Source organism: Microbacterium sp. Marseille-Q6648, assembly GCF_943181415.1.
In the GTDB taxonomy this organism is placed as follows: Bacteria; Actinomycetota; Actinomycetes; order Actinomycetales; family Microbacteriaceae; genus Microbacterium.
In genome coordinates, this window is record NZ_CALPBZ010000002.1 from 343,711 (window position 1) to 401,381 (window position 57,671).

Sequence of the window (57,671 nt, forward strand, 5' to 3'; positions counted from 1 at the left end):
CGATACGTCAAGAGCGACGTCATCGGGAAAGCGATCTCCCGGAAGACGCGGCGGACGACCGTTACCGAAGCGTGACGAAACGATTCAACTGCACGGTTGACCCCCACCCCGGGCCGGACGTACCGTACGAGGGCTGAATGGTTTCAACCATTTCGCCATCAGGTCCCCGCGAAGATGCGGATTCCCCGCTCTGCGGCTTTACAAGGAGGTAAAGGATGAGATTCATGCATTCGCGGCGCTCACACGTCGTCGCTGTCGCGGGCGTCGCGCTGATCGCGCTCCCGCTCGCCGCGTGCTCCGGTGGCGGCGGCGAGAGCGGAAACGGTTCCGGCGATGAGGCGGTCGAGCTGTCGTTCCTCATCGACAACGGCGAACAGACCGTCGCGATGATCGAGGCCCTGACCGAGGCGTACACCGCCGAGAACCCGAACGTCACCTTCGACATCGAGCAGCGCCCGGGCGGCGGCGAGGGCGACAACATCGTGAAGACCCGTCTGGCCACGGGCGAGATGAACGACCTCTTCCTCTACAACTCCGGCTCGCTGTTCCAGGCCCTGGCGCCCGACCAGAACCTCACCCCGCTCGACGACCAGGAGTGGGTCGGTCGCCTCAACGACGCCTTCCGCACGGTCGTCTCCACCGACAACGGCGTGTACGGATCCCCCATCGGCACCTCGATGGCCGGCGCGGTCCTCTACAACATCCCGCTCTACGAGGAGCTCGGTCTCGAGGTGCCCGAGTCATGGGACGACTTCATCTCCAACAGCGAGGCCATCGCCGAGGCCGGCGACGTCGCCCCGATCGCACAGACGTACGGTGACACCTGGACGAGTCAGCTGTTCGTGCTGGGTGACTTCGGCAACGTCTACGCGCAGGACCCGGAGTGGGCGGAGAAGTACACGGCGAACGAGGCCAAGTACGTCGATCAGCCCGCCCTGCAGGGCTTCGTCAACCAGCAGGAGGCGTTCGAGGCCGACCTGTTCAACGAGGACTACGCCTCGGCACTGTACGACGACGGCGTCCGCATGGTCGCCACCGGCGAGGCCGCCCACTACCCGATGCTGACCTTCGCCGTGGGCGTGCTGCAGAACTCCTACCCCGACAACCTCGACGACGTGGGCGTGTTCCCGCTGCCCGCGCAGGACGCCGCGGACACGACACTGACGATCTGGATGCCGGCGGGGCTGTACATCCCGACCACCACCGAAGGCGCGGCACTCGAAGCGGCGAAGGACTTCCTCGCCTTCACCGTGACGCCGGAAGGCTGCGACATCCAGGTCGAAGCCGGCGGCGCCAACGGTCCGCACGTCATCGACGAATGCGCACTGCCCGACGAGGTGCCCCAGCTGGTGAAGGACATGCAGCCGTACTTCGACGAGAACCGCACCGCGCCCGCGCTGGAGTTCCTGTCGCCCATCAAGGGACCGGCACTCGAGCAGATCACGGTCGAGGTGGGGTCGGGCATCCGCTCCGCCGAGGACGGCGCCGCCCTCTACGACGAGGACGTCACCAAGCAGGCGCAGCAGTTGGGCATCGAGGGCTGGTGACCGGCCCCCGCTCCCGCTGAAGACACCGAACACCCTGGAGTGGTGACGGGTGGGTCCGCGGGCCCACCCGTCACCACGGCGGCACCCGATCAACGGAGATGCGATGACCGCGACAGCAACGACCGCGCCCCCCGGCGCACCCCCGTCCCGCCCCGACCGGCCCTCGAGACGCCGTCGGCAGAAGAGCTCGTACCCGCTCTGGTTCTACATCCCGGCAGCGGTCATCTTCACCGTGCTGTTCCTGGTGCCGACGATCTCGTCGTTCTACTTCAGCCTCACCCGATGGTCGATCTTCAACGTCCAGTTCATCGGCTTCGACAACTACATCCAGTTCTTCCGCGAGCCGGCGCTCGTGCAGGGGTTCATCAACACGTTCATCTTCGGATTCCTCACGTCGGCGCTGAAGGTGGTCCTCGGCCTCCTGCTCGGAGTGCTGCTGACCTCGACCATCATCGGACGCGGGTATCTGCGCTCCGTGGTCTTCTTCCCGGTGCTGGTCTCGGTCATCGGCGTCGGGTTCACCTTCAAAGTGCTGATGGACCCCTTCGACGGCGCCATCAACGAAGCGCTCGCGTGGTTCGGCATCGACGGGCCCGGCTGGCTGACCGATCCCTCGTGGGCGCTCTTCTCGGTGGCGCTCGTCGACGTGTGGCGGGGCGTGGGGCTGGCCACCCTCATCTACATCGCCGGCATCGTCGGGATCCCTGCGGAGTACTACGAAGCTGCGCGCGTGGACGGCGCGAACGCCTGGTACAGCTTCCGGCACATCACGCTCCCGCTGTCCTGGCCGGCGACGAGCACGGTGATCCTGCTCTCGCTGATCGGCGGGCTGCGCTCGTTCGACCTGATCTGGGCGATGACGCGCGGGGGCCCCGGGTTCACCAGCGACGTGATCGCATCCGTGATCTACAAGCAGTACCAGGCCGGCTTCTACGGGCTGTCGACGGCGGGGAACGTCATCCTCTTCCTCGTCGTCACCGCCATCGTCGTCCCCCTGGCGATGTGGCTGCGCAAGCGAGAGGTCGAACAGTGAGCGAGACGCGCACCATCACCACGGCCCGCTCCCGCGGCGAGCGGCCGGTCAAGATCCCCAAGCGACGTCCGCTCACCCTGCGCGGTGCGCTGTGGCGGTACGGCACGGGGTCGCTCGCCATCCTGGCGTCGATCGTCGTGTTCATCCTCCCGTTCCTCTTCATCCTCTTCACCGCATCGAAGACGCGGCAGGAGGCGTCCCTGTTCGAGTTCGCGCCGCCGAGCGAGTGGCAGGTGGTCGAGAACTTCATCGCCGTGCTCGAAACGCGCGACTTCATGGTCGTGCGGGCGTTCGGCAACTCGATCGTGCTGACCATCGCCAGCGTGACCATCCTCGTGATCCTCGGCGCCATGGTGGGGTACGTCGTGCAGCGCCGGAAGTCGCGCTGGAACGCCGTCGTCATGCTCTTCGTCCTGGCCGGGCTGATCATCCCCCCGGCTGTCGTGCCCACCGTGTGGGTCATGCAGACGCTCGAGATCTACGGCACCCTGGTCGGGCTCATCCTGATCGAGATCGCCTTCGGCCTGTCGTTCACCGTCCTGCTCATCCGTGCATTCGTGGCATCCATCCCGCGGGAGCTCGACGAGGCGGCGATCATCGACGGCGCCGGACCCCTCCGGCTGTTCTTCACGGTCGTCTTCCCGCTGCTGCGCGGAGTGATCGTCACCGTGGTGGTCGTTCAGTCCGTCGCGGTGTTCAACACCTTCGTCAACGCGCTGTACTTCCTTCCGGGCGAGCCGACCGTCCAGCTGACGCTGTACAACTTCCAGTCCCAATCGGGCAACCAGTGGAACCTGCTGTTCATGAACATCCTGATCATCACGGTTCCGCCGCTGCTGCTGTACGTCTTCTTCAACCGCCAGATCGTCGCCGGCATGACCAGCGGGGCGGTGAAAGGCTGATGGCGCCCCCGGTCAGCGGAACTCGGCGGGGACGGTCCCCTGCAGCCACGCCAGCTCGTTGTCGCGGATGAACACCGACAGGGTGTCCTCGGCCCTCAGCCGGTCGCCGAGCCAGGCCTCGAGGACGTTCAGCAGCGCATCTCCCGATGCGCGATCCGCGCGCGCCACCACGCGATCCCACGCCGGCACGAAACCGGTCGGGGTGGGAACCGAGCGCACGAGCGTGGAGACGTACTTGGGCCCGGGCATCAGGGTGCGCGCTTCGGCGAGGGCCGTGCGCGCGGCGGCCAGGGCGAGGTGGATGCCGGCATGAGCGGCCAGGAACGGGTCGCCGCGCTCGTCCGCCTGACGAAGGAAGTACCCGCCGTACAGTCGCACCTGCGCGAGATGGGAGCGGACGCGCTCCCCCCAGACGGCCTCGTCGACCCTCGGGACGGCGGCGACGAGGTCCTGGATCGACGCGTCCCGCGACCATACGGTGCGCGCTCCGTCGAAGGACGCGCGTGTCGGGTCATCGCCGACTGCGGCGGCTCGTCGCAGGTAGGCCGGGCTCGCGAGCTTGATGTCGATGTACGAGCCGGGGTAGTCCGCGTCGTGACGCTCGGTCCACGCGTAGCCGCGCTCCGCGGTCGCCCGCGCGAACCCCTCGTCGGTGACGACGAGATAGACGTCCACGTCCGAGTCCGCGCGCTCGGTCCCCCGGGCCACGGAGCCGACGACGACGACGGCGAGCACCTCGGGGTCCGCTCTGATCTGGTCGAGATAGGCGTCGAGCGCTCGCTCGTGCTGTTCCATGGCCGCTCCCTCGCGAGTCAGGGTGTCGAGCGAAACCTACCGGCCCGTTCGCCGCCCGCTCGGCACTTGCGGCATCCCGGCGTTTCCTTTATCGTTGAAACGATTCACGCCCCGGCATCATCAGAACCACCCAAGGAGCACCTCGATGACGAGCCCGTCCGCGACGACGCGGGTCTGTTTCCAGCTGCAGGTCGCGCCCGACCTGCTCGAGGAGTACATCGCCCGCCACACCCCGGTGTGGCCCGAGATGCTCGCAGAGATCGCCGCCTCCGGCAGGCGCAACTACTCGCTGTTCCTCGCCGAGGGCGGCCGCCTCATCGGGTACTACGAGACGGACGACGACGCGGCCGCGCAGGCGTACCTGGCGGCATCCCCCGTCGCGGCGAGGTGGGAGGCCGAGATGGCCCGCTTCTTCGTCGGCCTCGACGGTCGCCCCGACCAGGCGGCGACGTCGCTCACCGAGGTGTTCCACCTCGACGACCAGCTTCAGGCCGCGCGTGCGGCCGCCCCCTCCCCCTCCATCCCCAACGAAAGCACGGCATCATGACGACGCTTCCCGCCGAGACCCTCCAGGCGCTCGAAGGCCAGGGCATCGAACTGCCCTCGTGGGCCTTCGGCAACTCGGGCACCCGCTTCCGCGTGTTCGGCACCCCCGGCACGCCCCGCGACCCGTTCGAGAAGATCGCGGACGCCGCGCAGGTCAACCAGTACACGGCACTGGCTCCCAGCGTCGCCCTGCACATCCCGTGGGACAAGGTCGCGGACTACAACGCCCTGCGCGCACACGCCGAGGACCTGGGGGTCGCACTCGGCACGGTGAACTCCAACACCTTCCAGGACGAGGACTACAAGTTCGGCGCGCTCACGCACCACGACGACCGGATCCGCTCCAAGGCGATCGACCACCACTTCGAGTGCATCGACATCATGCATGCGACGGGGTCGCGCGACCTGAAGATCTGGCTCGCCGAGGGCTCGAACTACCCGGGGCAGAACGACATGCGCGCCCGCCAGGACCGCCTGCAGGACTCGCTCCAGCAGATCTACGCGCGGCTCGGCGACGACCAGCGCCTGGTGCTGGAGTACAAGTTCTTCGAGCCGTCGTTCTACCACACCGACGTTCCCGACTGGGGGACCAGCTACGCCCAGGTCGCCGCGCTGGGCGACAAGGCGATGGTGTGCCTCGACACCGGTCACCACGCACCGGGCACGAACATCGAGTTCATCGTCATGCAGCTGCTGCGCCTCGGCAAGCTCGGCTCGTTCGACTTCAACTCGCGCTTCTACGCCGATGACGACCTGATCGTGGGGGCGGCCGATCCGTTCCAGCTGTTCCGCATCCTGTTCGAGGTCGTCCGCGGCGGAGGCCTCAACAACCCCGACGTGGCGTTCATGCTCGACCAGTGCCACAACATCGAGGACAAGATCCCGGGCCAGATCCGCTCGGTGCTCAACGTCCAGGAGATGACAGCCCGCGCGCTGCTGGTCGACCGCGCCGCACTCGATGCCGCGCAGGCGTCGAACGACGTGCTCGCGGCGAACGCCGTCTTCATGGACGCGTTCTACACCGACGTGCGTCCGGCCCTCGCCGAGTGGCGCGAGTCGCGGGGCCTCCCCGCCGACCCGATGGCCGCGTACGCCGCATCGGGCTACCAGCAGAAGATCGCCGCCGACCGCGTGGGCGGCACGCAGGCCGGCTGGGGAGCCTGACCCACCAGACCCGCCGGGAGTGGGGGAAGCCGATCCCCCCACTCCCGGCGTCCCACCCTCCACACCCCTGAGCCGAGGATCCAGCATGAGCGACCCCTATACCGCTGCCGACGGGCTCGTGCGCGTCTACCCCGCGCGTGAGCCGCGCCGCACCGGACTGGTGTGGGCGCACGGCGGCGGTTTCGCCTTCGGCGACCTCGACATGCCCGAGAGCGACTGGGTCGCCCGCGAGCTCGCGACCCGCGGCACGACCGTCATCTCGGTCGACTACCGACTCGCGCCCGTGCCGGCGGGGTGGGGCCCGATCCCGACCGCGGCCCCCCGCGACGGCGAGTGCTACCCCGCGGCATCCGACGACATGCTCACGGCGTGGCGGTGGGCGGTCGACAACGCCGCCCGGCTGCGCGTCGACGTCGAACGCCTCGCGATCGGCGGCACGAGCGCCGGCGGCAACCTCGCAGCCGGCGCCACCGTCCGTCTGCTCGAACGCGTCGGCGACGTCCTGCCCGCCCTCGTCGTGCTGGCCTACCCCACCCTCCTCGCGGTGCAGCCCGCGCCCGGTCCCGAGCTGCGCGCCGCACTCGACGCCCAGCCGGCAGCCGACCGGTTCGGTCCCGCGGCCGTGCTCGGGATGTATGAGAACTACCTCGGCGGGCCCGTCGACGACGCCCCGCTCGGCGCCGTGCCGGGATCGGCCACACCCGCCGATCTCGCCGGCTTCCCGCCCACGCTGATCGTCAACGGCGACGTGGACGAACTCCGCGTGTCGGGCGAGCACTTCGGCGCGACGCTGGCGACCGCCGGCCGCGACGTCGAGGTGGCCACCGAGCCCGGCACCGAACACGGTCACCTGAACCGGCCGCACGAGCCTGCGGCATCCCTCACGATCGAGCGCATCGCGACCCGCCTCGCCGCCCTCGCCGCCCGAGTTCCCGTCTAGAACCGACTGTCACGAAGGACACCTCATGACGAACCCCGCCGTCACCGACCTCATCGAGCGCTCGAATCGCCTGGGCGCCGACCCGAAGAACACCAACTACGCCGGCGGCAACACGTCGGCCAAGGGCACCGAGACCGATCCGGTCACCGGACAGCCCGTGGAACTGCTGTGGGTGAAGGGCTCGGGGGGCGACCTGGGCACGCTCAAGCCCGAGGGTCTGGCCGTGCTGCGTCTGGACCGGATGCGCGCGCTCGTCGACGTCTATCCGGGCCTGGACCGCGAGGACGAGATGGTGGCCGCGTTCGACTACTGCCTGCACGGCAAGGGCGGGGCGGCCCCGTCGATCGACACCGCGATGCACGGTCTGGTGGATGCCGCGCACGTGGACCACCTGCATCCCGACGCGGGCATCGCGATCGCCACCGCCGCCGACGGGGAGCAGCTCACCCGCACCATCTTCGGCGACAAGGTCGTGTGGGTGCCGTGGCGCCGCCCCGGCTTCCAGCTCGGGCTGGACATCGCCGAGATCAAGAAGCAGAACCCGCAGGCGATCGGCTGCATCCTCGGCGGTCACGGCATCACCGCGTGGGGCGACACCTCGGAGGAGTCCGAGCGCAACTCGCTGTGGATCATCGAGACCGCTGAGACCTACATCGCCGGCAACGGCAAGGCCGACCCGTTCGGTCCCGTGCGCACCGGCTTCGAGGCGCTGCCGGCCGAGGAGCGCCGCGCGAAGGCCGCGGCGCTGGCCGCCACCATCCGCGGCATCGCCTCGACCGACAAGCCGATGGTCGGCCACTTCACCGACGCGGACGTTGTCCTGGACTTCCTCGCGGCCGAGAAGGCGCCCGCCCTGGCCGCGCTCGGCACCAGCTGCCCCGACCACTTCCTGCGCACCAAGGTCAAGCCGATGCTGCTCGACCTGCCCGCCGACGCCCCCGTCGACGAGGCGCTGGCTCGCCTGCACGAGCTGCACGAGGCCTACCGGGCCGACTACCAGGCGTACTACGACGCCCACGCCGAGGCCGACTCGCCGGCGATCCGCGGCGCGGACCCCCTCATCGTGCTCGTGCCGGGCGTCGGGATGTTCTCGTTCGGCGCCAACAAGCAGACCGCGCGCGTCGCGGGCGAGTTCTACATCAACGCCATCAACGTCATGCGCGGCGCCGAGGCGCTCTCGACCTACGCCCCCATCTCGGACGCCGAGAAGTTCCGCATCGAATACTGGGCCCTCGAAGAGGCCAAGCTCCAGCGGATGCCGAAGCCGAAGACCCACCAGGGTCGCATCGCGTTCGTGACGGGCGCGGCATCCGGCATCGGCAAAGCCATCGCCACGCGTCTGGCCGCCGAAGGCGCGTGCGTCGTGATCGCCGACCTCGACCTCGAGAAGGCGCAGGCCGCCGCAGCCGAGCTCGGCGGCACCGACGTGGCGATCGGGGTCGCGGCCAACGTCGCCGACGCCGACGCCATCCAGGCCGCGCTCGACGCCACGGTCCTCGCCTTCGGCGGCGTCGACCTCGTCGTCAACAACGCCGGCCTGTCGCTGTCGAAGCCGCTGCTCGAGACCACCGAGAAGGACTGGGATCTGCAGCACGACGTCATGGCCAAGGGCTCGTTCCTCGTCTCGAAGGCGGCCGCGAAGATCCTCATCGACCAGGAGCTCGGCGGCGACATCATCTACATCTCGTCGAAGAACTCCGTCTTCGCCGGCCCGAACAACATCGCGTACTCGGCCACCAAGGCCGACCAGGCCCACCAGGTGCGACTGCTCGCGGTCGAACTCGGCGAGCACGGCGTCCGCGTCAACGGCATCAACCCCGACGGCGTCGTGCGGGGATCGGGCATCTTCGCGGCGGGCTGGGGAGCGAACCGCGCCGCGACCTACGGCGTGAAGGAAGAGGACCTCGGCCAGTACTACGCCAACCGCACTATCCTCAAGCGCGAGGTCGTGCCCGAGAACGTGGCCGACGCCGTGTTCGTGCTCACCGGTCCCGAGCTCACCCGCACCACCGGCCTGCACATCCCCGTCGACTCCGGGGTCGCCGCGGCGTTCCTGCGATGACGACGAACGCGGGCGGAGCGGTCGCCACGGGCGGAGCGGTCGCCACGGGCGGAGCGGTCGCCACGGGCGGAGCGGTCGCCGCGATCGACCTGGGCGCCACCAGCGGCCGGGTAATGATCGGGCGGGTGGATCCACGCGGCACACTCCAGCTCGAGCAGGTCGCGAGGTTCCCGAACGGTCCGGTGCGCCTGGCATCGGGCCTGCACTGGGATCTCACCGGCCTCTACGCCCACGCCCTCCGCGGACTCGCCGAGGCCGTCCGGGTCGAGCCCGGCATCGCGTCGATCGGGATCGACTCGTGGGCGGTCGACTACGCCCTCTTCCGCGGCGATCGGATGCTGGGCGAGCCGTTCCACTACCGGGACGAGCGGAACGAGTCCGCCGTCGAGCGCGTGCACGCGAAGCATCCGTTCGTCGAGCTGTACAGGCGGAACGGTCTGCAGTTCCTGCCGTTCAACACCGTGTACCAGCTCGAGGCGGAGAAGAGCGGCGGAATCCTGGGGCTGGCCGACCGAGCGCTGCTCGTGCCGGACGCGCTCGCCTTCCTCCTCACCGGCGCACGCGTCGCGGAGCGCACGAACGCCTCGACGACGGGCCTGGTCCGCGTCGCAGACGGCACGTGGGACACCGAGCTGATGGACGCGCTCGGGTTCGACCGTTCGCTCTTCCCCGATCTCGTCGAGCCGGGCGCCCGCATCGGCGGCATCCGGGCCTCGGTCCAGTCCGAGATCGGCGCCGCACGGCCGATCGACGTCGTCGCCGTGGGGTCGCACGACACGGCGTCGGCGGTCGTGGCCGTGCCGATGACCGACCCGGACACCTCGGCGTACATCTCGTGCGGCACGTGGGGACTGGTCGGGCTCGAGCTGCGCGGGCCCGTCACCACGGACGCCGCCCGCGCGGCGAACTTCACCAACGAGGGCGGCGTCGACGGGCGTGTGCGCTTCCTCCACAACGTCATGGGACTGTGGCTGCTGAGCGAATCCGTGCGCCAGTGGGAGCGAGAGACCGGTCAGTCCCTCGACCTGCCCACGCTGCTCGCCGACGCCACCGAGGTCCCCGCCGACTCGGTCGCGGTGTTCGACGCGAACGACCCGCGCTTCCTCGCCCCCGGCGACCTGCCCGCCCGCATCGCCGCGTGGTACCGCGAGCACGACCTGCCCGTCCCGCCCAACCGGGCCGCCTTCACCCGCGCGATCGTCGAGAGTCTCGCCGAGGCGTTCGCCGGCGCCGTGCGGACGGCGGCGACGCTGGCGGGCCGCACGCTCCAGACGATCCACGTCGTCGGCGGCGGTTCGCTCAACCAGCTGCTGTGCCAGCGCACGGCCGACCGTGCCGGGATGCCCGTGTTGGCAGGACCTGTCGAGGCGACCGCGCTGGGCAATGTGCTCGTCCAGGCACGGGCGCAGGGGTGGTTCGCCGGCGATCCGTCACTCGAGGCGATGCGAGACTTGGTGGCCCGCACGCACGCGCCCCGCCGCTACGAGCCGCGCACCTGACGGAACGCCGCGTCGCGGCATCCGTTCTACCCGCTTCACCGGCCCGGACCGACAGGAGTCCCATGTCCACCGCCTTCGCCGCCGCCTACGACTGGGCGCGCTGCGCCGTGGCCGACGAGCGGCTGCCCACCGCCGTGCTGGGCGTCGCGACCGCCGACGGCACCGTCGCACTCGACGCGTTCGGGTCGACCGGAGACCGCGCAGCGCGCGTCGACGACCACTACCGGCTGTTCTCGATCACCAAGCCGCTCATCGGGCTCGGCGCCGCGCGCGCCATCGAACAGGGCCTGCTGACGCCCGAGACGCCGCTGTCGTGGGCGCTGCCGGACTTCGGCGCGGGACGCGACGACATCGTGCGTCTGCGGCACCTGGCCAGCCACACCGCGGGCATCGCCGAGCCCGCCCTCGACACCGCTCTCGGCCTGCGCCCGGCCCTGCTGTCGGGCGGCCGGGACTTCGCCGCCGGCGCCGCCTCTCGCTATTCGTCGGTGGCGTTCGAAGGGATCGCCGCGATGACCGCCCACGCCACCGCCCGCACGTGGGAGGACGACCTCGCCGGATGGGCGAGTGAGATCGGCGCCGACGGCTTCACCCTCGACGAGGCCAGCGACCCACACGAGGTCCCGGATGCCGCAGCCGCCGGCCTCGACATGTCGCGGTTCACCGCGCTGCGTCACCCGGGTGCGGGTGTCATCGGCCGCGCGGCCGATCTGCTGGCCCTGGGCTCGGCGCTGCTGCGCACCGCGACCCGCGGCGAGCGCACCGTCGTGGCGGCCCGGACGCTGGCGATGATGCTCCGGCCGCTCACGGGCGACATCCCGCGCCTCGAGCCGTACCCGCCCGAGCGCGGGCAGGACTGGGGCTTCACGTGGAATCTGCGCACGCGCGCGCCGGGACTCATCGACCGGGACTGCTTCGGACACGGCGGCTGGTCGGGCACGGAGTTCTGGGTGCACCCGTCCGCCGGCGTGGCGTGGGTGCTCCTGACAAACCGGGCCCAGCGCCCGGGGGTCGACGCCGATCAGCTCGACAACGCGATCATCGCCGCGCTCTGAGCGCAAGACCCTGTCGGCACCGGCATCCCCCGCCTAGCGTGGGGCGCATGAACGAACATCACACCGAAGACCAGCCGCAGGGCGACCAGCCGCACGCGGAGCAGCCGCACGCGGAGCAGCCGCACGCGGAGCAACCGCAGGCGGAGCAGCCGCAGGGCGACGACGCCCCCACCGGCGGCGACCAGAGCACCGAGGACCGGCTCGACGCCGACAACGCCGTCGAGGAGGACACCCTCAAGGCCCTCGACCCCGACGCCGCGCCGGCCTGACCCGCCGTCCGGCCCGCCGGACTCACGCTTCGCGGGTGATCGTGACCTTCACGTGGAGGTGACTCTTGTGCGGGCCGGCGTACACGCCGCGCAGCGGCGGCACGTCGTTGTAGTCGCGTCCACGCCCGACCAGCACGTGCCGGTCGCCGATCTCGAGGTTGTTGGTGGGGTCGAAGCCCTGCCACTCCCCCGCGAACCACTCGACCCACGCGTGCGACTCGCCGATCACGGGCTCGCCGACCTCGGCGTCCTCCCTGGGGTGCAGGTATCCCGAGACGTAGCGCGCCGGAATCCCCACCTCGCGCAGCGCACCGAGGGTGATGTGCGCGATGTCCTGGCACACGCCCTTGCGCTCGTCCCACGCCTCGGCCGCGGTGGAGTGCACCCCGGTGATCCCGTGCATGTACTCCACGGCGTCGCCGACGGCCTCGGCGATCGCGTGCGCTGCACGCCCCGGATGCCGATGCTCGGCCGCGATGCGACGTGCGAGATCGGCGACCTCGGGGTGCGGGCGGGTGCGGGCGGTCTGGGTGAGCTGCTCGACGATGTCGATCGCGAGGATCGCGTCGCGCTCGAGGTCGGCCCACGAGTACTCGACGTGCTCGATCGGACGCGGACGCACCTCGACGAGCGACCGCGCCGTGATCATGAGCGACGCGTGGCCCGACAGCACATCGAACGCCGCGACCCGCGTGCCGAAGTAGTCGACGTACTGGTTCACCGACGTCGACGGTTCGATGTCGAGTGAGGAGTTGAGCACGAACTGGTTCTCGGTCGACCCGGGAAGCATCCGCGCCTCGTTGTAGGACGCGGTCACGTCGCCCTGGTAGGAGAAGCCCGTCTGATGTTCGATCCTGAGCCGTTTCACGTGTCGTTCCTCCGGTCGCGGAGGCACAGCCCCGGTCGGTGAACCTGGCGGAGCATCATGAGATCTCCCCGATCCAGCTGGGCTCGGCCTGCGTGGGGAAGAACCGCCCGCGAATGGCTTCGGATGCTTCACGCGTCACCTTCTGGACGCGGTACATGTGCTCGGGCAGCTCGTCGAGGATCTCGCTCAGCGAGCGGTACTCCAGATCGTTGCGGATCTGCCCGAGCGCCCGCAGCACCGTGTTCGAATGGCCGACGCGGTCCGCGCGCGGATCGATCGCGCTCATGCAGCCCTCCGCGCTCTGGATCGAGTAGATGATCGACCGCGGGAACAGGCGGTCCAGCAGCAGGAACTCCGCCGCGTTGCGGGCACTCGGGATGCCGCGATAGGTGCGCAGGTACGCCTCGTACGCGCCGCACGAACGGAGGATGGTGGTCCACGACGGGCCGGATGCCTGGGTCAGCGACCTCGTCGCCAGCATCCGGGCTGTCATGTCGGTGCGTTCGATGGAGCGTCCGAGGGTGAAGAACTGCCACGCCTCGTCGCGACTGGTCGACGAGTCCACGACGCCGACCGACAGCGCGGTGCGCTCGCGCACCCATTGGAAGAACGTGTGCACCTTGTCGATCTGCAGCCGGCGGGGCATGCGGGCATTGGTGGTGTTGAGGGTCTCCCACAGCTCGGTCGAGACGATCTCGCGCGCCCGCCGGGCGTTCTCGCGGGCGGCGCTGAGGGAGTACCCGATGCTCGAAGGATTGCCGCGGTCGACGGCGAGCTGCTGCAGCACGTCTTCGCGGCCGACGGTGTCGATGTCATCGGACGGGAACGACCCCATCACCGTGAGGAGGGACCGGCACGCGATGTCCTCGTCGATCCACGGATCTTCGAGCAGGAGCTGCAGGTGGACGTCGAGGATGCGGGCGGTGCCGTCGGCCCGCTCGAGGTAGCGCCCGATCCAGAACAGGCTCTCGGCGATGCGGCTCAGCATGGGGAGTCTCCGTCCGTTCGCGGCGTTTCGTCTCGCTCGTTCCTCGCTCGCTCAACGACCGGGGCCTCGGTCGTTGAGCGAGCGAAGCGAGACGAAACGTCGTCGGACGAGGCCTGCTGCTGCTGCTCCTGCTGTTCGCGGGTGGAGCGCGGCTTGTCCTGCGGCGAGTGCGTGGGCTGCGACTGCTCGTCGTAGATGATCGGGATCGCCGACGTGACCGCGGCCTGGTCCGCCACGAGTGCCCCCATGCCGCCGCCCTGGCCGTACTCGACCTGGCCGGGCGCCGACCCGCCGACGATCCACGTGTCCTTCGACCCCCCGCCCTGGCTGGAGTTCACCACGAGCTGGCCTTCCGGCAGCGCCACGCGCGTCAGCCCGCCCGGCAGCACCCACACGTCGTCGCCGTCGTTGACGGCGAAGGGCCGCAGGTCGGCGTGGCGCGGACGCATGCCGTCCTCGACGAGCGTGGGGATGGTCGACAGCATCACCACGGGCTGGGCGATCCAGCCCCGCGGGTCGGCGAGCAGGCGCTTGCGCAGCTTCTCGAGCTCGGCGGGAGAAGCATCCGGACCGACGACGAGTCCCTTGCCGCCCGAGCCGTCGACGGGCTTGACCACGAGCTCGTCGAGGCGGTCGAGCACCTCTTCGAGGGCGTTCGGATCCTCCAGACGCCACGTGTCGACGTTCTTGAGGATGGGCTCCTCCGCCAGGTAGTACCGGATGAGGTCCGGCACGTAGGTGTAGACGAGCTTGTCGTCCGCGACGCCGTTGCCGACGGCGTTGGCGATCGTGACGTTGCCCAGCCGCGCGGCGAGCATGAGGCCGGGGGCGCCGAGCATCGAGTCCGCCCGGAACTGCAGCGGGTCGAGGAAGTCGTCGTCGACGCGACGGTAGATCACGTCCACGCGCTTGGGCCCGCGGGTGGTGCGCATGAACACCTTGCCGCCGATGCACAGCAGGTCGCGTCCCTCGACGAGCTCGACGCCCATCAGGCGCGCGAGCAGCGTGTGCTCGTAGTACGCGGAGTTGTAGACGCCCGGCGTGAGGACGACGACGTTGGGATCCTCGACCCCGGGAGGAGCGGATGCGCGCAGCGCGCCGAGCAGCTTGTTGGGGTAGTCGCCGACGGGACGCACGCGCATCGAGACGAACAGCTCGGGAAGGGTCTGCGCCATCACGCGGCGGTTCGAGATGACGTACGAGACGCCGCTCGGGACGCGGACGTTGTCTTCGAGCACGCGCATCTCGCCGTGCTCGTCGCGGATGAGGTCGATGCCCGAGACGTGGATGCGCACGCCGTTGGCGGAGTGAATGCCTGCCGCCTGCCGGTAGAAGTACTGGGACGAGGCGATCAGTCGCGCCGGCAGCACGCCGTCGCGCACGCAGTGCTGGTGACCGTAGGCGTCGTCGAGGAAGGCCTCCAGCGCCTTGACCCGCTGCTTCACACCGGCCTCGACGCGCGACCACTCGTCGTAGGTGATCACCCGCGGCACGGCGTCGAGCGGGAACGGGCGCTCCTCGCCGGCGAAGTCGAAGGTCACCCCTTGCGCCAGATACGAGCTCGCGAGCGAGTCCGTCCGCCCGCGCAGCTCCTCCTGGGTCATCTGCGCGAGAGCCTGGTACAGCTCGCGATACGCCTGCCGGGACTGTGCGGGAGCCCCCGGATGATCGGGACTGCCGAACATCTCGTCGAACGCCGGCACACCCGACGGCGTCTTGCGCGGCGCCAGCGTGGAGCCGTATCCGTCGAACAGGTCACCCATGGCACACGAGCCTAGTCCCGGCCTTGTTGCGGCAGTGTTTCGCTTGACGCCGCCCACGGCTCCCCGGCAGGATGCCGCACCCGCCGTTGCCGGATCGTCATCGTTCGACCGCCCTCCACTCCGCCGACGGTCGTAGGCTCGCCTCGTGGCGAACGAGCACGCGCCCTCGCGCGACCGATTCCCCGCCCCGGCCACGTGGCTCGCGGGCGTCTCGGCCGCGGTCCTGGGCGCCGGCCTCGGAGAGCTGACCGCGGCATCGGTCGCACCGACCTCGAGCCCGTTCGCGGCCATCGGCGGCGCCCTCATCGACGCTGCCCCGTCGTGGGCGAAGGACCTCGCGATCGCCCTGTTCGGCACCGCCGACAAGATCGCGCTGCTCGTCGGCATCGCCGCGGTGATGCTCGTGGTGGCCGCCGTCGCAGGCTGGCTCGAGGTGCGCCGCCCGCCGTGGGGCACGGCGATCGTCGCCGCCTTCGGGATGGTCGGCGCGGTCGTCGCCGTGCTCCGCCCGGGCGCGGAGGGACTGGCGTGGCTGCCCTCCGTCGTCGCGGGCGTCGTCGGCGCGGCGACGCTGTGGCTGCTCGCGCGGCGTCTCCGCGGCCTCGGGCTGCGCCGCCCCGCGCCCGCACGTGAGCGAACTGCAGGGATCCGGGCCGCCGTCGCTGTGGGGACAGAGGGTTGGTCGCCGGATCCGCGGACTCCCGTCACGTCCCCCGCCCGCGCCGAGCAGCGCGGACTCGATCGCCGTGGCTTCTTCCTGTGGTCGGGTGCCGCGCTGACCGCCGGCGTCCTCGTGGCGATCGCCTCGACGGCCCGCCGCGCCGGCTCGGCCGCGGTCGAAGCGGTCCGCGGTGCCCTGCGCCTGCCGAGCCCCACCACCCCGGCGCCGCCGATCCCCGCCGGCGCCGACCTCGGCATCCCGGATCTGGCGCCGGTGATCACCCCGAACGGCTCGTTCTACCGCATCGACACGGCGCTCGTCGTGCCCGAGATCGATCCGGCCGACTGGTCGCTGCGCATCCACGGCATGGTCGAGCAGGAGGTCACGATCACGTGGGACGAGCTGCTCGGCCTGCCTCTCGCCGAGAGCGACACCACCCTCGCGTGCGTGTCGAACACCGTGGGCGGCCTGCTGATCGGGAACGCGCGGTGGCTCGGCTACCCGATCCGCGAACTGCTCGCCCGCGCACGCCCCACCGAGGATGCGGATATGGTGCTCTCGCGCTCCATCGACGGCTTCACGGCATCCACCCCGCTGGAGGTGCTCACCGACGACCGGCCGGCGATCCTCGCGGTGGGGATGAACGGCGAGCCGCTGCCGCTGGAGCACGGCTTCCCCGTGCGGATGGTCGTGCCGGGGCTCTACGGCTACGTGTCGGCGACGAAGTGGGTGGTCGAGCTCGAGGTCACGCGCTTCGACCGCGCGAAGGCGTACTGGTCGACGCGCGGGTGGTCCGAGCGCGGGCCGATCAAGCTGCAGTCGCGCATCGACGTGCCGCGGCGCGGGCGACGACTGCCGCCCGGCGAGACGGTCATCGCGGGCGTGGCGTGGCAGCAGCACGTCGGCATCGACGGCGTCGAGGTGCAGATCGACGACGGTCCGTGGCAGCCGGCGACGCTGGCGACCGCCATCTCGGAAGACACCTGGGTGCAGTGGAGCCTGCCGTGGACGGCCGAGAGCGGCGCGCACGAGATCCGCTGCCGGGCGATCAGCGCGACCGGCGAGGTGCAGACGCCCGACCCCGCGCCGCCCGCACCGAACGGCGCGCAGGGCCTGCACCGCATCCGGGTCGACGTCGACTGACCCCCGCCGGTGGGCGCATCCGAGCGTCCGCCGCGGGTCTCCCGGCCGCGAGGACCACAACTCCTGCACCCCGCGCGCCGGAATCGGCGGCGCCCGCGTGTTTCCGCGGCGAGAGTCCGCCGGCACCGCGCCCGGTGCCGGAGTTATGATCCGCAGGCACCGCCCACAGGTGCCCGAACCCCGGAATCAGCCCGCGAGGACGACCTTCAGCTGCTCGATCGCCCAGTCCAGCTCGGTCGCGCGGATGACGAGCGGCGGCGCCATGCGGATCGTCTGGCCGTGCGTGTCCTTGACCAGCACACCCCGGGCGAGCAGCCGCTCCGCGACCTCGCGCCCCGTGCCGACGGCGGGGTCGATGTCGATCCCGGCCCAGAGCCCCGCGACCCGCACGCCGGTGACGCCGTGCCCGACCAGCTCGGCCAGCCGCGCCTCGAGGTGCTCGCCCAGGGCGGCGGCGCGCGCCTGGATCTCTCCGGTCGCCAGCAGCTCCACGACCTTCAGCCCGACGGCCGCCGCCAGCGGGTTGCCGCCGAAGGTCGAGCCGTGCTCGCCGGGACGGATCACGCCGAGCACGTCGCGATCGGCCACGACGGCCGACAGGGGCAGGATGCCGCCGCCCAGCGCCTTCCCGAGCAGATAGACGTCGGGAACGACCCCTTCGCGGTCGCACGCGAACGTCGTGCCGACCCGGCCGAGTCCGGACTGGATCTCGTCGGCGATCATCAGCACGTTGTGCGCGGTGCAGATCTCGCGCACGGCCGCGAGGTAGCCCTCGGGCGGGACGACCACGCCGGCCTCGCCCTGCACGGGCTCGATGAGCACGGCGGCGGTGTTCTCGTCGATCGCGGCCTCGACGGCGGCGGCGTCTCCGAACGGGACCGAGACGAACCCCGGCGCGAACGGGCCGAAGTCGCTGCGGGCCGAGGGGTCGTCGCTGAAGCCGACGATGGTGGTGGTGCGGCCGTGGAAGTTGCCGTTGGCCACGACGACGGTCGCGGCATCGGGTGCGATGCCCTTCACCCGGTAGCCCCACGCGCGCGCGACCTTGATGCCGGTCTCGACCGCCTCGGCGCCGGTGTTCATCGGCAGCACGAGCTCCTTGCCGCACAGGTCGGCCAGCGCCGTGGCGAAGGCCCCGAGCCGGTCGTTGTGGAACGCGCGGCTGGTGAGGGTGAGGCGCCCGAGCTGTTCCTGCGCCGCGGCGACGAGGGCCGGATGCCGGTGCCCGAAGTTCACGGACGAGTACGCCGCCAGCAGATCGAGGTACCGCTTGCCCTCGACGTCGGTGACCCACGCGCCCTCGCCCTGCGCGAGCACGACGGGCAGGGGACGGTAGTTCTGGGCGACGTGGGTCTCTTCGGCGCTGATGATGCGCATCGTGCCGGTGTCGAGCGTCGGGGAGTGCGAGGGGGTCATCGGGCGCGGCTCCTTCAGCGGCGCAGCTCCAGGGTGCAGCACTTGATGCCGCCGCCGCCCAGGAGGAGTTCGGACAGGTCGATGAGGATCGGGTTGTACCCGCGCTCGCGCAGCTGCGCCTCGAAGCCGGTGGCGCGGGGCGAGATGACGACGTTCAGTCCGTCGCTGGCGGAGTTCAGGCCGAACACGGCGCCGTCGGCGTCCGAGACGCGGATCGCGTCGGGGTAGCGCTCGGCGAGGATCGCCTGGCTGCGCTCGTCGAACGCGTGCTCGAGGTAGGCGATGTTGGCCCGCTCTGCCCCGCCCGGACCCTCGACGGGGTCGAGCACCGACAGCGCGGTGTCGAGGTGGTAGAAGCGCGGGTCGATGAGGTTCAGCGACACGACCTCCTTGCCGAAGACGGCGCCGAGCTCGCGGTGGCTGTCGCCGGTGGAGCGGAAGCCGGTGCCGGCGAGGATCGTGTCGCCGACGAGCAGGAAGTCGCCCTCGCCCTCGTTGACCTCGGCCGGGTCGGCGACGTCGAATCCGGCGTCGCGGAACCAGTTCATGAACGCGGGCCCCTCGGGTGCGCGCTCGGCGAAGCGGAACTTCGCGCCGTACGCGACACCGTCGATCACGAAACCGCCGTTGGCGGTGTAGACCATGTCGGGGAGTCCGGCGATCGGGTCGATCAGGTGCACGTCGTGGCCCAGGGCGACGTAGGTGTCGTACAGCGTCTGCCACTGGGCGACGGCCTTGGCGGTGTCGGTCGGGTTGGCCGGCTCCATCCACGGGTTGATGGTGTAGCTGACCGTGAAGTGGTCGGGGCGGCACATCAGGTACGACCGGTGTTGCTGGATGCGGCCCGCGGCCGCGGCCTCCAGCTGGTGCTCACCGGTGATGTGGACATCCGCCGTGGTGTTCTGCGTGGACACTGTGCTCCTTCACGAAGGGTGGCGGACGCTGTCCTCGAGGCCCGCCGGCCCTCCTGCACGTGACGGTGCCGTCACGGCGTGGAAGGAACGACTCGGGCACGCCGGCATCCATTCTCGCATGCCGGATCGGGCGGGCCGCCGGGCGCGCCTTCAGTCGCGGGTGACGACGACCTTGCCGACGGTGCGCCCGGCGTCCACCGCGGCGAGCGCCTCGCCCGCGCGCGTCAGCGGGAAGGTGGCGGCGATCACGGGCGTGAGCCGTCCGGCGGCGGCCAGGTCGAGCAGCCCCGCGGTGACGTCGGCCTTCGTGGATGCCGTGACGGGGCGGAACCGGCGACCGCCGCGCCGGGCGAACATCGACCGGAGGATCCGCGGGATGGGCCCGAGCACGCGCCCGCCCTCCCCTCCCACGAGTCCGACGGCGCCGCCGGCGCGCAGTCGCTCGCGCAGCACGGCAAGAGGCGTTTCGCCGGCGATGTCGACGACGGCGTCGAAGTGGTCGCCGGGCAGGTCGGCGACCGCGACCGCGCGGTAGTCGAACGTGCGCGCCGCGCCGAGGCCGCGGAGCACCTCTTCGGCGCGGGCGCCGCACGTGGCCCACACCTCGGCCCCCCGATCGGCGGCCAGCTGCACGGTGAGCGTGCCCACGCCGCCGCCGGCTCCGACCACGAGCACGCGCGAGCCCGCCGCGACCTCGCACGCGTCGAGCACCGTGACCGCGGTGTTGCCCGCCACCGGCAGCGCGGCCGCGGTGACCGGGTCGACCGCGTCGGGGAGGAGCGAAAGACGGGATGCCGGAACGGCCACGTACTCGGCGAGGGTGTCGCGCCATCCCGCGACGACCCGCTGGCCGGGTGCGAAACCGTCGACTCCGTCCCCCCGCGCCACGATCGTGCCCACCAGGTCGATCCCGCGCCCCCGCACGCGCGGCCGGCGGAGCCCGAAGAACAGGCGCACGAGCCGGGGGTCGCCTCGCATGATGTGGACGTCGCCGGAGTTGATCGAGGCGGCGGTGAATCGCACGAGCACCTCGTCGCGGCCCGGCGTCGGCACGGGCACGGTCTCGGCCGCCATGACGTCGGGGGCCCCGTAGCGGGACTGGCGCCAGGGGATCATCGTCGCGGGCAGTGCCGCCTCGGCGGCGGAGGCGGGCGACGGAATGTCGTTCGCGTTCATGAGTGGTCCTTCGGGTACTGGAAGAGGTCGTCGATCGGGCGATCGAAGACGCGGGAGATCTGGAAGGCCAGCTCGAGCGACGGAGAGTACCGCCCCTGTTCGATGGCGATGAGGGTCTGGCGCGTGACGCCCACGCGCCCGGCGAGTTCGGCCTGCGTGAGCCCGGCGTCCTCGCGCACCACGCGGATGCTGTTGGTGACCCTGGTGGGCTTGACCATCACGCGAGTCCTCGTCGGTAGGCGATCACACTGGCGACGCCGCCGACGATCGCCGAGACGGCGAAGCCGTAGAACATGGTGTGGGCGATCCAGAACCAGTGGGCCTGCAGCGCGCACAGCACGATGACTCCGAGGCCGGCCAGCACCAGGAAGGCCTGCCCGACGCGGTTCGACATCCGTGCGATGTCACGGTCGCGCTGATCGCTCGCATTCGTCCCGTCCGGATCGCGCATGCCCGCCACGATGCCCCACACGGTGCTGACGACGATCGACGCCACGATGCTCAGGCCGATGGTCCACAGCATCGGCGCCACCCAGTTCACCTGCGTCGGATCGCCGCCGATGGCCCGGGGCAGGATGAGCACGGTGTAGATCGCCACGCCGACCACCGAGACGATCAGGCCCGCCCAGACGTTGCGCTCTTCGTAGACCATGACAGCTCCGATGTCTAGAATGTTTGACATTCGGAGAGTACGCCGGTCGCGGCATCCGTGTCAATAATTCTTTACACCCGGATGCCGCTCCCGGCCCGGCCGCCGTCGTCCGGGCCTCGTCAGATGACCTCGGCGCTCCAGGGATCGGGGTTGCCGAAGCGGTGGGCGGTGATCGTGACGGACTGCTCGCGCAGGAACGGAAGCAGCTCCAGGCGCCCGGCGGTCGTGACCTCGTTGTCGTACACGGCGAAGTCGGGATCACCCTCGAGCGCGGCCGACACCGCGAGGCTCAGCGTCGCGACCGCCGCGGCGGAGCCGACCAGCCGGGCACGCGGCGGGCGCGGGTCGGCGACCTGCATCCGCTCGATCCACTGCTCGTCCGACTCGACGTGCACGGTGATCTCGCTCTCGCCGAGCGCCCGTCGCACGGCCGCGGGAAGCCCCACCGGAGCGCTCACGGTGATCGCCGTACCGGCGCGGACGCCGGCGACCACCACGCGCAGCAGCGCCTGCCACGTCGCGTCGCCCGTGGCCCTCACGGCGACCTGGGGCACGGGCCGGTAGCGGAAGAGGTTGCGCTCCACCCCCAGCCGCGAGACGTCTTTGACCTGTCCGAACTCACGGTTCCACGCCAGCGCGTCAGACAAGGCGCCGCGTCGCAGCCACTCGAAGGACTCGTAGTCCAGCGACGGCTGAGCCGCTTCGATGACGTTCGTGATGCGCGAGTCGAGCCCCCGCAGGTGCAGCGTCGACGACGTGGCTCCGCCCGCACTGGCGCGCCACGACCCGAGGCCGACGAGGTAGTTCGGACCGCCGGCCTTGGCCCCCGGACCCACCGACGAGCGCTTCCATCCTCCGAACGGCTGCCGCTGCACGATGGCGCCGGTGATGCCGCGATTGACATAGAGATTGCCCGCCTGCACCTCGTCGAGCCACAGCGCGAGATCGGTCGGGTCCTGCGTGTGCAGGCCGGCGGTCAGGCCGTAGGCGACGGCGTTCTGCAGCTCGATGGCGTGCCGCAGCGAGTGCGCGTGCATGATCCCCAGGACGGGCCCGAAGAACTCCTCCAGGTGCATGCGCGAGCCGGGCTGCACTCCGGTGCGGATGCCGGGCGTCCACAGTCGGCCTTCCCACACCGGATCGGTGTCGATCTCGCGCGGCTCGACGAGCCACTGCTCGCCCTCGTCGAGGGTCGTGAGCGCCCAGCGCAGCTTCCCCTGCGGCGGCTCGATGACCGGCCCCACCTCGGCCAGGGGGTCGGTGGGCGGCCCGACGCGCAGGGACCGCACGGCGTCGACGAGCTGCCTCGTGAACCGGCGGGAGCGCGAGACCGGGCCGACGAGGATCGCGAGGGACGCGGCGGAGCACTTCTGACCCGCGTGGCCGAACGCGCTCTTCACGAGGTCGGATGCCGCCAGATCGAGGTCTGCCGACGGCATGACCACGATGGCGTTCTTGCCGCTGGTCTCGGCGAGCAGGTCGAGCTCGGGTCGCCACGAGCGGAAGAGGGCGGCGGTGTCCCACGAACCCGTGAGGATCACCCGGTCGACGTCGGGATGCGACACCAGCTGCCGGCCGAGGTCGCCCTCATCGACGTCCACGAGGGCGAGCACCGCTCGGGGCACCCCCGCCTCCCACAGCGCCTCCGCGATCGCCGCCGCGCAGCGTCGCGCCTGCGGCGCGGGTTTGAACAGCACCGCGGATCCCGCCGCGAGGGCGGCGAGGACCCCGCCGGCGGGGATGGCCAGCGGGAAGTTCCACGGCGGCGTGACGAGGGTGAGCGCATCGGGCACGAAGACGGCGCCGCTCACGCGGTCGAGTTCGCGCGCGGTCGCCGCGTAGTAATGGGCGAAGTCGACGGCCTCGCTGACCTCGACGTCCGCCTCGGAGAAGACCTTGCCGGTCTCGGACGCCGCAACCTCGATCAGTCGGCCGCGCCGGGCTTCGAGCGCCCGGCCGGCGGCGTGCAGGATCTCGGCGCGCTCCGCGGCCGGCCGCTGACCCCAGCGGTCCCCGGCGTCCTTGGTGCGCGCGATGACGCGTTCGAGCGCGTCGGCGTCGGCGACCCGGGCCGCGGCGATGGCGACCTCGCCCGCCGTCGAATCCGCCACCCGTGCGAGCACATCCCGAGCCCAGGCCCGCGTGGAAGGCAGCGCCGGGTCGGAGTCCGTCGCCGCGGTGAAGCCCGGTGCGCCGAGCGAGGTCGACGCGGACTCCCGCGGTGCGAACACCGCCGTCTCGACATACGGCTGCCCGCCGAAGAACTGCTCCTGGACCGACGGCTCCAGCGGTGCGGTCTCGCCGGGGTCGGCCGAGGACGAGCGTGCGATGCCGAGCACCGCGCGGGTGAGACCGGCATCGTCGTCGTCGCCGTCTGCGACACGGATGCCGGGGCCGGCGGTCGCGGCATCCGCCCGCGCATCGCGGTGCTGGACTCGACGCGCCCCGAGGGGCAGCGCGGGATCGTCGGCGCGCGCGAGTGACGCCGCGAAGCGGTCGCGCTCGCGCTCGAACAGGGCGGGATCGTCGGCGAGGTCGAACGCGGCCGAGAGGAAGTTCTCGCTCGAAGCGTTCTCCTCGAGCCGTCGCACCAGGTAGCTGATGGCGACGTCGAATTCGTCGGGACGCACCACCGGCACGTACAGCAGCACCGGACCGACCTCGTCGGCCACGGCCTCGACCTGTCCCTGTGCCATGCCGAGCAGCATCTCGAACTCGATGTCATCGGTGACACCGCGCTCGTTCGCGAGCAGCCACGCGTAGGCGATGTCGAAGAGATTGTGCCCGGCGACGCCGATCCGCACCGCGCCCGTGCGGACGGGGTCGAGCGCGAAGCGGAGGCACCGCACGTAGTTCGCGTCGGTGTCGAGCTTGGAGTCGTAGGTGGCGAGCGTCCAGCCGTGCATGCGGGCGTCCACGCGCTCCATCGCCAGGTTCGCCCCCTTGACGAGGCGGATCTTGATGCGCGCGCCGCCGCTGTCGACCCGCTCCTGCGCCCATGCCGTCAGGCGCTCGAGCGCTGGCAGCGCGTCGGGCAGGTAGGCCTGCAGCACGATGCCGGCTTCGAGCCCGGCCAGTCGCGGGTCCTCGAGCAGGCGCATGAAGACGGCCATGGTCAGGTCGAGGTCGCGGTACTCCTCCATGTCGAGGTTGATGAAGGTGTTGTCGGCGACGGCGGTGAGGTACAGCGGGCGGAGCCGTTCGACGACGCGCTCGACCGTCTCGTCGAACGCCCACATCGACAGATGGCTCATGATCGCCGACACCTTGACCGACACGTAGTCCACGTCCGGGCGTCGGATGAGCTCGTGGATGCCGTGCAGGCGGCGTCGAGCCTCGTCCTCGCCGAGCACGGCCTCGCCGAGGAGGTTCAGGTTGAGCCGCGCTCCCGCAGCGCGGAGCTGCTCGATCGCAGGCCCCAGCTTGTCGGGACGCGCGTCGACGACGAGGTGCCCGACCATCTCGCGCAGCACTCGCCGCGCGATCGGCACCACCGGCGTCGGCAGGACGGGCGCGAGTGCACCGCCCACCCGCACCGCGCCGCGCAGGTACCACGGCAGGAACTCCGGAACGATGGGCGCGACATCGTGCAACCGGGATGCCGCCGCCCACAGGCTCTCGGGCCGCATCACGCCGTCGACGAAGCCCATGGTGAAGGGCAGTCCGCGGGGATCCTTCAGCACCCCCGCCAGCCGCGCCGCAGCGGGATCCACGTCTGCTTCCGCAGCCTCGGCGACCCACCCTTCGGCCAGCGCGATCGCGGCGTCCGCGAGGGGCCGGGACTCGGGCTCGACGGACTCGGACGGAAACTCACTCATCGGCACGTCTCCAGACTGCACCTCGATGTCGCTCACGACACCAGGTTGCGGCATCCGGATACGCGCGCGGCGCGCGCCGCGCCGGTCGTCGCCCTCGCCGATGGATGCCGCGCGTCAGACGTCCTCGGAACGCGGCCGACGCGTCGTGTCGTACCGGTCGTCGTCGCCGTGGGGGCGGTCGTGCGCTTCACCCGCCGTCTGGTCGTGGGCGGCGCCGACGGGACGGTCGTTCTCGCCGACCGGGCGGTCGTGGGCCTCCCCGACCGGGCGGTTGTGGGCTTCCTCGACCGGGCGGTCGTGCGCTTGGCCGACCGGGCGGTCGTCGTCGTGCACCCGCGGGTCGAGTTCGTCGGCCTTCCGCATCCGCTCCGCCTGCTCGGCGCGCAGGCGGTCGGCCTCGGCCTGATGGTCGCCGGCCTGCTCGGCCACCCGGCGTGCATCGACCTCGGCCTGCGCGGCCTGGGCGCGGGCGTTCTCGGCGGCCGCTGTGGCGGCCGCGGCCTCGGCACGCGCCTTCGCGACGCCGGCCTCCTTCTCCCGAGCCGCGAGATCGGTCTCGCGCGCCTGCACGCGGAGCTCCTCTGCCTTCTCGACCCGGGCCTGCTCACGGCGGCGGTCACGGCCTCGCGCCGTGAAGACCAGGATCCCCACGACGATGGCGGCCACGACGACGACCCCGACGATGATCCAGATGAGTGTGGAAGTGTCCATGTCGCGCTCCCTCGGTCATGGCCGCTCCCTCGCGGCCGCGTTGCCGTCACCTCACCATCCCGTGCCTGTCACGGCAATGGTCTTGCGCGGCAGGCCGATCTCCGATACCCGCGCGCATTCCGCATTTGCCCATCGCGTGCATAGGATTGTTTCTCCCTGGGCGTGTGCAATCCGCCCTTCGAGCACCCCTTGAGGAGGTGCCATGACCGATCTCCCCACCGTTTCCTACGACGAAGGACGCACCCGCGACGCCGCAGAGCTGCGCCGTCTGCAGGAATGCTCGACCGAAGAGATCCGCCTCGTGGGCCGCATCCAATCCCACGGCATCCTGTTCGCCGTCGACGACTCCACCGGCACCGTGGTCGCGGCCAGCGCGAACGCCGAGCAGTGGCTCGGACTCCCGCTCGCCGACACCGGCAGCGAGATGCTCGCGTGGGCGATGAGCCACGGCGTGGCCGTGGACCCGGTGCGAGCCGAACTCGACGGCACCGCCTACGACGTCATCGCCCACCGCGGCACGTCCCCCCTGATCCTCGAGCTCGAACCGGTCATCCCCGACCTCGAGTACGTCCGCACCGGCGTGGTCACCGCCATCCAGCGCGTCGCGCACATCACCGATCCCGACGAGCTGCGCATCCAGGCCGCGCGAGAGCTCAAGGCCATCACCGGCTTCGACCGGGTCATGTGCTACGAGTTCCACGAGGACGGGCACGGCCAGATCGTCGCGGACGAGCGCGAGCCCGACATGGAGTCGTACTTCGGGCTGCACTTCCCCGCGTCCGACATCCCGCCGCAGGCGCGCATGCTCTATCTCGAGAAGCGCTCGCGGGCCATCGTCGACACCGACGACCCCGGGCTCGGAATCCGCACCCTTCTCCCCGAGTCCCAGCCGATCGACCTCGGCATCACCGAGCTGCGCGCCGTGTCGCCGCATCACCTGCAGTTCATGCGGAACATGGGTCAGGCTTCGACGGTCTCGTTCGCCGTCGTCGCCGAAGGGCGTCTGGTCGGCATGTTCACGTGCGCTCACCGCACGCAGCGCCGCCTTCCCGTGCTGCTGCGTCGCGCGCTGGAGGTGCTTGCCACGCAGGTCGGCACGCAGCTGATCTCGGCCCGGCAGATCCAGGCCCTGCGACGCCAGCTCGAAGCCCGCGAGCGACGCGCGGCAGTCGTCGCCCCGTTGTACGGACGGGCCGACATCGCCGACGCGCTCGTACGCGGCCGCCGGACGGTCCTGGACGTCGTACCCGCGGACGGCGTGTACCTGCGCGTCGACGGGGTGGTCAGCACGATGGGCGTCGTGCCCGCTCCCGAGCGCCTGGACCCTGTCATCGACGACCTCGGGCCCTCGGGCTTCGTGTCGGACGCCCTGCCGATCGAACGTCCGGAGCTCGCCGTCGAGATCGCGGGCGTCGCGGGCCTGCTGATCGTTCCCCTGTCCGACGACGGGGACCGGCTGGTCTTCGTCCGCGGCGAGGCGGCGCGGGAAGTGCAGTGGCTCGGCGACCAGTCCGCGGCCAATCGCGACACCCCCCTCTCACCGCGCCGTTCGTTTTCGGCATGGGTCGAGAGCGTGACCGGCCGGAGCCTTCCGTGGGGCGAGCACGCCCAGGACGCCTTCGACCTCGGCGCCGACATCCGCACCGCGCTGCTCTCGCGAGCACAGGCGGAACTCGCCGAGCTCGCCCTGCAGGACGCGCTGACGGGCCTGCACAACCGCCGGTTCCTCGACGAGCGTCTGAGCCAGGTCCTCGCAGAGGGCGCCCGGCAGGTGTCGGTCGTCTTCCTCGATCTCGACAACTTCAAGGCGGTCAACGACACCCACGGGCACGAACTGGGCGATGCCGTCCTCTCCACGGTGGGCAGGCGCCTGCTCGGAGCGGCGCGCTCGACCGACATCGTGGCGCGCCTGGGCGGTGACGAGTTCGTCGTGGTCTGCCTGGACGTGCACGAAGAAGAGGCGTCGCTGATCGCGCAGCGCGCCGTCGACGCGCTGCGCGAGCCGATCAAGGTCGGCGATGTCATCGTCGAGATCGGCGCGTCAGCCGGCATCGCCACCGAAGACGGCCGGCCCACGGCGGCGCAGCTCCTGGATGCCGCGGATGCGGCGATGTACCGCGCCAAGCGCGCGGGACGCGGCCGGGTGTCGCGCTGAGGCCGCGCTCACACGGCGAACGCGGCGGGTGACCTCAGCGTGCGGCCGGCTCGGGTTCGGGAAGGATGCGCAGCCCGCCCGGAGAGTTGGCGATGTCCACCAGCTCCTGCAGCCACACCCGGTTGATCTCGGGCATCGGCGCGTCGTACGCGAAGCGGACCGTCGACGCCGGCGAGATCCACAGCGCCTGCCGCAGGCCCGTCTTCTCGTCGGTGATCGCGAAAGAGAGGCTCTCGTGGCGCCGGAGCTTGGCGACGATGACCAGTTCGAGGTGAGCCAGCGTGCGATCGTCGATCGGGAAGTCGACGGCAGGCGACCCGTAATGCAGAGTACCCATCGAGAGAATCCTATGACGCCCGACGGCGCGCGCCCACCGCGGGTAGGCTGACGGGATGGCAAAAGTGAACCGACTCACCGTCGACGGACGCGACTACTTCCTTCCCGACCCCGTGACGGAGCTGAAGAAGGAGATCCTCGAGGCCATCAAGGACGGTGGCGGCTACGTCACGATTCCGCCGCTGCGCGGCGGTCCCGGCATCGACATCCTCTTCTCGCCGGGCATGCCCGTGACCTGGTCTCAGTTCGACGTGGGCAGCGGTGAGGCACCTGCCGGCGCCGGCGACCACGCCGCCGACGACGCGGCGATCGTGGACGACTACCCCGAGATCTAACCCGCGGCGCTCAGCAGCCGACCCAGGCGGTCGGCCGACATCGGAGCGCCCAGCAGGAACCCCTGACCCCGATCGCAGCCGAGACGACGAGCGCGCTCGAAGTCCTCGACCGTCTCGATGCCCTCGGCCACGACGCGCCAGCCGTAGCGCTTGGCGAAGGCGACCACGCCCGCAATGGCGTCCTCCGATGCGGCATCGCGGCGCTGCGTGAGCGACCGGTCGATCTTGATCTCGTCGATGGGCAGCTGGTCGAGCATCGCCATCGTGGTGTCGCCGCCACCGAAGTCGTCCAGCGAGACGCCGACGCCGGCCGAGCGCAGCACCGGCAGAATCTCCACGACCGTCGGCAGCAGCTGCGGCGACGGCGTTTCGGTGACCTCGACGGTCAGAGTGCCGGGACGCAGTCCGGTCTCGTCGGCTCGCTCCACCACGACGCTCGCGAAACTGGGCGACACGTGCGTCGGCGAGACGTTCACCGACAGTGACAGGTCGTGACCCTCGCGCTGCCATTCGGACACCTGCGCCGCGGCGGCCGAGAGCACGACGTCATCGATGTCGCTGACGATGTTCTCGCTCTCGGCGAGCGGGATGAACAGGTCGGGGCCGATCGCCCCGTGCACGGCGTGGTCCCACCGGCACAGCGCTTCAACGGCCACGGGCCCGCGATCTCGGGGGTCGGTGGATAGGTCGAACAGCGGCTGATAGGCCACTGTGAGCAGGCCCGAGGACACGGCGAGGCGCAGGTCGTCGGCGAGCGTGGGGAAGCCAGTCATGCGCTCCAGAATCCGCTCCCTACCACTTGTCCGCAACACCCGACAGAGATTTTTGAAGTGTGTATACTGCGCACTCGACCTTCGCCGCCGCTGCGGGCCATGGCCGCTAAAGTGGAACCGATGGGCACGCTCACGTACGACTCCAAGGTCACGGTCTCTTTCGACGACCGTATTCTCGCGCACCTGCAGGTGGTGATCTGGTCGAAGCTGCGACGCGGCGAGCAGTTCGCTTTCACGTGGACAGATCCTATGCGAAGCGGACTGGGCCGGACGTCCGTGTGGCTCAGCCCCAACATCTCGGTGGTGTTCGAGTACTTCGGCGGCCGTCAGCCGCGGCTGAACCCGGCGTGGCTCGAGGCGCTGACCAAGGCGGCCAACTCTCCGAACGGACTCACCCTCGTTCCCGAGCCGGACGACCCCGCCGCACCGCGGTAGCTTCGCCCGCCAACCCGGTCGTCAGTTCCACACGCTGGGTGCGGCATCCCTCGTCGAGGGCAGGGCGGAGGCCACGGCCCAGTCGTGCACCCACGGCTCGACGTCGGGAAGATTGTCGGGACGCCCCATCGCGGCGAACAGCTCTTCGTGGCGCAGTGTGCCGCCCGAGCGCTTGAGCATGCGGGCCCGCACGATCGCGCGCGCGTAGACCTCACCGTCGACCACGGCCCGGTGCTCGACGTAGAGCGCGCGGTCGTCGTGGCCCAGGAACCGGGACTCGACCTCGAACCGCTGCCACAGCTGCAGGGACTTGCGGAAGGTCACCGTCTCGCTCGAGACCACGGCGTACCAGCCGTTGTCGCGCATGGTCCTCAGGAAACCGGTGCGCGTCAGCAGATCCCACCGGCCCAGGTCGAACAGCGACAGGTACCGGCCGTTGTTCATGTGCATCAGCATGTCGATGTCGGTCGGCAGCGTCGTCACCCGAACGCGCCCGACCGTCTCGGGCGGCGCCGTCCCGTGTCGGCGCACCGAGAGGCGCGCGCGGAAGATCACGAGGAGGGTCCGCCAGAGCACGTTCACGAGGAGCGATCGTAGTGTTCCATGACGAATGCACCCACACGGTTGTGCGATTCCCACAGTGCGGTGCGGCATCCGGTCGGCGGTCCTTCGGCGGCATCCGCTCGATTTCCCGTCCCGGCGGGGTCCGCGTAGAGTCTGGCCATGGAAGCCGAACTCCAGACCGACATCGTCGTCCGTCCGGTGCGCGACGTGGATGCCGAGGCCCTCGGCCGCGTGCACGCCACGTGCTGGCACGAGACGTACGACCACCTCATCAGCAAGGCCGCGCTCGAGAAGGTCTCTCCCAAGCGTCTCGCCGAGCTGTGGACCCACTGGGCGGTGCAGGGCCCGGACTTCAAGATGTTCGCCGCCCTCGTCGAGGGTGAGATCGTCGGCTTCGCCGGCTCGGGCCCCGCGCGCGACAAGGATGCACCGCGCAACCGCGAGCTGTACTTCATCTACCTGCTCGACCAGTTCCACGGCACCGGCATCGGACAGCGTCTGTTCGACGCGGTGGCCGGGCCCGACGAACCGCTGTACCTGTGGGTCGCCGACGACAACCCGCGCGCGCACCGGTTCTACACGCGCAACGGCTTCGGCCTCGACGGCGCCACACACACGGAGCCCTTCCTCGGTGAGACCCTCACCGAGGTCCGCTTCGTCCGCTGAGCCGTCTTCGATCGTCCGTGCTGCAGGTCTGGGCCCTTCCGGGGATCGGCGAGATCGCCGCGGGCGATGACCTGGTGGCGGTGATCGCCGACGCGACGACGGCGCAGGCTGCGGCATCCGCGGATCTCGCCCTGCGCGACGGCGACATCGTGGTGGTCACCTCGAAGATCGTGTCGAAGGCCGAAGGCCGGATGCTGCGCGCCGACGACCGCGAAGACGCGATCACCGCCGAGACCGTGCGACTCGTCGCGGCGCGCACCGGCCCGACCGGGCACGTCACGCGGATCGTCGAGAACCGCCTGGGCATCGTGTCGGCCGCCGCGGGTGTCGATGCGTCGAACACTCCCGACGGCACGATCCTGCTGCTGCCGGTCGACCCCGACGCGTCGGCGCGGGCGCTCGCGTCGGGTCTGCGGGACCGCTTCGGGGTGTCGGTGGGCGTTCTGATCACCGACACGCTCGGTCGCGCCTGGCGCGAGGGGCAGACCGACCACGCGATCGGTGCCGCCGGCGTGCAGGTCTTCGAGGATCTGCGCGGCCAGACCGACGCCGAGGGCCGGCCGCTCATGGTCACGATGCCGTGCGTGGCCGATGAGCTGGCGGGGGCGGCCGACCTCGTGAAAGGGAAGGCCGCGCGACTGCCCGTCGCCGTCGTCCGCGGTCGCGGCGACCTCGTGGGGGCGCTCGACCTTCCCGGTGCCCGCTCGATCGTCCGTCCGCTCGAGCGCGACATGTTCCGGGTCGGCGCGGACGAGGCCTACGCCGCGGGTTTCGACGCCGGCACCGCCGCAGCCCGCGCAGCCGCCGCCGCACCGGCATCCTGACCCCTCGCGCTTCGCGCGCGGGCGGTGTGTGTCAGTTGCGCGGGGACGCGTGCGCACGAGCCCCCGCCGTGCGTGAATCCCCCGCACGCGAGGGGCGCGTGCGCACGTGTCCCCGGGTGTGGAGTCCCTCGCGCGCACGCAGCCCGGGTTGGGGTCGGTCGCGCGCGGAACGGCGGTGGGCCCACTCACGCCCGTGCCGCGTGCGCACGAGCCCCCGCCGTGCGTGAATCCCCCGCACGGAAGGGGCGCGTGCGCACGCGGCCCGGGGTTGAGCTGGCGCCGAGGGGTCAGTCGGCGCGGAGGACGGCCTGACCGGCGGAGACCTGCACGGCGATCGTGCTGGCGGCGCCCGAGGTCGAGCCCACCCGGTCATCGAACGAGCCCGCCGACACATCGGAGGTGATGTCGTACTCGCCGTCGGGGACGGTCAGGCGCAGGCCGCCGGCGCTGACGTCGACGTCGACCGTGCGCGGCTGGTCGCCCGTGAGCACGCCGTCGAGCGAGCCGGCGCTCACCGACAGCGTGGCCTCGTTCACGTCGGCGAGGTCGAACTCGCCGCGGCCGGCGGAAACCTCGGCACCGAAGGTGTCGGCGGTGCCCGAGACCTGCATGCGACCGGCGCCCAGCTGAACCTGCAGGTCGCCGAACCCTCCGTCCACGACCGCGTCGCCGGCGGCGACGTCGATGACGGCGTCGGTTCCGTCGAGGCCCTCGGGCAGCCGCAGCACGGCGTCTCCCTGCTGCATCCAGCCCATCCCCCACATCCACCGGGGCGAGGCGACCACGAGGCGGTCGCCGTCGCGGTCGAACGTCCAGCGATCCGCACCGAAGGCGGAGGTCACCGTCAGCTCGGCCTCGTCGATGTCGGCGAATTCGACGCGCAGCGATCCGGCGGCCAGTTCGACGTCGATCTCGTCGACACCAGACACCGCGAGGGTGCGACCCGATGTCTGGGTGGATGCCGCACCCACAGTGGCGAAGATCGTGCTGGCGATGGTCCCGAGAACGATGATGCCGCCGAGGACGATGGTCAGGATGGCGATGACCTTCGCCGCACCTCCGGGTTTGTGCGACGGCGCATCGGAGGACGGTGCGGGCTCGGGGCGGGCGGGCCGGCGGCGGCGTGAGGACGGTGCTCATGAGGGGTCTCCTGTTCGGGTGGTGCCGCCGTGTGCGATGTGCGCGAGCGCGGCGAGGACGCGGCGGTTGCCGGAGTCGTCCTGTTCGAGATCGAGCTTCTGGAAGACGGCGGTGATGTGCTTCTCGACGCTGCCCTCGCTGACGTGCAGGGCGCGGGCGATGGCCTGGTTGGACTTGCCCTCGGCGATCAGGGCGAGGACGGTGGATTCGCGATCGGTGAGGCGCTGCATGCGCTCGTCGCGGGTGCGGCGGCTCAGCAGCTGCGCCACGACTTCGGGGTCGAACACGGTCGAACCCGCCGCGATCTGCTCGAGGGTGTCGAGGAAGTCGGCGACGTCGGCGACGCGGTCCTTGAGCAGGTAGCCCAGTGCCCCGCCCCGCCCCGCGATGAGATCGCTGGCGTAGCGCTCCTCGACGTACTGCGACAGGACCAGGACCGGGAGGTCGGGCCGCGCCGCCCGCAGCCGCACCGCGGCTCGGATGCCCTCGTCGGTGCGGGTCGGCGGCAGCCGGACGTCGAGGATGCACAGGTCGGGCTCCTCGCGGGCGACGGACTCGTCGAGGTCGGTCACGTCCGGCAGCGCCGCGACGACGGTGTGGCCTGCGTCCTCGAGAAGCCGCACGAGCCCTTCGCGCAGGAGCACGGAGTCCTCGCAGATCAGAATGCGCACGGGATGCTCACCTCCACCGTGGTCGGGCCGCCGGCCGGGCTGTCGAGGCGGAATGTGCCCCCGGCACCGAGGACGCGGTTGGCGATGCCGTCGAGTCCGCCGCCGGGCACGACGGTCGCGCCGCCCAGCCCGTTGTCCTCGACCCTGGCCCACAGCATCCCGCCCTCGCGCTGTCTCACCAGGACGCGGCATTCCGCGGCGCGGGAGTGCTTCGCGGCGTTGGTGAGGGATTCGGCGATCACGAAGTACACGGCCGCCTCGACCTCCGGGCTGCAGCGCTCGTTGATGCGGACATCGAGCGACACCGGGATGTGCGAGCGTGAGGCGAGCGCCGACAGCGCGGCATCCAGGCCACGGTCGTCGAGGACGGAGGTGTGGATCCCCCGCGCCAGCTGCCGCAGCTCGGTGATGGCGGCCTTGGTCGAGGTGTGCGCCTCGTCGATGAGCGCCTTCGCAGCGGCAGGATCGGTGTCGATCTTCTGCTGGGCGAGTCCGAGAGTCATGCCGACCGACACCAGCCGCGGCTGGACGCCGTCGTGCAGGTCTCGTTCGATGCGCGTGCGCTCGACGTCGGCGGCGCGAACGGCTCCGGCGCGCTGAGCGTGCGAGGTGCGGGCCTGCTCGGCCAGCTGCGCCTCTCGGGACGGCACGAGGATCGCCCGCACGAGCACGCCGTGCAGCAGCGCCAGCCCGATGACGGCGGCGGCGGCCAGCAGGCTGGCGAGGATGCCGAGAGGGACGGCGAGGGCGAGGGGGACGTCGAACCAGGTGCGGTCGAGGCGGATGCTGTCCTGCCCGGCGGCGTAGAGCGGGGCGAAGGCGACGGCGATCCCCGAGACGAAGACGCCGATGCCGATCAGCACGAGCCAGCCGAGCACCGTCGCGATGGCCGCGCTGGCGACGCCTCGCCACATCGTCGGGTCGATGAACTGCAGCCAGAGGCTCCGCAGCCATCCACCGAATCCGGGCCGACCGCTGGAGCGGAGGCGCCGAGGCGGCAGGCCGAAGCCGTAGAGCCCATCCACGCGCGCCGCCTCGAGCCAGCCGACGGCGAACAGCGCGTACACGAGGCCGACGAGCAGCAGCAGGCCGACGCCGAGCACCGGGACGAGCCCGATGCCGACGCCGAGCAGCGTCCCGAGGCCGGCGAAGATGCCGGGGCCGACCACGCCGAGGGCGGCCAGCTGCAGGATGGCACCGCCCACGAGCAGCGGGCGATGCGTGCGCACGGGGGTGGGGTCGTGATCGAAGGATGCCGCGGCACGGCCGGCGGGCGTCCCCGGTGCGGGCGTCTGAAGTGCGGCCGGTGCGGCGGGGTTCGACGCGGCGGCCGGTGCGGCGGGGTACGACGCGGCGGGCGGCGTGGCGACGGGCGGTCCGGTGGGCGCCGTCGCGGACGCGAAGCCGGCCGCCGGCGCGGGGTTATCAGGCGTGGGGGTGGTCATACCCTCACGGTACGGCGGACGCGCGGGCGGCGCGCCCGAGTCATCCGGACAGTTGACTTCGGGTTATCCCCCGCACCGGATGCCGCGGCATCCGCTCGTCAGCGGCTCGAGACGCTGCCGAACAGGCGCGCGATCGGCGCGATCACGAGGGGCCGCGCCGCGACCCACCCGCCGACGATCACGAGCATCGAGACGGCGAAGATCCAGAACCCGGTCCAGTTCGCCGCGTAGGCGTCAGGGTCGACCGAGCCCTGCGCGGCATACATGTGGTTGAGGTTGCGGAGAGCTCCGGTGGCGAACACCAGCGCGACGTGCACGATGATGAACAGCACGAAGTAGAGCATCACCGGGAAGTGGATCCTGCGCGCCCACTCGACCGGATACAGCTTGTTGAGCGTGGGGGCCGTCTTCGGCCACCACATGCTCATGCGGATGCCGGTGACGATGGCCAGCGGCGCGGCGATGAACACCGTGGTGAAGTAGGCCAGCTGCTGCAGGGAGTTGTAGTTCACCCACCCGTTCTCGGTGGGCCAGTCCAGCGACACATACTGCAGGGCGGCCGACAGGGCGTTCGGGAACACCTCCCACGAGGTGGGGACGATCCGCATCCAGTGTCCGGTCACCACCAGCAGCGCGATGAACACCAGTCCGTTGACCACCCAGAGCACATCGAGCGCCTGGTGGAACCACATCGTGAGGCTCATCTTGCGCCGCCCGTTGCTGCGCGGTGACCAGAACGCGGTCGGTCGCTTCTCGTTCCGGATGCGCCAGCCCGATCGGATGATCAGCACGATGAGGAACACGTTGAAGAAGTGCTGCCAGCCGAGCCAGGCGGGGATGCCGACCGGCGCAGTCTCGGGCAGGTGATACTCGCCGGGGTAGGTGGCGACGAAGTCCGACAGTGGCGGGACGCTGAGCAGCCACCGCACGGCCAGCACCGCCATCGCCGCGGCGACGAGCAGTCCGCCGCCGCCCACGATCGCCGCGCCGAGCCACTGCAGTTTCGTGAACGGTCCGATCCGCTGCGGCTCGGGGCGCCGCTCGGGGCGTGTGCGGGCGGCCTCGCCGGGCCATACCGTTCGGGTGAAGGGCAGCGGCTGCGAGAGGTCGCGGGCGGGCTTGACGGCGACGGCCGATTCGGCGGGTGGAACCTCCTGCCGGGTCGCGGGCGCCGAAGCGGCGGCAGCTGCCACCCCGGGGTTCGCAGCGGGGTCCGCAGGGGGCGCGTCTTGCCGCGTCGCCGGCGCCGAAGCGGCGACAGCGGGCACCTCGGCCTTCGGCGCGGGGGCGAAGTCCGCCGGGGGCCAGGGATCGCCACCCGGAGTGCGCGGCAGCCCCCGGCGCACGGGGGCGGTGTCGCCTCCGCCCGTGGACGGTGACACGTCTTGCCCGGTCGCAGCAGCCGAAGCGACAGCAGCTACCACCTCCGCCTCTGGAGCCGGCGCGGAAGATGACGGTTCTTGCCGGGTCGCGGGCGCCGAAGCGACGACCACCCCGGCCTGCGGCGCGGGGGCGAAGTCCGCCGGAGGCCAGGGTTCGCCACCCGGAGTGCGCGGCAGCCCCCGACGCACGGGGGCGGTGTCGCCTTCCGCGGTGGGTGGCACGTCTGGCCGGGTCGCGGACGCCGAGGGGGCAACAGCTTCCCCCTCGGCCTGCGGCGCGTCCGGCCGGGTCGCGGCATCCGAGATGACAGCAGCTGCCACCCCGGTCCCCGCCTCCGGCACGGAAGCCGGCACGTCTGGCGGGGTCGCAGCATCCGAGGCGACGAGAGCCGCCACCTCCGAGCTCGGCGCGGCCGCGGGCGATGCCGCCGCGGCCGGGGCGAGGCGTGCGGGCGGCCAGGGCTCGCCGCCCGCCACCCGCGGCAGGCCGCGACGGATGCCCGCACCGGCGGTCGCGGCGGTCCGAGCGGAAGCCCCCGCCTCAGCGCCCGGACCCGTCGCCCCCGCCTCATCCTCCGACGCGCCGGGGCCGAGCGGCTCGACGGCGCCCGCGGAGTCGTGAGACGTCACGTATGTCGACGTGGCGTCCTCGGCACCCGACACAGCTGACGGCTCGGCGACCGGCGCCGCGGCCGAACCCACGCCGGCCGCGCCGGCCGCGCCCGGCTCGACCGCCCCAGCCTCGGCCGCACCGGGGTCAGCCGCCCCCGCGGGCGGCCACGCCTCTCCACCGGAAACCCGCGGAAGACCACGCCGAACCGTGCCGCCGTACGTCGCCATTCCGCCGGGCCCTACTTCTGCTTCGCCTCGAGCGCCGCGATCAGCTGCGGCACGACGGTGAAAATGTCGCCGACGACGCCGAAGTCGGCGATCTCGAAGATCGGGGCGTCCGCGTCCTTGTTGACGGCGACGATCGTCTTGGCCGTCTGCATACCCGCCTTGTGCTGGATCGCGCCCGAGATGCCGAGGGCGACGTACAGCTGGGGCGACACCGACACCCCGGTCTGGCCGACCTGGTACGACTGCGGCACATAGCCGGCGTCGACGGCAGCGCGGGAGGCACCCACGGCGGCGCCGAGCGCGTCGGCGAGCTCGTCGACGAGCGCGAACTTGTCTCCGGATCCCAGCCCTCGGCCGCCGGCGACGACTCGCGCGGCACCGCGCAGCTCGGGCCGGGTCGACGAGACCACTGCGGCGTCGACCGCACCCACCCGGGCTGCGGCGCGACCGGATGCCGACACCTGCAGCGTCTGCACCTGCGGCGATGCGACAGCCTCGGCCCGCGCATCGATCGCGCCCTGCCTCACGGTGATCACGGGGGCGCCGAAGGTGACGGCGGCGTCGACGTTGTACGCCCCGCCGTAGACGGAGTGGCGGGCGCCGACGCCCTCGTCGTCGCGGAAGACGCCGACCGCGTCGACGCACAGTCCCGACCGCGTGCGCGCCGCGAACCGCGCGGCGGCCTCGCGTCCCTCGACCGAGTGCGAAGCGAGGACGGCATCGGGCTTCACGAGATCTGCGGCTGCGGTGAGCGCGTCGACCACGGGGACGACGAGCCCGTCGCCGCCCGGCGCGATGAGAACGGATGCCGCCCCCAGGGCCGCGGCCCCCGCGGCCAGCTCTTCGCTGCCGACGATGAGCGCCACGGGGGTGCCCACCTGGGCGGCAGCGCCGAGGAGCCCCGCTGCGGAGGCCGCCAGCTGGCCCGAGGGTGTCACATCGAGCAGAACCAGGATCGCGTCGTCGGCGAATGTCATGTCGGTCACCTCACACCAGCCGGTTCTGGATCAGGAAGTCCGCCAGCTGCTCGCCGGCGTCTCCGGAGTCGACGATCTTCACGCCCGCTTCGCGCGGCGGCTTCTCGGCGATGGCGATCATGATGGAGCGCGCGGCCGCGGGGTCGTCGGCGTCGATGCCGAGATCGGCGAGCGTCAGAGTCTCGAACGGCTTCTTCTTGGCCGCCATGATGCCCTTGAAGTTGGGGAAGCGCGCGTCGGGAAGGCGTTCGGTGATGGAGACGATCGCGGGAAGGGCGGCCGAGACCTGTGCGGTGCCGCCGTCGGTCGCGCGCGTGCCCGAAACCTCGTCGTCCGAGATCTCGACGGCGTTGAGCATGGTGGCCGCCGGCACATCCAGCAGCTCGGCGAGCATCGCGGGGATGACCCCTCCCGATCCGTCGGTCGAGAGGTTGCCGGTGATCACGAGGTCGTAGCCGATCCGCGTCAGGGCCGCGGCCAGGACCTCGGCGGTCAGGCCCAGATCCGCTCCGCGTAGCGCTTCGTCGACGACCTGCACCGCCGAGCCCGCGCCCATGGCGAGGGCCTTGCGCACGTTGGCGGCTGCGGCCTCGGACGCCATCGAGAGCACGACGACCTCGGTGCCGGCGTGCGCGTCGGCGTACGAGAGTGCGACCTCGAGGGCGCGCTCTCCGATCTCGTCGATGACACGGTCGCCGGCGTCGCGTTCGGCCAGGCCCGTCTCGAGGTTCAGCTTGCGGTCACCCCAGGTGTCCGGGACCTCTTTGACCAGGACGACGATCTTCATTCCGCATCCGCTCCTTCAACGCAACGAGTCTATGGGCACGCGCTAGCGTGGTTCTGCGCGAGAGGAGGCGCCACGTGCCCAGGAACACGCCCCTTCCGGTGGATCCGATCGCCGAAGCCAAGCGCCAGTGGACCGCCCACGGATGGGAGGATGCCGCGGCCGGCATGACTCTGGTGACGTCGGTCATGCGCGCGCACCAGCTGCTGCTGGCCCGCATCGACGCCACCCTCAAGCCCTTCGGTCTGTCGTTCGCGCGTTACGAGATGTTGCGGCTGCTGGCTTTCACGCGAGCGGGCCGGATGCCGATGGCCAGCGCCATCGCCCGACTGCAGGTTCATCCCACCAGCGTCACCAACACCGTCGACCGTCTGGTCAAGGACGCCCTGGTCGAGCGCGAGCCCCACCCGGGCGACGGTCGCGCCGCGATGCTGGTGCTCACGGCATCCGGTCGTCAGCTCGTGGAGCGCGCCACGGCGGCGCTGAACACGAACGTGTTCGAGAGCCCCGGACTCGCCGATGACGACACGGCCGAACTGGTGCGCATCATCGCGCGGCTGCGCAAGGGCGCGGGTGACTTCACCGATCCGCGCCCGCTGCCCGACCCGCTCTGATCGGATCACCGGTTCCGGAACTCCGGCGACCGCTTCTCGCGGAAGGCGGCCATGCCCTCCTTCTGGTCGACCGTGTCGAACAGCGACGCGAACGCGTGCCGCTCGAACCGCAGCCCCTCGGCGAGGCTCGTCTCCATCGCGGCGTCCAGGGCGGCCTTGGCGGCATACACCGAGGGCAGGGACTTCGCGGCGATCGCGTCGGCCGTCTTCGCCGCTTCGTCGAGCAGCTCCGACGCCGGGACGACGCGCGAGACCAGGCCGGAGCGCTCGGCCTCGTCGGCACCCATCATGCGGCCGGTGAGGATGAGCTCGGCGGCCTTGTAGTACCCGACCGCCCGGATGAGCCGCTGCGAGCCGCCCATGCCCGGAATGACGCCGAGCGTGATCTCGGGCTGCCCGAAGGTCGCGGTGTCGGCGGCGAGGATGATGTCGCACATCATCGCGAGCTCGCACCCGCCGCCGAGCGCGTACCCCGAGACCGCGGCGATCACCGGCGTGCGGAGGGAGGCGAACCGGCTCCACTGTCCGAAGTGGTCGCCCATGATCATGTCGAGTCCGGTCTTGGCCTCCATCTCTTTGATGTCGGCTCCGGCGGCGAAGGCCCGCTCGGACCCCGTGACGACGATCGCGCCGATGTCGTCATCGTCGTCGAAAGCGGATGCCGCGGCCACGATCTCGTGCATGATCTGCGAGTTCAGGGCGTTGAGCGCCTGCGGGCGGTTCAGGGTGATCCAGCCGACGCGCCCGCGCGTGTCGACGAGGATGGTCTCGTAGTCGGTCATGTTCTCCCTCACGCGGAACGGATCGTCTCGATGATGCCCGAGAAGTCCCGCTGGGCGCCGGGACCCTCCGCATACTCGCGGTACAGCTCTCGGGCCAGCAGCCCCATGCGGGCCTCGACCCCGGTCGCCGCGATCGCGTGCTCGGCGAGCCCCAGGTCCTTGTCCATGAGCACGCCGGCGAACCCCGGGGCGTAGTCCCGGTTCGCCGGGCTCGTCGGCACCGGCCCGGGCACGGGGCAGTTGGTCGTCAGCGCCCAGCACTGCCCCGACGCGTTCGAGGCGACATCGAAGAGCGCCTGGTGGCTGAGGCCGAGGCGCTCACCGAGGACGAAGGCCTCGGCGACGGCGATCTGCGACACCGCGAGGATCATGTTGTTGCAGACCTTCGCGGCCTGCCCGAGGCCGGCCTCACCGCAGTGCACGATTCGTCGCCCCATGGCATCGAGCACCGGCGACGCCGACGCGAAGTCCTCGGCCGTGCCCCCGACCATGAACGCGAGGGTGGCGTTTTCGGCTCCGACGACACCGCCCGACACCGGGGCGTCGAGGGCGCGGTGACCGGCGGCCTCGGCGAGGGCGTGCGCCTGCCGCGCCTCGTCGACGGCGATCGTCGAGCACTCGATGAACAGGGTGCCGGCGGGAGCGGCATCCAGGAGACCCGTCTGCCCGTCGACTCCGCTGTAGGCGTCGAGCACCTGCCTGCCGGTCTGGAACATCGTGATGACGACGTCCGCACGGGTCACCGACTCAGCACCCGAGACGGCGACCTCGAGTCCGCTCGAACGCGCGTTCTCTCGCGCGGGTTCGAACACGTCGAAGCCGGCGACGTCGTGACCGGCGGCGACCAGATTCAGCGCCATGGGAAGTCCCATGTGCCCCAAGCCGAGGAATGCGATGCGCACGTCAGCCTCCCAGCAGTTCGCGGCCGATGATGACCCGCATGATCTCGTTCGTGCCCTCGAGGATCTGGTGCACGCGGAGGTCGCGCACCACCTTCTCGATGCCGTAGTCGTGCAGGTAGCCGTAGCCGCCGTGCAGCTGCAGAGCGTCGTTGGCCACGCGGAACCCGACGTCGGTGGCGAAGCGCTTGGCCATCGCGCACTGCATCACCGCGTCCGGCGCGTGCGCGTCCAGGGCGGCGGCGGCATCCCTCACCAGCGCACGCGCGGCCCGGAGCTCGGTCGCCATGTCGGCGAGGGTGAACACGACGGACTGCTTGTCCGCCAGCGGCTCGCCGAAGGTGAACCGCTCCTTGACATAGCGGGTGGCCTGATCGAGCGCCCACTGCGCACCGCCTAGGGAACACGCGGCGATGTTGATGCGCCCGCCGTTGAGGGCCGACATCGCGATCTTGAAGCCCTGCCCCTCACCGCCGAGCATGCTCGCGGCAGGCACCCGCACCTCGTCGAGGATGACCTGCCGGGTGGGCTGCGCGTTCCAGCCCATCTTGCGCTCCAGCGTCCCGAACGACAGGCCGTCGGCGCCGTCGGGCACGAGGAAGGCCGTGATGCCGCGTGCTCCCGGCTCGCCCGTGCGCGCCATGACGATGTAGACGGCTGCCGCACCCGCGCCCGAGATGAACTGCTTCACGCCCGTCAGGACGTAATCGTCGCCGTCGCGGATCGCCGTCGTGGTGATGGCGGCGGCATCGGAGCCGGCGCCCGGCTCGGTGAGGCAGTAGCTGCCGAGATCCCGCATCGTGACCAGGCGCGGCAGCCACCGCTGCCGCTGGTCGTCGCTGCCGTAGGTGTCGATCATCCACGCGACCATGTTGTGGATGGTGATGTAGGCGGCGATCGTGGTGTCACCCTCGGCGAGCACCTCGAAGATCGCGGCCGCGTCGGATCGCGTGAGAGCAGAGCCGCCGACGTCCTCGCGGACGTAGACGCCGCCGAGTCCGAGCTCGCCCGCCCGGGCGAGCGTGTCGACGGGAAAGTGCTTCTCGGCATCCCACTCCCGCGCATGCGGGGCCAGTTCGGCTTCGGCGAAGTCGCGCACGGCCTCGAGGATGGCGGCACGCTCGTCGTCGCTGATGGCGTCGGGCGCGGTGGCGGTCGTGGGGCTGGTGATCGTCGTCGACACCTGGTCTCCTTCTCTTCCAGGAGGCCTTCGTGGGGCCATCCTGACAAGCACGGGGGTGCCGTCTTCGGCACCGTGCTCATTTTACATGGACGTCCTATCAATCCGCAGGCCGTCCATGCATCGATGTGTTCTCCCTCCGTTCACCCCGGCCACACCGGGTGCACACCCCGGGTGAGTACGAACGAAGGAGCCCGTGCGATCGCGCGGGTCCCTTACCTCCGACCCGACCCGAGGACATCGATGCCTTCTCTTCCCGCACGCCGCCCGGCGCGCCACTGGACCGCTGTGGGGACGGTGACCGCCGCTGTGTGCGCGGTCGCCCTCGCCCCGCTCCCGGCCACCGCCGCCATCGTCCCGTCACCCGTCACCGTCTCAGCCGACGACGCCGCCCTGTCGCTGTCGCCGATCGGCTCGTTCGAGACGGGCGTGTTCGACGCTTCGGCCGCCGAGATCGTCGCCGCACACGGCGACCGTCTGTTCGTCGTCGACGCGCAGGCAGGCTCGGTCAGCGTGCTCGACTACAGCGACCCGGCCGCGATGACCGAGGAGTTCTCGATCGCGGCATCCGGCGTCGCCAACTCCGTCGCCGTCCGTGCCGACGGTCTCGGCGTCATCGCCTTCGAGGCACCGGTCAAGACCGATCCGGGCCAGCTCGTCTTCTTCGACGCCACCGCAGCGGATGCCGCATCCGCCGTCCTCGGGCAGGTCACCGTCGGTGCGCTTCCCGACATGGTCACCGTCTCGGCCGACGGCGCCTACGCGGTCGTCGCGAACGAGGGCGAGCCCGCGGACGACTACTCGGTCGACCCCGAGGGCTCGGTCTCGGTCGTCTCGCTGCCGACCGGGGTCGCGGCTCCCGCGCAGGACGCCGTCGCCACGGCGGACTTCCACGCCTTCGAGGCCGGCGGAACGATGACGCTTCCCGCGGACGTGCGGGTGTTCGGCCCCCAGCCGCACGGCGACGATCTGGCGGTCAGCCGCAATCTCGAGCCGGAGTACATCGCCGTCGACGGCGGCACGGCGTACGCGGCACTGCAGGAGGCCAACGCGGTCGCCGTCGTCGACCTCGCCACCGCGAGCGTCACCGACATCTGGGCGCTCGGCTTCAAGGACCTGTCGATCGACGGGAACGGGATCGACCCCAGCGACCGCGATCCCGAGGGCGCGCCGACCTTCGACGTCCGCACGTACGAGGGGCTCTTCGGCGCCTACATGCCCGACGGCATCAACGCCTACACCGCCGGCGGGAGCACCTACCTCGTCACCGCCAACGAGGGCGACGCGCGCGAATGGGGCGACTACGTCGAGCCGTCGCGGGTGAAGGACCTCGCCGACGACGGCTACGGCCCCGTGTGCGCCGACAGCCCGCTCGCGTCGTTCACCGGCGACGCCGACCTGGGGCGCCTGAACGTGACGATCGAGAACGGCTTCGACGAGGCCGCGGGCTGCTACAGCGAGCTGTACGCCTTCGGCGGCCGGTCGTTCTCGATCTGGTCCACCGACGGCGCTCAGGTGTTCGACTCGGGCGACGCGTTCGAGCAGATCACCCACGCCGCAGCGCCCGAGTTCTTCAACTCCAACCACTCCGAGTCCAACCTCGAGGGTCGCAGCGACGACAAGGGACCCGAGCCCGAGAACCTCGCCATCGGAACCGTCGGCGAGCGCACGTACGCCTTCATCGGCTTCGAGCGCGTGGGCGGCGTCGCCGTGTTCGACATCACCGATCCCGCGGCATCCGCATTCGTCACGTATGTGAACAACCGCGACTTCTCGATCTCGGTCGAAGACGCCGCCGACCCTGCCGCCGTGCTCTCCGCTGCAGGCGACCTCGGACCCGAGGGCCTCGCGTTCATCCCCGCGGCGACCTCGGCCACAGGCACCCCGCTCCTGGCCGTGGGCAACGAGGTTTCGGGCACCACGACGCTGTTCGAGATCACCGACCTGCTCGCCCCCGCCACCACCGAGGTGACCGTGCTGTCGCTGAACGACTTCCACGGACGCATCGAGGCGAACTACGGCAACGGCGAGGCAGGCGCCGCGGTCATCGCGGGCGCGGTGGACTCGTTCGAGGCGGCCAACCCGAACACGCTCTTCGTCTCGGCGGGCGACAACATCGGCGCATCCACCTTCACGTCGTTCATCCAGCAGGACGAGCCGACGATCGACGCGCTGGTCGCCGCAGGTCTGGATCTCGGCGCCGTGGGCAACCACGAGTTCGACCGCGGGTTCGCCGATCTCACCGATCGCGTGCTCCCGCGCTACGGCGACACCGTGTTCGGTCTGGGCGCCAACGTGTACGAGGCGGGCACCGACACCCCCGCGCTCCCGGAGTACACCGTTCAGGAGGTCGACGACGTCCGTGTGGCCTTCATCGGCACCGTCACGCCCGACACCGCGACGATGGTCAGCCCCGACGGGATCACCGAGATCGAGTTCGGAGACCAGCTCGAGGCGGCCGACCGCGTCGCCGACGAGCTGACGGCCGCCGACGCGGCCGACGTCATCGTCCTGCTCACCCACGACGGCGCCCCGACCGAGGACTGCGCGACGCTCGCCGCGGGCGACTCGGACTACGCGCGGCTCGTCGCCGGCGCCTCGGCCGACATCGACGCGATCGTGTCGGGTCACACCCACCAGTCGTACGCGTGCGAGGTCCCCGGACCCGCCGGGCAGGAGCGCCCGGTGATCCAGGCTCACCAGTACGGCACGACGCTCGGCAAGCTCGACATCTCGGTGGATGCCGCGACCGGCGCGCTGGTCTCGATCGACGGCTCGCTCGTTCCCCTCGTGGACGGCGAGACCGAGGAGCCCCTCTACGCCGCCGACTCCGCGGTCCAGGCGATCGTGGACGAGGCCGTCGAGGTGGCCGACGAAGCCGGCTCGGTCGAGGTGGGCGCCATCAGCGCCGACATCCTCCGCGGCGGCACGCCCCCGGGCGACGACCGCGGCGTGGAGTCCACCCTCGGAAACCTCGTGGCCGACATGTACCTGTGGGCGACGTCGAACGACGCCTACGCGGGAACGCCGGCCCAGCTCGCCCTCATGAACCCGGGCGGGCTCCGCGCGGATCTGCTGTTCGGCACCGACGGCACGATGACCTATCGCGACGTCGCCGACGTGCAGCCGTTCGCCAACACCTTGGTGACCATGACGCTCACCGGCGCCCAGCTGCAGCAGGTGCTCGAGGAGCAGTGGCAGCCCGCCGGGTCGTCGCGGCCGAAGCTGCACCTCGGCATCTCGGAGGGCTTCTCATACGAGTACGACGCGGACGCGCCCGCCGGCTCGCGGATCGTCTCGATGACGCTGAACGGTGAAGAGGTGGCCGCGGACGACGAGATCACGATCGTGACCAACTCGTTCCTCGCCGGCGGCGGTGACAACTTCTTCACCCTCGCCGACGGCACCGACCGCAGCGACACGGGGCAGGTCGACCTGTCGGCCTCGGTGGCGTACTTCGAGGAGTTCCAGGTCGTCGACCCGGCTCCCCTCGGTCGCGCGATCGCCGTCGACGGCGTCGAGCCGACGCCCTCGCCCGAGCCGGAGCCCCAGCCGGGTACCGGAGTGCCGGGCGCCGGCGGTCCGGGCTCCGGCCCCGACGGCGGCGCAGGAGACGACGCCGGACGCGACGACGACGCTCTGGCCGTGACCGGTGCCGCCGCACCGTGGGGCGTCGCCCTCGCCGCTGCCGCGCTGATCGCCATCGGCGGCCTGCTGCTGGTGGTGACCCGCCGCCGTGGCGTGAGCACCGTGCGATAAGCACCCGCCGCGAACGTCGGCCCTCCGCCCCACGAGGACGGGGGGCCGACGTCTCGCTGGCGACGGGCTGACGCCGTCCCGCTCCGCGAAAGAGGCCCCCTCGCCCGGCACACGGGACGAGGGGGCCTTGTCGAGTCCGCGGCCGGGTCGTCCGGCCCGCGGAATCGTCAGCGCACGCGGGCGGGCAGCTTCGCCTGCGCGTCGACCAGCACGGCGGCAGTGCGGGCGGGGATGGTGATCGTCCCGGATGCCGCATCCCACGTCGTGGTCTTGACCACCGCATCCGCTCCGCCGGCCTGCGCCGCCGCGAGGGCGAACTCACGCCCGGCGAGCTGCGACAGCTCGACCGTCACCGGCTCGGCCGAGGAGTTGAACGCGACCAGCGCCGCATCGCGGGTGGGATCGGTGTCGGCGCCGACCTGGTCGTCGATGAGCATCGTCACGACGCCGGGTGCGGCATCCGGCCCGCTGCCCGGGAACGAGACCTTCTGCCGGATGAGGTCGGCCGAGCCCAGGCGCAGCAGCGACACCTCGTCACGCGTGCGCAGCAGGTCGAGGGCGGCGGCCTCGGCCGCGGCGATGTCGTCGGCGCCGGGCTTCAGGTCGGGGTTCGCCAGCAGCGGGGCCATGACGGGCCACTTGGCCTCGTTGTCGGCCGCGCGCGGCAGGCCCGAGCCGAACGTCGACTCCTGCCCGGTCCAGTCGATGCGGTTGAACCAGTCACCGGAGTTGTAGCTGTTGCGGTCGAGGGACTTCGAGCGCAGCAGCTCGGTGCCGGCGTGCCAGAACGACGGGGTCTGCGAGAACGTCGTGGTGGCGAGCATGAGCGTGTTCATGCGCACGCGGTCGGCCATCGTGGTGTCGACCGGCAGCTTCAGCACGCCGAGGTCGTACAGCGTCTCGTTGTCGTGCGCGTCGACGTAGGTGATGATCTCGTCGGGCTGGTCGGCGTAGCCGGCGGGTGAGCCGTTGTAGTCGAACTCGTCTCCAGCCTTCGTGGAGCCGTCCGCCGCCGTCATCTCGAAGTCACGGAGGTTGCCCGCGAGTCCCAGCTTGACGAGGTCGGTCTTGGCGGCCAGGTCGGCGAACGGGTCGCCGGGCGCCGAGGCGTCGCGGCCGTTGGGGTCGGTGGCCAGTCCGGTGCCGAAGCCCTGGTAGAACGTGGACGAGCCGTCCACGGGGCTGCCGCCGTGCACGGCGTCGCGCAGCCGGTCGCTGAACGTGCCGATGCCGGTGCCGCCCAGCTGACCTTGCGTGGCCTGCTCGAACAGCGCGTTGTCGGCCACTTCGCCGAAGTTCCAGCCCTCGCCGTACAGGTAGACGCTCTTTCCGTCGACGCCGTCCTTCTTCAGCGTCAGGGCGTCCAGTGCCTCTCGAACGGCCAGCATGTTGGCCTTGGAGTGGTGACCCATGAGGTCGAAGCGGAAGCCATCGACCTTGTAGTCGCGGGCCCACGTCACGACCGAGTCGACCATGAGCTTCTCGGCGACCTGGTGCTCGGTGGCCACGTTCTGGCAGCACGTCGAGGTCTCGACGGCACCTGCGGCGTTCAGGCGGTGGTAGTAGCCGGGCACGACCTGGTCGAGCACGCTCTTCTCGCCCTGCCCGGACTGCGCGGTGTGGTTGAAGACCTGGTCGAGCACGACCTGCAGGTCCATGCCGTGCAGCGCGCCGACCATCTCCCGGAACTCCGCGACGCGCGCGCCGCCCTCGGGGTCGACCGCGTACGAGCCCTCGGGAACCGAGAAGTGGTACGGGTCGTAGCCCCAGTTGAAGCCGTCCGCGTCGGCGACCGCTTCGACGCACGCCTGCTGCTCGGTCGAATCGGGCGCGAAGGACGCGAGGTCGCACGCGGGCTCGGCCTGAGCGGCGCGATCCTCCTCGATCGTGGCGATGTCGAACGACGGGAGCAGGTGCACGGTGTTGATGCCCGCGCCTGCCAGCTCGCGCAGCTGCGCGGTGCCGGCGCTGTCGCGCGTGAACGCCCGGTACGTGCCCCGCTCGTCCGCCGGAACCGACTCGTCGGTGATCGAGAAGTCGCGGATGTGCAGCTCGTAGATGGCACGGTCGACGGCGCGGGCGATCTTGGGCGCGGGGGTCTTCTCCCACGCCTTCGGACGCAGCTTCTTGTCGTCGAGGTCGACGGCGACCGAACGCTCGGAGTTGAGCGTGAGCGCGACCGAGTAGGGGTCGGTGACCTGATTGGTCTCGATCGCCCCGGTAGCCGGCGCGTAGACGACGACCTCCCACAGGTACTCCGCGCCCTTCAGCTGCGGCTTGCCCGCGACCGTCCACGCACCCGAGGCCGCGTCCCACACCGCTTCATGGCGCTGCGGATCGCCGTCGGCACCGGCCGACCAGGTCAGCAGGGTCGCCTGCTGCGCCGTCGGCGCCCACAGGCGGAAGGTCGGCTTCGCACCCTGGAAGGTCACTCCCAGCTCGACGTCGGCGACGGCATCCGCGTAGAGGTCGTCGAGGACGCCCGGGATCTGCACGCCGGTCGCACCGGTGAGCGCGCCGGACTCGTCGCGCTGGGCGACCATCAGCTGCCCCTTCACAAGCTCCGCGACGTCGTCGCGGGACTGCCCGTCCAGGCTCAGGGCGACGTACTCGTCGAGCGCGGGGAAGCGCGCCGCCTGCTCGTCGGTGAGGCCTCCCTCGATGCGCTCGAGGGCGATCGGCTCGGCACCGAGGACGTCGCCGTCGGCGATCTCGAGCCCCGCGTCGGCCGAGGGGTACAGCTGCCACGTGGACGCGTCCGCGTCACCGCCGAGGTTCGCCGGCCAGGCCAGCGTCCCGGCGTCGATGAAGTGCGCGCGCTCCTCGCCGATGCCGGCGAGCGGCGGGTTCTCGACCTCGATCGTCAGCACGTGGGTCTCGATGTCGTAGCGGAAGACGATCAGCTCGCCGTCGGCGACGGTGAACGACAGGTTCGCGCCGCCGGGCGCTCCGCCCTCGCCGTAGTTCTCGCTCCAGCTGCGGTTGTGGGCGACCTTCACCTCGTACGAACCCCCGGGGATCGCGTCGGTCGAGAAGGTGTACACGCCGTCGCGGTCGCCGTCGGCCATCAGGCTCGCGAGGCACTCGGGCTGCCAGTCACCGGGGCACCCCAGTTCGCTCTGGAACGAGCCGGGCAGGGTCACGATGGGTCCGTCGGCGGTGGTCTGGACGACATTCGACCGCGGGTCGAAGTAGAACGTCACCGGCCCGCCGTCGTGGGTGAGCGTGACGTTCGAGCCGTTCTGCTCGCCGTTCGCGCCGTAGTTGAGGTCCCAGGATCCGTTGATTGCGACCTTGTACTCCCACGAGCCGGCGGGCAGGTCGAAGGTGCCCTCCCAGATTCCGTCGGCGCGGAGCGTCAGCTTGGCCTGCTCGCAGCCGGGCGCCCAGTCTCCGGCGCAGCCCATCTCCGAGTTGAAGCTGCCGGGGACCGTCACCATGTCGATCGACGATTCCGGCTCCTCCTCGACCGTCAGCGCGACGGCGTTCCCCACCGAGGCGTAGGTGGACGCCGCGGCGCGCTGCCCTGCGGCGTCCGTCGTCACCGCGCGGTACTCCACGAGGGTCCCCGCGGCGAGCCCGCGGATGTCGTGGAACACGCGGGGCTCGGTGTCTTCGGCCGTACCGAGCGTGGTCCACTCGTCGGAGCCGACCACGCGCCACGCGAAGCTCGTCTCGGCCCAGGTCGCGTCGTCCACATCCGCAGAGACGGCGACCTGACCGGCGAGCGCCGCACCGGCGGCGGGGGCGGCCACGGTCAGCGGGTTCGCCGCGGCGGGAGCCGTCACGGACCGGTCGGCGCGGAACACCGTCGCCGACAGCGCGGGCACGGTGACGGATGCTGCGGCTGCGGCATCCGTGTCGAATGCGGCCGCGTCGCCGTAGACGGGAGCGAACGCGGCATCGGCCGTCAGCGTCGACAGGTCGACCGTCTTGGCCTCGGTGGCATTGTTCAGCGCCACCAGGTACTCGACCTTGTCGTCGCGGTCGACGCGCGAGAAGGCGTAGACGCCCGGACCGTTGGTGGCGTGGCGTTCGATCTGCGCACCGTCGACGAGGGCGGGGTGCTCGGCACGCAGCTGGGCGAGGCCGGCGATGTGCTGGTACACCGGCTCGTCGGTGCCGAAACGGTCGACGGCGCCGACGGTCTCGCCGGTGAGGAGCTTCTGGTCGGTGTACTCCGCGACCTGGCTGGCGAACAGGCTCTGACGGGCGCTCTTGTCGTTGCCCGGCTCGGCGCCGGCGAATCCCTGCTCGTCGCCGTAGTAGACCACCGGCTGGCCGCGGCCGAGGAACATCAGGTCGTGCGCGAGCAGGTCGCGCTCGAGGGGCTGCGACTGGTTCTGCAGGAAGTACCCGACGCGTCCCATGTCGTGGTTGCCGAGGAAGGTCGGCAGCGCGGTGGCCGACGAGTCCGGCGTCGTGTAGCGGTCGTCGCCCGCGTAAAGGTTCTGCAGGCCCTTGGCGCTGTTGCCGGCGGCGTAGGCGACGGCGGCGGACTGGAAGGTGAAGTCCAGCACCGAGTTCATGTCGGTGTCGCGGACGTAGGGGGCGAGCTTGGCCGGGTCGGCATCGTAGACCTCGCCGAACATGAAGAACTCGGGCTTGCCGGCGGCGTGGGCGTAGTCGAGCACCTGCGCCGACCATTCCTCCCAGAACTCGAAGTTCACGTGCTTGGCGGTGTCGATGCGGAAGCCGTCGATGCCGAGGTCGACCCATGTCTGATAGACGTCCACGAAGCCGTCGACCACCGTCGGGTGCTCGGTCATCAGGTCGTCGAGGCCGACGAAGTCGCCGTAGGTGACCGATTCGCCCTCCCACGTCGAGTCGCCCCGGTTGTGGTAGAGCGTCGGGTCGTTGAGCCATCCGGGCACCTTGACCGCGGCATCCGCCTCGTCGATCACCGGCGTGTACGGGAAGCTGGTGGCCGCGTCGAGTTCGGGGAAGTCGCCCGTGCCCGCGAAGTCGGCAGGGTCGAAGGCGTTCCCGCTCGCGTCGAGGTAGGGGCTCGTGGCCTTGTCGATGTAGGAGTACTGGCCCTCTTCGTACCCGATGACGTCGGCGGTGTGGTTGGTGATGATGTCGAAGTACACCTTCATGCCGCGGGCGTGCGCATCGGCGATGAGGGCCTCGAGCTCGGCGTTGGTGCCGAGGTGCGGGTCGATCTGGGTGAAGTCGGTGACCCAGTAGCCGTGGTAGCCGGCGCTGGCGTTGTCGCCGTCGCCCTGGACGGGACGGTTCTTGAAGCTCGGGGTGAGCCAGATCGCGCTCGTGCCGAGGCCCTCGATGTAGTCGAGGTTGGCGTGGAGCCCCGCGATGTCGCCGCCGTGGAAGAAGCCCTTGTCGGTCGGGTCGAACCCGTGGTCGAGGCGGTCGCCCGCGATGCCGGCGGTGTCGTTGGACGTGTCGCCGTTGGCGAAGCGATCGGTCATGACGAAGTAGAACTGCTCGTCGCTGCCCGGCTGGCGCACCGGCTCGGCGACCAGGGCGTCGTCGTCGGCGGTGTGGTCCCCGCGCGTCGAGACGACCTCGACGCCGACGCGGTGCGCGACGTCGTCGAAGAGGAACCGCAGCGTCGCGGGCCCGTCGACCACGAGCGGGATGTTGTCGCCGCCGCCGTTCAGTCCGTACGCCTCGTCCCACGCGTCGTTGACGGCGACCTTGTACTCGTACGAGCCGGCGGGCACCTCGAACTCAGCCGCGTACAGGCCGGCGGTGTCGGTGGCTGCCAGCTCGGTGGCGCCGCAGTCGGGCTGCCAGTCTCCCGGACACCCGAGTTCGCTCTGCAGGCTGCCGACGAGGGCGAACGACCGCTCGGCGGCCGAGGCGGGGGCCGCAGCGACGGCGCCCCCGGTGACGATGAGGGCGACCGCAGCGAGCGCTGCGGCAGCTCGGCGGACACGTGAGTGAGTCGTCTTCGACACGGATGGTGCTCCTGGTGGCGCGGTGGCACGACAACGTGCCGAGTCTGCGGTGTTCCGCCGACATTACGGGGGCGTCTGCGGTTAATGCAAGCGCTTACATCATGAGAAGGCTCTCATCTGCCAGTTGCGGGGTGACCGGCGCGGTGCTCGGGGCTCCGCAACGCAAACGCTTGCAGACTTGCATCGGCATCTCGGGGCCGTGGCCGAGATCGTCGTCGTGCGCTGAACGGCGGGTGTCGGAGGGTGCGGAGAGGATGTCGGGATGACACCCGTGACCTGTGCGTGGCGAGGAGAGGACGATCCGTCCCGCATGGACCGCGCGGTGCTGCAGCTGGGCGATCTCGGCATGACGGGTCACGGCACGTCGATGACCGATGAGTACTCGCTGTCGTGGCGACTCGATGCGACGGGCGTCGACCCCGCCGCCGACGACGGTTCCGGCCCGGGCCGGGGGTGGCGCACGCGTGCGCTCGAGGTCGCCGTCCACGCCGACGGCTGGTCGCGCGCGCTGCGCCTCGTTCGCGACGCGCGCGGTTCCTGGTCCGCCGAGGCGCGGTCTCAGGGCGGGAGGACCCTGCCGCAGGCCGGACTGCACGACCCGGCATCCCTCGACGATGCCCTCGACTGCGACCTGGGACTGTGCCCGGTCACCAACACGATGCCCATCCGGCGGCACGCGCTCGCGGAAGTGGGCTTCGGAGAACCGCGGGACGTGCACCTGGCCATGGCGTGGGTCGAGGTCCCGTCGCTGCGCGTCGTGCGCAGCGAACAGGTCTACCGCGCGGTCTCACCAGGGCGCGTGCTCTACCGCAGCGCGGGATTCCAGGCCGAGCTCACCGTCGACGAGGACGGGATCGTCCGCGACTACCCGGGTCTCGCGCGGCGGATCGACGCGCACTGACGCACCCGGTCGATGCGGGCCTGGTGCCACGTGCGCACACATCCCGGACCCTCCGCGGCCATGGTGCCGCGTGCGCACGCATCCCGACCCTCCCGGGCCTGGTGCCGCGTGCGCACGCATCCCCGACCCTCCGCCCGCCGCGTCGACGGGAGGAGATGTCGGCGCAGGGAGGACCTTCTCGGGCGAGTCGTCCTCCCGTGGTCGACAAGCCCTCCCCCGGCCGCGTCGACGGGAGGACACCGGCGGTAGGAGGACGCCGACGTCAGAGACGCTCGATGATCGTGGCGTTGGCCATGCCGCCGCCTTCGCACATCGTCTGCAGCCCGTAGCGTCCGCCCGTGGCCTCGAGGTGCGCGACGAGCGTGCCGAGCAGCCGTGTGCCCGATGCGCCCACCGCGTGGCCGAGCGCGATCGCGCCGCCCCAGGGGTTCAGCCGGTCGGGATCGGCATCGAGCTCGCGCTGCCAGGCGAGCGGCACCGAGGCGAACGCCTCGTTCACCTCGTACGCGTCGATCTCGTCCAGTCCCAACCCGCTGCGCTCGAGGATCCGACGCGTGGCGGGGATGGGCCCGCTGAGCATCATGAGCGGGTCGTCTCCGACGACCGCGAACGCGTGGAACCGGGCGCGCGGGGCGAGCCCGAGTTCGGTCGCCCGCTCCTCCGACATGATGAGGACGGCGGAAGCGGCATCCGTCAACGGAGACGACGTGCCGGCGGTGATGTGCCAGCCGATCTCGGGAAAGCGCGCGGCGAGCTCGTCGGTGCGGAAGGCCGGCGCGAGCCCGCCGAGACGCTCCGCCGTGGTGCCCTCACGCACGGTCTCGTCGAAGGCCACCGCCTCCTCCCCCGCCTGGACGGGCAGCACCTGACTGTCGAACCGGCCCGCCGCCCACGCCTCGGCCGCGCGCCGATGCGACTCGGCGGCATAGGCGTCGAGCTCGGCGCGACCGAGCCCCCAGCGCGCGGCGATCAGCTCGGCCGACACGCCCTGGTTCACGAGCCCGTCCGGGTAGCGATGACGGATGCCGGGGGCCGGCGTCCCCCCCTGGCGCGAAGAGCCGAGCGGCACCCGACTCATGGACTCCACGCCACCGGCGATCACGATGTCGTACGCGCCGGCCATCACCCCCTGAGCGGCGAAGTGCGCCGCCTGCTGGCTGGACCCGCACTGCCGGTCGATCGTGGTGGCGGGAACCCGCTCGTCGAACCCGGCGGCGAGCACGGCCTGGCGGGCGATGTTCATCGCCTGATCGCCGATCTGGCTCACGCAGCCGAAGAGCACGTCGTCGACCTGGACGGACTCCAGGCCGCTGCGCTCGAGGATCGACGTGAGCACCCCGGCGGCGAGGTCGACCGGGTGCACCGCGCTGAGCGCGCCCCCGGGCTTGCCTCGCCCGGCCGGTGTTCGGACGACGTCGACGATGACGGCGGATCGCATGGTCGGACCGCCGTCAGCCGGCGGCCTCCTCGGGACGCTCGGCGACCTCGAGCTCGGCGGTGTCGGGCACGTAGCCGTCCACGTGGCGTTCGTCGGGTCCGTTGTACGCCGACAGCGGCCGGATGAGCGCATTCGAGGCGAGCTGCTCCATGATGTGGGCGGTCCACCCCGTCACCCGGGCGGCGACGAACAGGGGCGTGAAGGTGAGGGTGTCGAACCCGATCAGGTTGTACGCCGGCCCGGACGGATAGTCGAGGTTCGGGTAGATGCCCTTGCGCTCGACGAACGCGCTCTCGAGCGTGTCGTAGAGGTCCGCCACGTCGGGCCGGTCGTAGTGGGCGACGAGCGTGTCGAGCGCCGCCTTCATCGTCGGCACACGCGAGTCGCCCCGCTTGTAGACGCGATGGCCGAACCCCATGATCTTCCGCTTCTGCGCGAGCGCGGTGTCCAGCCACTCGTCGACGCGGTCCGCCGAGCCGATCTCGTCGAAGATGTGCAGCACCGCCTCGTTCGCGCCGCCGTGCAGCGGACCCTTCAGCGCGCCGACGGCGCCGACCACCGCCGAGTACAGGTCGCTGAGGGTCGACGCGATCACGCGAGCGGTGAAGGTCGAGGCGTTGAACGAGTGCTCGGCGTACAGGATCATCGAGCGGTTGAACGCGTCGACGACGACGTCGTGGGACTCCTCGCCGAAGACCATCCACAAGAAGTTCGCGGAGTAGTCCAGGTCGTCCCGCGGCGCGACGAGGTCCTCGCCCCGCCGTCGGCGCTGCCCGTAGGCGACGATCGCGGGCAGGACGGCGAAGAGACGGATGCTGCGCTCGAGGTTGTCCTCGGCGCTGCCGCTGACATCCATGACCGACCCGGAGCCCGCCAGGTCGCGGGCGCCGATGAGGCTGAGGGCCGTGCGCACCTCGTCCATGGGGTGCGCATCGAGCGGGACGAGGTCGATCGCGGCGCGGACGTCGTCGGGAAGGCCGCGGTGCTGCCGCTCCGTCGCGCGGAACGCGGCGAGCTCGTCGGGCGTGGGTAGCTCGCCGTGCCACAGCAGGTATGCCACCGCCTCGAAAGGCTGGGTTCCGGCCAGTTCCTGCACCGGGTAGCCGCGGTACAGCAGGGAGTTCGTCTCGGGGTTGACCTTCGACACGGCGGTCTCGTCGGCGACGACGCCGGCAAGGCCCTTCCTGATCTCGGTGGCGGTCATGTCACTCCTTGGTGATCGTGAACGTGAAGACGTCCTGGTCGAAGTGGGCGTACTGCTCGTAGTCCAGCAGGTCGTAGAGATCGGCGCGGTGCTGCATCTCACCGAGTCGCGAGGTGAGATGCCCTTCGTCGAGGAGCGTATCGAGCCCCCGGGATGCCGCGCCCATCGCCAGCCGCAGCAGCGAGACCGGCCAGATGACGATGTTGACACCGACGTCCCGCAACCGGTCCGCGCTGAACAGGTCGGACTTCCCGAACTCGGTCATGTTCGCCAGGATCGGCACGTCGACGGCCGCGCGGATCGCGGCGAATTCGTCCAGCGTGCGCATCGCCTCGGGGAAGATCGCGTCGGCTCCGGCATCCACCAGCGCCTTGGCGCGATCCACGGCTGCATCGAGGCCGTCGATCGCGCGGATGTCGGTGCGCGCCATGATGAGGAAATCCGGATCGCGGCGGGCGTCGACGGCGGCGCGGATGCGCTTGACGGCGGTGTCCTCGTCGACGACCGACTTGCCGTCCAGGTGTCCGCAGCGCTTGGGGTTGATCTGGTCCTCGATGTGCATGCCCGCCAGGCCCGCGTCCTCGAGCGTCTGGATGGTCCGCGCGACGTTCATCGGCTCGCCGAAGCCGGTGTCGGCGTCGATGATGGCGGGCAGGTCGGTCATCCGCGCGATCTGCTGCCCCCGGCCGGCGACCTCGGTGAGCGTCGTCAGCCCGATGTCGGGCAGTCCGAGGTCTGCCGACAGCACGGCGCCCGAGATGTAGACGCCCTCGAAGCCCTTGCCCTCGATGAGCCGCGCGGACAGCGGATTGAAGGCGCCCGGAAAGCGCAGCAGCTCGCCCGAGGCGAGGCGCTCGCGCAACCGGCGGCGCTTCTCGTGCGCGGGCACGGTCGAGTACAGCATCAGAACAGGCCCTTGGGTGCCGGAGCGTTGGCCAGGATGCCGGGGGCGGCGACGATCGTGAGCTGAAGGACCTCCTCGGCGGTGAGCTCGGGCAGTCGCTCGGCGAGCGCGAGGAAGCGGTCGATCTCCTCGGACGAGAGCACCGGCTCCGCCAGGATGCGGAACTTGCGGACGTAATCCGCTCGCGCGAACGGGCGGGCTCCGAGCGGATGCGCGTCGGCGACCGCGATCTCGTCCTCGACCGTGGTCCCGTCGGTCAGGGTGATGACCACCCGGCCGCCGAAGGCCTTCTCGTCCGGGTCCTCCGAGTGGTAGCGGCGCGTCCACTCGGCATCCTCCGCGGTGGTGATCTTGTGCCACAGCTCGACGGTGTCGCCGCGACCCGCGCGCTCCGGCGTGTAGGAGTCGACGTGGTGCCAGCCGCCGTCCTGCAGCGCGACGGCGAAGATGTACGGGATCGAGTGGTCGAGCGTCTCGCGCGACGCCGTCGGGTCGTACTTCTGGGGGTCGTTCGCGCCCGAGCCGATGACGTAGTGGGTGTGATGCGAGGTGTGCAGCACGATCGACTCGATGTTGGCGGGGTCGGCGAGGTCGGGTCGTTCGCCGTGGAGCTTGCGGGCCAGGTCGATCCAGGCCTGCGCCTGGTACTCCGCGGAGTGCTCCTTCGTGTACGAGTCGAGGATGGCGCGCTTGGGCTCGCCCGCCGCGGGAAGCGGCACGTCGTACGAGGCGTCCGGCCCGTCCAGCATCCATGCGACGACGCCGTCCTCGCCCTCGTAGATCGGCGACGGAGACGTCTCGCCCCGCATCGCACGGT

The 57,671-nt window shown here is 71.0% G+C and carries 47 protein-coding genes (1 of these 47 running past the window's edge); 19 read left to right on the plus strand and 28 right to left on the minus strand.

Going from position 1 to position 57,671, the window contains the following annotated elements; genetic code table 11:
• Positions 1 to 215: 215 nt before the first annotated feature.
• The 3 genes from NFR93_RS09090 to NFR93_RS09100 all read left to right on the plus strand — a co-directional run bounded on the left by NFR93_RS09090 (position 216) and on the right by NFR93_RS09100 (position 3,482).
• Positions 216 to 1,547, plus strand: a complete 1,332-nt coding sequence (locus tag NFR93_RS09090) for an ABC transporter substrate-binding protein (protein ID WP_251452270.1) — start codon at positions 216 to 218, stop codon at positions 1,545 to 1,547.
• A 103-nt stretch (positions 1,548 to 1,650) separates the two neighbouring features.
• Complete coding sequence (locus tag NFR93_RS09095; RefSeq protein WP_251452272.1) at positions 1,651 to 2,580, plus strand: carbohydrate ABC transporter permease; 930 nt, start codon at positions 1,651 to 1,653, stop codon at positions 2,578 to 2,580.
• 77 nt (positions 2,581 to 2,657) lie between these two features.
• Positions 2,658 to 3,482: a carbohydrate ABC transporter permease gene (locus NFR93_RS09100; protein ID WP_251453024.1), complete on the plus strand. Its 825-nt coding sequence runs from the start codon at positions 2,658 to 2,660 to the stop codon at positions 3,480 to 3,482.
• A gap of 12 nt (positions 3,483 to 3,494) precedes the next feature.
• Here the strand turns inward: NFR93_RS09100 and NFR93_RS09105 are convergent, their stop codons facing one another.
• Positions 3,495 to 4,277, minus strand: coding sequence for a nucleotidyltransferase domain-containing protein (locus NFR93_RS09105; RefSeq protein ID WP_251452280.1), 783 nt, complete (start codon positions 4,275 to 4,277; stop codon positions 3,495 to 3,497).
• Positions 4,278 to 4,422: 145 nt separating this feature from the next.
• Between NFR93_RS09105 and NFR93_RS09110 the strand changes: the two genes are divergently transcribed.
• The 7 genes from NFR93_RS09110 (at position 4,423) to NFR93_RS09140 (ending at position 11,812) form a co-directional block, all read left to right on the plus strand.
• The gene (locus tag NFR93_RS09110; protein ID WP_251452282.1) at positions 4,423 to 4,824 is read left to right on the plus strand and encodes an L-rhamnose mutarotase; all 402 of its coding nucleotides are present in this window, start codon (positions 4,423 to 4,425) and stop codon (positions 4,822 to 4,824) included.
• Entirely contained in the window at positions 4,821 to 5,987 is a 1,167-nt protein-coding gene (gene rhaI / locus NFR93_RS09115; RefSeq protein WP_251452284.1) for an L-rhamnose isomerase, read from the plus strand. The genes NFR93_RS09110 and rhaI overlap by 4 nt, the downstream gene beginning before the upstream one ends.
• An 85-nt stretch (positions 5,988 to 6,072) precedes the next feature.
• Positions 6,073 to 6,927 carry an alpha/beta hydrolase fold domain-containing protein gene (locus NFR93_RS09120; RefSeq protein ID WP_251452287.1) on the plus strand — a complete coding sequence of 285 codons (855 nt, stop codon included), beginning with the start codon at positions 6,073 to 6,075 and terminating at the stop codon, positions 6,925 to 6,927.
• Between the two features lie 25 nt (positions 6,928 to 6,952).
• Complete coding sequence (locus NFR93_RS09125; protein ID WP_251452288.1) at positions 6,953 to 8,989, plus strand: bifunctional aldolase/short-chain dehydrogenase; 2,037 nt, start codon at positions 6,953 to 6,955, stop codon at positions 8,987 to 8,989.
• Positions 8,986 to 10,488, plus strand: coding sequence for a rhamnulokinase (locus NFR93_RS09130; RefSeq protein WP_285814562.1), 1,503 nt, complete (start codon positions 8,986 to 8,988; stop codon positions 10,486 to 10,488). Before NFR93_RS09125 ends, NFR93_RS09130 begins: the two co-directional genes overlap by 4 nt.
• Before the next feature lie 62 nt (positions 10,489 to 10,550).
• Positions 10,551 to 11,543 carry a serine hydrolase domain-containing protein gene (locus NFR93_RS09135; protein WP_251452289.1) on the plus strand — a complete coding sequence of 331 codons (993 nt, stop codon included), beginning with the start codon at positions 10,551 to 10,553 and terminating at the stop codon, positions 11,541 to 11,543.
• 47 nt (positions 11,544 to 11,590) lie between these two features.
• A complete protein-coding gene (locus NFR93_RS09140; protein ID WP_251452290.1) occupies positions 11,591 to 11,812 on the plus strand; it encodes a hypothetical protein in 222 nt (73 codons plus the stop codon).
• A 22-nt stretch (positions 11,813 to 11,834) separates the two neighbouring features.
• Here the strand turns inward: NFR93_RS09140 and NFR93_RS09145 are convergent, their stop codons facing one another.
• Genes NFR93_RS09145 through NFR93_RS09155 form a run of 3 tightly spaced genes read right to left on the minus strand, consistent with a single transcriptional unit; the run spans position 11,835 to position 15,431 of the window.
• Positions 11,835 to 12,680, minus strand: a complete 846-nt coding sequence (locus tag NFR93_RS09145; protein ID WP_251452291.1) for a transglutaminase family protein — start codon at positions 12,678 to 12,680, stop codon at positions 11,835 to 11,837.
• A 55-nt stretch (positions 12,681 to 12,735) separates the two neighbouring features.
• Complete coding sequence (locus NFR93_RS09150; protein ID WP_251452292.1) at positions 12,736 to 13,668, minus strand: alpha-E domain-containing protein; 933 nt, start codon at positions 13,666 to 13,668, stop codon at positions 12,736 to 12,738.
• Positions 13,662 to 15,431, minus strand: a complete 1,770-nt coding sequence (locus NFR93_RS09155; RefSeq protein ID WP_251452293.1) for a circularly permuted type 2 ATP-grasp protein — start codon at positions 15,429 to 15,431, stop codon at positions 13,662 to 13,664. The genes NFR93_RS09150 and NFR93_RS09155 overlap by 7 nt, the downstream gene beginning before the upstream one ends.
• Positions 15,432 to 15,576: 145 nt before the next feature.
• Between NFR93_RS09155 and NFR93_RS09160 the strand changes: the two genes are divergently transcribed.
• Positions 15,577 to 17,235: a molybdopterin-dependent oxidoreductase gene (locus NFR93_RS09160; RefSeq protein ID WP_251452295.1), complete on the plus strand. Its 1,659-nt coding sequence runs from the start codon at positions 15,577 to 15,579 to the stop codon at positions 17,233 to 17,235.
• A 186-nt stretch (positions 17,236 to 17,421) separates the two neighbouring features.
• Here the strand turns inward: NFR93_RS09160 and rocD are convergent, their stop codons facing one another.
• From rocD to NFR93_RS09195, 7 genes are all read right to left on the minus strand, one after another.
• Positions 17,422 to 18,651 carry an ornithine--oxo-acid transaminase gene (gene rocD, locus NFR93_RS09165; RefSeq protein ID WP_285814563.1) on the minus strand — a complete coding sequence of 410 codons (1,230 nt, stop codon included), beginning with the start codon at positions 18,649 to 18,651 and terminating at the stop codon, positions 17,422 to 17,424.
• Between the two features lie 14 nt (positions 18,652 to 18,665).
• Complete coding sequence (ddaH, locus tag NFR93_RS09170; protein ID WP_502846280.1) at positions 18,666 to 19,514, minus strand: dimethylargininase; 849 nt, start codon at positions 19,512 to 19,514, stop codon at positions 18,666 to 18,668.
• Between the two features lie 201 nt (positions 19,515 to 19,715).
• A complete protein-coding gene (locus NFR93_RS09175; RefSeq protein WP_251452296.1) occupies positions 19,716 to 20,741 on the minus strand; it encodes an NAD(P)-dependent alcohol dehydrogenase in 1,026 nt (341 codons plus the stop codon).
• The gene (locus tag NFR93_RS09180) at positions 20,738 to 20,959 is read right to left on the minus strand and encodes a helix-turn-helix transcriptional regulator (RefSeq protein WP_251452298.1); all 222 of its coding nucleotides are present in this window, start codon (positions 20,957 to 20,959) and stop codon (positions 20,738 to 20,740) included. Before NFR93_RS09180 ends, NFR93_RS09175 begins: the two co-directional genes overlap by 4 nt.
• Entirely contained in the window at positions 20,959 to 21,423 is a 465-nt protein-coding gene (locus NFR93_RS09185; RefSeq protein WP_251452300.1) for a hypothetical protein, read from the minus strand. The genes NFR93_RS09180 and NFR93_RS09185 overlap by 1 nt, the downstream gene beginning before the upstream one ends.
• An 89-nt stretch (positions 21,424 to 21,512) precedes the next feature.
• Positions 21,513 to 25,211, minus strand: coding sequence for a proline dehydrogenase family protein (locus tag NFR93_RS09190; RefSeq protein WP_251453032.1), 3,699 nt, complete (start codon positions 25,209 to 25,211; stop codon positions 21,513 to 21,515).
• Between the two features lie 114 nt (positions 25,212 to 25,325).
• Complete coding sequence (locus tag NFR93_RS09195) at positions 25,326 to 25,922, minus strand: hypothetical protein (protein WP_251452302.1); 597 nt, start codon at positions 25,920 to 25,922, stop codon at positions 25,326 to 25,328.
• Positions 25,923 to 26,124: 202 nt separating this feature from the next.
• On the opposite strand from NFR93_RS09195, the gene NFR93_RS09200 reads away from it, so the two are divergent.
• Positions 26,125 to 28,077 (plus strand): bifunctional diguanylate cyclase/phosphodiesterase, encoded by a 1,953-nt coding sequence (locus tag NFR93_RS09200; RefSeq protein WP_251452310.1) that lies wholly within the window; start codon positions 26,125 to 26,127, stop codon positions 28,075 to 28,077.
• Between the two features lie 34 nt (positions 28,078 to 28,111).
• Here NFR93_RS09200 and NFR93_RS09205 read toward each other — a convergent pair whose 3' ends face one another.
• On the minus strand, positions 28,112 to 28,414 hold the full coding sequence (locus tag NFR93_RS09205) for a DUF7882 family protein (protein WP_251452312.1): 303 nt from the start codon (positions 28,412 to 28,414) through the stop codon (positions 28,112 to 28,114).
• Positions 28,415 to 28,469: 55 nt separating this feature from the next.
• Here NFR93_RS09205 and NFR93_RS09210 point away from each other — a divergent pair, with 55 nt between their 5' ends.
• Positions 28,470 to 28,748 (plus strand): hypothetical protein, encoded by a 279-nt coding sequence (locus tag NFR93_RS09210; RefSeq protein ID WP_251452314.1) that lies wholly within the window; start codon positions 28,470 to 28,472, stop codon positions 28,746 to 28,748.
• Here the strand turns inward: NFR93_RS09210 and NFR93_RS09215 are convergent.
• Positions 28,745 to 29,521, minus strand: a complete 777-nt coding sequence (locus tag NFR93_RS09215; RefSeq protein ID WP_251452315.1) for an EAL domain-containing protein — start codon at positions 29,519 to 29,521, stop codon at positions 28,745 to 28,747. The two genes, NFR93_RS09210 and NFR93_RS09215, sit on opposite strands and share 4 nt — an antisense overlap.
• Positions 29,522 to 29,641: 120 nt before the next feature.
• Between NFR93_RS09215 and NFR93_RS09220 the strand changes: the two genes are divergently transcribed.
• Positions 29,642 to 29,956: a DUF7882 family protein gene (locus NFR93_RS09220; protein WP_251452317.1), complete on the plus strand. Its 315-nt coding sequence runs from the start codon at positions 29,642 to 29,644 to the stop codon at positions 29,954 to 29,956.
• A gap of 21 nt (positions 29,957 to 29,977) precedes the next feature.
• On the opposite strand, the gene NFR93_RS09225 is transcribed toward NFR93_RS09220, so the two are convergent.
• Positions 29,978 to 30,538 (minus strand): acyl-CoA thioesterase, encoded by a 561-nt coding sequence (locus NFR93_RS09225; RefSeq protein WP_251452319.1) that lies wholly within the window; start codon positions 30,536 to 30,538, stop codon positions 29,978 to 29,980.
• 141 nt (positions 30,539 to 30,679) lie between these two features.
• Between NFR93_RS09225 and NFR93_RS09230 the strand changes: the two genes are divergently transcribed.
• A complete protein-coding gene (locus NFR93_RS09230; protein WP_251452320.1) occupies positions 30,680 to 31,186 on the plus strand; it encodes a GNAT family N-acetyltransferase in 507 nt (168 codons plus the stop codon).
• 17 nt (positions 31,187 to 31,203) lie between these two features.
• Positions 31,204 to 32,010, plus strand: a complete 807-nt coding sequence (gene cofE, locus NFR93_RS09235; protein ID WP_251452322.1) for a coenzyme F420-0:L-glutamate ligase — start codon at positions 31,204 to 31,206, stop codon at positions 32,008 to 32,010.
• Positions 32,011 to 32,297: 287 nt separating this feature from the next.
• On the opposite strand, the gene NFR93_RS09240 is transcribed toward cofE, so the two are convergent.
• The 6 genes from NFR93_RS09240 to NFR93_RS09265 form a co-directional block, all read right to left on the minus strand.
• Entirely contained in the window at positions 32,298 to 32,981 is a 684-nt protein-coding gene (locus NFR93_RS09240; protein ID WP_251452324.1) for a hypothetical protein, read from the minus strand.
• 165 nt (positions 32,982 to 33,146) lie between these two features.
• The gene (locus tag NFR93_RS09245) at positions 33,147 to 33,821 is read right to left on the minus strand and encodes a response regulator (protein WP_251452326.1); all 675 of its coding nucleotides are present in this window, start codon (positions 33,819 to 33,821) and stop codon (positions 33,147 to 33,149) included.
• Positions 33,809 to 35,266, minus strand: a complete 1,458-nt coding sequence (locus NFR93_RS09250; protein WP_251452328.1) for a sensor histidine kinase — start codon at positions 35,264 to 35,266, stop codon at positions 33,809 to 33,811. The genes NFR93_RS09245 and NFR93_RS09250 overlap by 13 nt, the downstream gene beginning before the upstream one ends.
• Before the next feature lie 98 nt (positions 35,267 to 35,364).
• Entirely contained in the window at positions 35,365 to 37,488 is a 2,124-nt protein-coding gene (locus NFR93_RS09255; RefSeq protein ID WP_251452330.1) for a cytochrome b/b6 domain-containing protein, read from the minus strand.
• Between the two features lie 11 nt (positions 37,489 to 37,499).
• Positions 37,500 to 38,465, minus strand: a complete 966-nt coding sequence (locus tag NFR93_RS09260; RefSeq protein WP_251452332.1) for an electron transfer flavoprotein subunit alpha/FixB family protein — start codon at positions 38,463 to 38,465, stop codon at positions 37,500 to 37,502.
• A gap of 10 nt (positions 38,466 to 38,475) precedes the next feature.
• Positions 38,476 to 39,252 carry an electron transfer flavoprotein subunit beta/FixA family protein gene (locus NFR93_RS09265; protein ID WP_251452334.1) on the minus strand — a complete coding sequence of 259 codons (777 nt, stop codon included), beginning with the start codon at positions 39,250 to 39,252 and terminating at the stop codon, positions 38,476 to 38,478.
• Positions 39,253 to 39,326: 74 nt separating this feature from the next.
• Here NFR93_RS09265 and NFR93_RS09270 point away from each other — a divergent pair, with 74 nt between their 5' ends.
• Positions 39,327 to 39,863, plus strand: a complete 537-nt coding sequence (locus NFR93_RS09270) for a MarR family winged helix-turn-helix transcriptional regulator (RefSeq protein ID WP_251452336.1) — start codon at positions 39,327 to 39,329, stop codon at positions 39,861 to 39,863.
• A 5-nt stretch (positions 39,864 to 39,868) separates the two neighbouring features.
• Here the strand turns inward: NFR93_RS09270 and NFR93_RS09275 are convergent, their stop codons facing one another.
• Genes NFR93_RS09275 through NFR93_RS09285 form a run of 3 tightly spaced genes read right to left on the minus strand, consistent with a single transcriptional unit; the run spans position 39,869 to position 42,727 of the window.
• Positions 39,869 to 40,645, minus strand: a complete 777-nt coding sequence (locus NFR93_RS09275; RefSeq protein ID WP_251452338.1) for an enoyl-CoA hydratase — start codon at positions 40,643 to 40,645, stop codon at positions 39,869 to 39,871.
• A gap of 8 nt (positions 40,646 to 40,653) precedes the next feature.
• Entirely contained in the window at positions 40,654 to 41,547 is an 894-nt protein-coding gene (gene mmsB, locus NFR93_RS09280) for a 3-hydroxyisobutyrate dehydrogenase (RefSeq protein ID WP_251452341.1), read from the minus strand.
• Between the two features lies 1 nt (position 41,548).
• Positions 41,549 to 42,727: an acyl-CoA dehydrogenase family protein gene (locus NFR93_RS09285; RefSeq protein WP_251452343.1), complete on the minus strand. Its 1,179-nt coding sequence runs from the start codon at positions 42,725 to 42,727 to the stop codon at positions 41,549 to 41,551.
• A 240-nt stretch (positions 42,728 to 42,967) separates the two neighbouring features.
• Between NFR93_RS09285 and NFR93_RS09290 the strand changes: the two genes are divergently transcribed.
• Positions 42,968 to 46,483 (plus strand): choice-of-anchor I family protein, encoded by a 3,516-nt coding sequence (locus NFR93_RS09290; RefSeq protein ID WP_251452345.1) that lies wholly within the window; start codon positions 42,968 to 42,970, stop codon positions 46,481 to 46,483.
• 167 nt (positions 46,484 to 46,650) lie between these two features.
• On the opposite strand, the gene pulA is transcribed toward NFR93_RS09290, so the two are convergent.
• Complete coding sequence (gene pulA, locus NFR93_RS09295) at positions 46,651 to 52,407, minus strand: pullulanase-type alpha-1,6-glucosidase (protein WP_251452347.1); 5,757 nt, start codon at positions 52,405 to 52,407, stop codon at positions 46,651 to 46,653.
• Positions 52,408 to 52,669: 262 nt separating this feature from the next.
• On the opposite strand from pulA, the gene NFR93_RS09300 reads away from it, so the two are divergent.
• Positions 52,670 to 53,308, plus strand: coding sequence for a putative glycolipid-binding domain-containing protein (locus tag NFR93_RS09300; protein ID WP_251452349.1), 639 nt, complete (start codon positions 52,670 to 52,672; stop codon positions 53,306 to 53,308).
• Positions 53,309 to 53,570: 262 nt separating this feature from the next.
• On the opposite strand, the gene NFR93_RS09305 is transcribed toward NFR93_RS09300, so the two are convergent.
• The 4 genes in view from NFR93_RS09305 to NFR93_RS09320 are tightly spaced (at most 13 nt apart) and all read right to left on the minus strand, a layout consistent with a single transcriptional unit that may run on beyond the window.
• On the minus strand, positions 53,571 to 54,746 hold the full coding sequence (locus NFR93_RS09305) for a thiolase family protein (RefSeq protein WP_251452351.1): 1,176 nt from the start codon (positions 54,744 to 54,746) through the stop codon (positions 53,571 to 53,573).
• 13 nt (positions 54,747 to 54,759) lie between these two features.
• The gene (locus NFR93_RS09310; protein ID WP_251452353.1) at positions 54,760 to 55,950 is read right to left on the minus strand and encodes a bifunctional 2-methylcitrate synthase/citrate synthase; all 1,191 of its coding nucleotides are present in this window, start codon (positions 55,948 to 55,950) and stop codon (positions 54,760 to 54,762) included.
• A gap of 1 nt (position 55,951) precedes the next feature.
• Complete coding sequence (prpB, locus tag NFR93_RS09315) at positions 55,952 to 56,854, minus strand: methylisocitrate lyase (RefSeq protein WP_251452355.1); 903 nt, start codon at positions 56,852 to 56,854, stop codon at positions 55,952 to 55,954.
• Positions 56,854 to 57,671 carry the 3' portion of an MmgE/PrpD family protein gene (locus NFR93_RS09320; protein WP_251452357.1) on the minus strand. It continues 709 nt past the right edge of the window, so 818 of the gene's 1,527 nt are visible here — the last part of the coding sequence; its start codon lies beyond the right edge, outside the window — the gene reads right to left on this strand; the stop codon is at positions 56,854 to 56,856. Before NFR93_RS09320 ends, prpB begins: the two co-directional genes overlap by 1 nt.

What these genes read in the sequence shown, in the direction of transcription:
- NFR93_RS09090 (WP_251452270.1), top strand. Translation starts at nt 216, where the DNA reads ATGAGATTCATGCATTCGCGGCGCTCACACGTCGTCGCTGTCGCGGGC.
- NFR93_RS09095 (WP_251452272.1), top strand. Translation starts at nt 1,651, where the DNA reads ATGACCGCGACAGCAACGACCGCGCCCCCCGGCGCACCCCCGTCCCGC.
- NFR93_RS09105 (WP_251452280.1), bottom strand. Translation starts at nt 4,277, where the DNA reads ATGGAACAGCACGAGCGAGCGCTCGACGCCTATCTCGACCAGATCAGA.
- NFR93_RS09110 (WP_251452282.1), top strand. Translation starts at nt 4,423, where the DNA reads ATGACGAGCCCGTCCGCGACGACGCGGGTCTGTTTCCAGCTGCAGGTC.
- rhaI (WP_251452284.1), top strand. Translation starts at nt 4,821, where the DNA reads ATGACGACGCTTCCCGCCGAGACCCTCCAGGCGCTCGAAGGCCAGGGC.
- NFR93_RS09120 (WP_251452287.1), top strand. Translation starts at nt 6,073, where the DNA reads ATGAGCGACCCCTATACCGCTGCCGACGGGCTCGTGCGCGTCTACCCC.
- NFR93_RS09125 (WP_251452288.1), top strand. Translation starts at nt 6,953, where the DNA reads ATGACGAACCCCGCCGTCACCGACCTCATCGAGCGCTCGAATCGCCTG.
- NFR93_RS09130 (WP_285814562.1), top strand. Translation starts at nt 8,986, where the DNA reads ATGACGACGAACGCGGGCGGAGCGGTCGCCACGGGCGGAGCGGTCGCC.
- NFR93_RS09135 (WP_251452289.1), top strand. Translation starts at nt 10,551, where the DNA reads ATGTCCACCGCCTTCGCCGCCGCCTACGACTGGGCGCGCTGCGCCGTG.
- NFR93_RS09140 (WP_251452290.1), top strand. Translation starts at nt 11,591, where the DNA reads ATGAACGAACATCACACCGAAGACCAGCCGCAGGGCGACCAGCCGCAC.
- NFR93_RS09150 (WP_251452292.1), bottom strand. Translation starts at nt 13,668, where the DNA reads ATGCTGAGCCGCATCGCCGAGAGCCTGTTCTGGATCGGGCGCTACCTC.
- NFR93_RS09155 (WP_251452293.1), bottom strand. Translation starts at nt 15,431, where the DNA reads ATGGGTGACCTGTTCGACGGATACGGCTCCACGCTGGCGCCGCGCAAG.
- rocD (WP_285814563.1), bottom strand. Translation starts at nt 18,651, where the DNA reads ATGACCCCCTCGCACTCCCCGACGCTCGACACCGGCACGATGCGCATC.
- NFR93_RS09175 (WP_251452296.1), bottom strand. Translation starts at nt 20,741, where the DNA reads ATGAACGCGAACGACATTCCGTCGCCCGCCTCCGCCGCCGAGGCGGCA.
- NFR93_RS09180 (WP_251452298.1), bottom strand. Translation starts at nt 20,959, where the DNA reads ATGGTCAAGCCCACCAGGGTCACCAACAGCATCCGCGTGGTGCGCGAG.
- NFR93_RS09185 (WP_251452300.1), bottom strand. Translation starts at nt 21,423, where the DNA reads ATGTCAAACATTCTAGACATCGGAGCTGTCATGGTCTACGAAGAGCGC.
- NFR93_RS09190 (WP_251453032.1), bottom strand. Translation starts at nt 25,211, where the DNA reads ATGAGTGAGTTTCCGTCCGAGTCCGTCGAGCCCGAGTCCCGGCCCCTC.
- NFR93_RS09195 (WP_251452302.1), bottom strand. Translation starts at nt 25,922, where the DNA reads ATGGACACTTCCACACTCATCTGGATCATCGTCGGGGTCGTCGTCGTG.
- NFR93_RS09200 (WP_251452310.1), top strand. Translation starts at nt 26,125, where the DNA reads ATGACCGATCTCCCCACCGTTTCCTACGACGAAGGACGCACCCGCGAC.
- NFR93_RS09205 (WP_251452312.1), bottom strand. Translation starts at nt 28,414, where the DNA reads ATGGGTACTCTGCATTACGGGTCGCCTGCCGTCGACTTCCCGATCGAC.
- NFR93_RS09210 (WP_251452314.1), top strand. Translation starts at nt 28,470, where the DNA reads ATGGCAAAAGTGAACCGACTCACCGTCGACGGACGCGACTACTTCCTT.
- NFR93_RS09215 (WP_251452315.1), bottom strand. Translation starts at nt 29,521, where the DNA reads ATGACTGGCTTCCCCACGCTCGCCGACGACCTGCGCCTCGCCGTGTCC.
- NFR93_RS09220 (WP_251452317.1), top strand. Translation starts at nt 29,642, where the DNA reads ATGGGCACGCTCACGTACGACTCCAAGGTCACGGTCTCTTTCGACGAC.
- NFR93_RS09230 (WP_251452320.1), top strand. Translation starts at nt 30,680, where the DNA reads ATGGAAGCCGAACTCCAGACCGACATCGTCGTCCGTCCGGTGCGCGAC.
- NFR93_RS09250 (WP_251452328.1), bottom strand. Translation starts at nt 35,266, where the DNA reads ATGACCACCCCCACGCCTGATAACCCCGCGCCGGCGGCCGGCTTCGCG.
- NFR93_RS09255 (WP_251452330.1), bottom strand. Translation starts at nt 37,488, where the DNA reads ATGGCGACGTACGGCGGCACGGTTCGGCGTGGTCTTCCGCGGGTTTCC.
- NFR93_RS09260 (WP_251452332.1), bottom strand. Translation starts at nt 38,465, where the DNA reads ATGACATTCGCCGACGACGCGATCCTGGTTCTGCTCGATGTGACACCC.
- NFR93_RS09265 (WP_251452334.1), bottom strand. Translation starts at nt 39,252, where the DNA reads ATGAAGATCGTCGTCCTGGTCAAAGAGGTCCCGGACACCTGGGGTGAC.
- NFR93_RS09275 (WP_251452338.1), bottom strand. Translation starts at nt 40,645, where the DNA reads ATGACCGACTACGAGACCATCCTCGTCGACACGCGCGGGCGCGTCGGC.
- NFR93_RS09290 (WP_251452345.1), top strand. Translation starts at nt 42,968, where the DNA reads ATGCCTTCTCTTCCCGCACGCCGCCCGGCGCGCCACTGGACCGCTGTG.
- NFR93_RS09300 (WP_251452349.1), top strand. Translation starts at nt 52,670, where the DNA reads ATGACACCCGTGACCTGTGCGTGGCGAGGAGAGGACGATCCGTCCCGC.
- NFR93_RS09305 (WP_251452351.1), bottom strand. Translation starts at nt 54,746, where the DNA reads ATGCGATCCGCCGTCATCGTCGACGTCGTCCGAACACCGGCCGGGCGA.
- NFR93_RS09310 (WP_251452353.1), bottom strand. Translation starts at nt 55,950, where the DNA reads ATGACCGCCACCGAGATCAGGAAGGGCCTTGCCGGCGTCGTCGCCGAC.
- prpB (WP_251452355.1), bottom strand. Translation starts at nt 56,854, where the DNA reads ATGCTGTACTCGACCGTGCCCGCGCACGAGAAGCGCCGCCGGTTGCGC.